The sequence below is a fragment of the Methanofastidiosum sp. genome (genome assembly GCA_013178285.1).
Lineage (GTDB): Archaea > Methanobacteriota_B > Thermococci > Methanofastidiosales > Methanofastidiosaceae > Methanofastidiosum.
The window spans coordinates 1-54866 of record JABLXD010000005.1; the positions used below are offsets into that span (position 1 = coordinate 1).

Genomic DNA, 54866 nt, shown 5'->3' on the forward strand with positions numbered 1-54866 from the left:
ATAACAGAGAGGAAGTAAACAGTGTACATTGATATCAGAGTAGGTATGAAAAGTTTTTTGTTTTCATTGCAAAATCCAAATGATATGGCAAGAGTCTGCCCCACTCCTGTTTTCATCTGTTGCAACACCTTACTTTGACAACGTATCTTTCTGTCCCCGATGGCATATTTACACTAACGCTGAAGGGGAACTTTTCCCCATATCTTAGTTCCCCAACGCCCAAATTATAGGATTCCTGAGCAATTATGTCACCTTTATTATTGAAGAAGAAAATATACAATTTTACACAATCGATTCTTGGATTCTTATAGCTTGCATCCCCGTAATTGTAAACATTTCCCTCGATGTAAATCCTGTTGCCATCGATTCTTTGGCGATAGTCAGTTATCTGCATAGGGCACGCTATTGACCCAGATAGTGTTTCTCCAGTGGACTTTGGGATTTTCTCCTCAATCTTTGGATCTTGAGTTTCAGTAAAGTCCTGGCTTCTCCAGTCCTGCAACACGTCTTTTGCTGTCTGCCCTTTATCTTGAGAGTTACACCCTGCAAAGGCAGATACAAATGAAATTATAATGACTAAGCCAAATAACTTTCTAAACATTTTATCCCAATATTTTAAAGGAACTTTATTATATAAATTTATTGAGAAAGAAAGTGATAGCCGGGAACGGATTCGAACCGTTGTCGCAGGGACCAAAACCCCGCAGGATTGACCGCTACCCTACCCGGCTGGTAATAATAGAAAATCTGATTTCCGATTTAAAACTTTCGGTAACTTTATAAATCGTAAAAATCATTTTCCAAATATGGGAGATGAAAAAACAGACTACGAATCACTTCTAAATCGGGCTGAAGAGCTATTGCCAAAAAACGTCTTTGAAACAAGCAGATTTGAAATTCCTAGAGTAGATTCATTTATAATGGGGAACAGAACAATAGTAAAAAATTTCAGAGAAATCGCCTCAGTTCTTAATAGGGATGTCGATGCATTCTTGAAATATATCTTAAGAGAGCTTGCAACAGCAGGAAATATGAGCGGTCAAGAAGCTATTTTCCAAGGGAAGTTTTCATCTTCAGTTATAAATGAAAAAATTGAGAAGTATGCTAAGGAGTCTGTAATATGTACAGAATGCAACAGGCCAGACACCAGAATTATTAGAGAAGACAGGATTACTTTTCTTCAATGTGAGGCTTGTGGTGCCCGTTACCCTATAAAACACGCATAATTACTTTATTTTATCTAATATTTAGGGAAATTTTTAATTGTTTCCGATAAATATAAATAGGTATTCTATTAATAAATATTAATTTCAATGGTGATAACTATGGCAAAAAGAACTGATTTTATTGTTTTGGGCCTTATTCTTCTAATTGTAGCGGGGGGCTTATTTTATTACACAACTATACCTTTGCAAAGAACGGTAACTACACAAGAATACGTCACAAAGGAAAGGATTGAGATACGAGAGAGGATCGTTCCACAGGAGAAACTTGTTAAGAGAACTAGGGAAGTTATAGTCTATACAAATTCTACAATAATTGATTCTTCAAAAGACTTTGAACCTAATGAGTACATAACGCTTGGTGAACCACTATTAAAACCAAACGATAGGATTAGATACATAATTACTACAGACCAAAACAAGAGAGATATCGAGCGTTGGTTTGAATTTAAAATAGTGGATAGTAGAAATTACGAACTTTGGTTATCACAACAAGCTTACAATGCCTATTATGATGCACCAATTGGAACTATTGAGTTGAATAGTTTTTGGACTGTTCCAGCAAGTGCAGGGATACAGCAATACAGAATAATACTTTCAAATAGACTTTTTGCCTATTCAAAAAGAATAGAGTACACTATAATAAAGCAGGAGTCTTCTACCACAAGACAAGAGTACCTTGAGACTGTTATAGAAAATGTAACTGAAACATACGAAGAGAAGATACCTTACCAGGAACTTGAGACCGTCACAAAGCAAGAAACTTACTGGCACGATGAGTATAGGCCGGTAGCATATATCTTGGGCGGATTTGGCCTTATAGGTATAGTGGTAGGATTCTTAACTCATGCACAAAGAGAAAAAATCAAGAGAATTCCAGGCGTTAAACAAATAACAAGAACTACTAGAGAACAAGGAGTACTTCCTAAATGCCCACGCTGTGGTTCAAAAGTCGTTCCAACACATATAATAGAAGACAGAAAAAAAATCTACAAGTGCACATACTGTAATCATCTTTTTGAACTAGAATAAAAAATATTTATTTTTTATATAGAGCCTGATTCAATCTTCTGGCCAGGCTTTATCATCATATTGTCATTTATCTTTACATTTCTTCCTACTATTGAACCTAGCTGCTTCCTGTTTGAATCCACAAGCGCTCCTTTTATCTCAACTTTTATAGTATCCTTAGATTTGCTTTCAAAATTAACATTTCTTCCTATTTCTGAATTTTCCCCAATTATAGAAAAAGAAACAATAGAGTTGTCTCCTATTTTTACACCTTCCATTATGACTGAAGTTTCAATGACGCAGTTTTTTCCGATTACAACATTTTTTCTAATAACTGAAGAATTTATCTTTGAATTATCGCTGATTTTAACATTACTGGATATTAAACAGGGTGAAATAATTTCTGAAGAACCAATAGTTGAAAAAGAATCGATGTGGACAGGAGAGCCTATCTTTGAGTCAGGCGAAATCTTTGAATCTTGTGATAAATAATCCTTAAGAGTTTCCAGAAAGAACATATTTGCATCTATTAGGTCCCAAGGCCTTCCAATGTCAAGCCATTTTCCACCCAAAGGCATCCATTTGACCTTCTTTCCATCTTGCATCATCATCTTGAGGGAATCGGTGAGCTCATATTCCCCTCGTGAGGATAATTTTGTTTTATTTATGTATGAAAAAGCTTCTTTTTTAAAACAATATATCCCAGTATTTATCAAATTAGAAGGTGGATTATCAGATTTTTCATAGATTCCAGATACTTCGTCTCCATTGACTGTAACACTTCCAAAGAACTCAGGTGTTTCACTCTCTGTTAATGCCATCATTGCGACAGATTCAGATGATTCAAATCTAGATAAAAGCGAAACAATGAAACTCTCTTTAAATAGGAGATCCCCATAGACACATATAAAATCAGAGTTTACATATTCAGATGCGATCATTAAAGCATGCCCAGTCCCAAGGCGCTCCTTCTGTTCAATGAAACTTACCTGAAGACCAATATTATTATTTTTTATGTAATCTTTGATTATCTCGGCTTTGTGCCCAACAATTATTGATACCTTTTCTATACCGGATGATTTGAATATTCTTAATATATTCCCAAGTATAGTTGTATCCCCTAATGGCAACATTGGTTTTGGTATTTCGTCAGTTAGTGGGGAGAGTCTAACTCCTTTTCCTGCGGCAAGTATTACAGCTTCTATTAAATCACCATATGCAAAAACTATTTATATTGACTTAAATAATTATCTTTAATGTATAATTTAGAGGAAGGGAAGAAGCTTGTATTTCTCGCAAGGAAAAATATTGAATCCTACCTTGAAAAAAGAAAAAATATAGAAATACAAGACATCCCTGAATCATTTAAAAAAAATTGTGGGGTGTTTGTTACACTTCACACTTACCCAAAATACAGTTTACGAGGGTGTATAGGATATCCAGAACCGGTGCTTCCCCTAATAGATGCCCTCCTTGATGCATCAGTTTCCTCAGCTACCAGAGATCCACGATTCCAAAAAGTCAGACCTGATGAACTTAAGAACTTAGTTATTGAAGTCACAGTTCTAACACCTCCAGAGCTAGTAAAAGTCGAAGATGTAATGGAGTATCCACCTAAAATTGAAGTTGGAAAAGACGGCCTTATAGTTGAATTAGGATTTAGGAAAGGTTTACTCCTTCCACAGGTGCCAGTGGAAGAAAAGTGGAACAGTGAAGAGTTTCTATCCCATGCATGCATAAAGGCTGGACTACCATTGGATTGCTGGATGGATAATCGCACAAAAATATACAAATTCCAAGGCCAGATATTTTCAGAAATAAGGCCAGAAGGGGATATAATAGAAAAAAATTTCATGGAGTAAATATATGGAAATCGATCCTTTTATTCGGGCAGGAATATCACTATTCCAGGACATAAATGCAGATGCTGTTCTAGTTGAAATTGACTCTATAAAAGATATGGAAAGGCTTCAAGGATTTATTTCTTCTAGAGAAGTAAATCTATTTGGGGTTTCTTCCAATGAAAAAATAAAGAAAAAATTTGAAAACATAATCTTTGTTCCGGGGATATTGAAGAAGATTACGACAAGGCTAGAGTTTGCTATTTCTGCCGCCCTAATGCAAGACCTGCTAAAAAATGAGGATAAGATTGTCTATATAGGAAGGCTCGATAGCGAATCTTATAATTTTATAATAACAAGGAAAACAAATCAGATAAATGCCAAGGGTATCTATGAGTTGTTTTTCTCTCTAAAGAATGTTAAAACTGATGTTATTTATTCCGTTCTTTCAATTGCAGTCCAATTAGGCAGAAAAGGTAAAGAAGGAAAACCAATTGGGACTTCTTTTATTATTGGGGACTGTGGAAATGTCATGCAGAAATCCTCTCAGATAACTTACAATCCATTTGAAAGGAGTTATGTAACAATTAATGACACAGGAGTCCAGAATATGATAAAAGAATTTTCAAGACTTGATGGGGCTTTTATTATATCTGGCGATGGAAAGCTACTGGCAGCTTCAAGATACCTCGAGGCTGGGAAAGATGGTATCTCCCTCCCAAAGGGGCTTGGGGCGAGGCACCTATCCGCTGCATGGATGACAAAGGTCACAGATGCTGTTGCAATAGTCCTTGCAGAATCGGACAATATGATTCGTATATTCAAAAATGGTGAGTTAGTCTGGGAAGTTGACCCTGATGAGGTAAAGGTTGATTAAAATGAATCTTGACTTAATATTCCTTGAAATTAGATTATTTTTTGATTCATTATTCTCTGCATTTTCACAGATTTTGCCCAGAATATTTTTTGCAATCCTAATCCTTGTAGCCGGATTCTTTATTGGAAAAGGTCTTGCTAGATTGACTGAAGCCATAATGAAAAAAATGGGTATTGAAAGAGCTCTTAAAAAAACTGAAGCTGAAAAGATTACAGAAAGGGTAGGATTCAAAATATTAAAGAGTGTTGAGGTCTTTATTAGTTGGATTGTATACATAATTGCAATATTCTTGGCTTTTGAAGTCCTAAATTTGCCAGGTATCAGCAACTCCATAGGTATATTCATTAATTATGTCCCCAATATCTTGATAGCTTTTTTTGTAGTTATAATTGGGCTTGTTGTAGCAGATAAGATTGCCATATTTGTAGAAAAGGTATTTGAGGATACAAATATCCCAAAATATTGGTTCTTTGGCAAAGGTATAAGATATTTTATTTACATACTTGTAGGGACGATGGCCTTAACACAGCTAAAAGTCAGCACGGGGATTCTTGTAATAACAATAACAATAATAATGGCTTTATGGTCGGTAATAACAATAATTGGATTAAAGAATATTATACCAAATCTTTTTTCTGGGATTTTTATTGTTTTTTATAGGCAGATAAATGTTGGGGATACTATTAAAATTGAGGACATGGAAGGCATAGTTGAAGAAGTTTCTTTGATATATACAAAAATCAAGAGAGAAGATGGAAGGTATTTACTTATCCCTAATTCAAAGATTTTGGATAATGTAATAACAAAGGATTAGCAATCTATCTAGACTTATTTATGTCTGTGGATATTTTAGAGTTCGATGTATTTAAGATTTGTCTTAAGTTGAAATTAAAAAAAGTTTGTAATAAAAAAATAAATTAATCTGTGTTACCCAGTCCAAGTATCTTCATGAACTTAAGCATTGGAAGTGCTCTTGGAAATATTTTGACTGTAGTTTCTTCGTTACAACATTGGGTATTTTTGAAAACTAATGTGCCAGGACTAACTGCCTTCAAAGTTACTATATACTTATTTTGTCCGAGATCTTGTACACCTATCACCTCAATAGGAGACCCCACTGGAAATGGAAACTGAGGAGGGCCAGTAATCAGAGTAGACCATGTAGTTTGAACATCACAAGGACTCTCAAAACCTACTCCTTCTAAACAGAAAAAACATCCATAAGTTACTGAAACAGTAAATGTTTCTCCAACTCTAACTGACGTTCTACTTATATTAAAATTTTCTGAATCACAACAATCAGGAGAAGAAGGAGGAGTGGGTAAGGCCATAGTTTGAGCAACACCAAATACACTTGCTACAAATATTAAGGATATCAAAATAACAAATATTTTCTTCATAGTTAACACCATTATAATTACCTAAAAATAAATCATCATAAATATATAAACATTTGCCTAAGTTGAAATAGAAAAAAGTGTTGAAATAAAAATAATAATTATTTATTCTTTGTTTTTGTTCTTCTCAAGTATCTTCATGAACTTTAGCATTGGATATTCTTTTGGAGTTATTGTGACTGTTTTATGGCAATCACAAGTTATATCACATACTTGGCAAGTAAATCCACTGCAATCCAACCCGAAAAAAACTGTGCCTGGTCTAATGGCCCTAAGTGTAATCTCCTCCAAATACATACCGTTTACCTGAATAGAGAATGGTTGTCCATCATTCTCAATACTGTAACGTAGAGCTCCAGTTTCATCATAAATATTTATGTGTGTTAATTCAAAAAGACTATCGTCAGGGATATACAACATACCACAAAACATCCGAAAGGAAACAGTGAATGTTTCTCCAACATGAACTGAAGTTCTGCTGACTTCAAAGTTCTCTGGAGTACAACAATCAAGTTGAGCCATCGTTTGAGTAACACCAAATAGACTTACTACAAATAGCAAAGACACAATTATGGCAAATATTTTCTTCATTGAAACCACCATTATAGTAATATAAAAAAGATTCTAATCTTATTAAGTGTTACGGATTTTGGCCTTAAAAGTACAAGAGGTACTGAGATAAAGAAAAGCTCCATTCATCTAAAGCGCCGAGGTAGGGATTTGAACCCTAGATCTCACAAGGAGAACGGGATTAGCAATCCCGCGCCGTACCAAGCTGGGCCACCTCGGCTTAAAATAAATGATTTAATTTTGTTTTTAAATTTATGGATAGTGACCCGCCTGGAAATGGGCAGAATAGACTACAAGGGAGGGATTCCCCCGTACTCGACCCTGCTACCCTACAAGCATTAAACGTCCTCCCTACCGTTGCTCCCTTCCGGGCCTGGCGGGGTTCGAAAGGTGAAGGGTTTGTCCATCTCTTCCAAAATGGACTGATCCGCCGCCAATCCTGTAGGACATGGCTTCAACGTCGTAGGGTTTCCACCATGTAGATATCCAACTGCTTTCCAGGCTTCGGCCCCTCTTAAGACGGCTTGAGGTAACAGGAGGCGCCTAACCTCCCGGCCTAGTCTAATCCACATTTAATCAAATATATAAAAAGCTTACGAAAGAACAAAGGATATATAAAACGTTTGAAGGATTTTTGTTATCGGAGATATCTATGAAAACTGAAGGCATCGCTGTTTTATCTATTTCCTCTGCTTTGTATGGATTTTCAATTATCCTTGTGAAGATGGCCTTAAATCAAGGATACACGTCATATAGCCTTGTATCTTCTAGATCTCTTTTGTCAATACCAATGATGATTCTGGCAATATTTTTATTAAAAGATAAAGTCAACTATGAAACTCCATTACCGAAAAGGGATCTAACTATCCTTGGAGTAATTGGAAGTGGCACTGCTATGATGACTCTTTACATTGGGCAAGCATACACACTTGCAATAAATGCAGGATTCATATTTAGATTTGTCTTTATATTTACTGCCTTGTTTTCACATTTCTTGCTGAAGGATAAAATTCAAAAGAGCCAATATTCATCAATGGCCATAATGTTTATTGGAATGTATCTTATATCGACAGATGGGAAAGCCTTGAATCCCCACTGGGGGGATATCCTAGTTCTTCTAGCGTCCATGCAGGTGGGCTTCACTAACGTCTTGGCAAAAATTACTATGAAAAAAGTAAACTCGTATATGATTTCAGCTATAAGAATTTTCATTGGCTCTCTTTTTACCGTTTTAATAGTTTCAGCATTATTTGGAATCGATACTCTTTCTCCTATACTATCAATTCCTTACACAGTTCTTGCCTTAGCCTTGCTAGAAATCATATTTATTTTTCTTTACTATAGGGGCATCGAAATTGAAGGCCCATTGACTGCAACATTATTCTTCTTAATGGGTGCCCTAGTATCGGCATTGCTTTCATACATCATATTAGGGGAAAAACTTTCATTAGTAGGTTGGACTGGTGGCTTATTGATAATGGTAGGGGCATATATATTAATAAAAAAATCAAAATGATTTTAATGCCTTTTCCATTCTGATTAATGCTTCTTCAATCTTTGCATAGTCTGTTGCAAAAGAGCATCTAATAAATCCTTCTCCCCTATCACCAAAAGCATCTCCTGGAACAACTACAACTTTAGCATTGTCAAGCATGAAGTCAGAAAATTCCCTTGAAGTCATACCTGTCTCAGTTATATTAGCAAAACAGTAGAATGTTCCCTTTGGATTTATACAAGAAACTCCTGGAAGTTTGTTTAGCCCTTCTACGATAAGATTTCTTCTCCTCTCATACTCTTTGACCATATCAGAAACACATTGTTGAGAAGATGTAAGTGCAGTGTATGTTCCTTCAAGAGCAGGAGTATTCAAGCATGAAACTGCATATTGATGTATCCTAAGCATTGGGGTAAGCATCTCTTTTTCAGCAGCTACAAATCCAACTCTCCATCCAGTCATTGCATAGTTCTTTGAAAATGAGTTTGTTATAATGGTTTTATCATAATAGTTCAAAAAGCAGTCAGGTTTGTAACCATCAAATACTATTTCTTCATAAGTATCGTCAGATAACAGATAGAGATTATGATCTTCACAGATGTCAGTTATCATCTTATAATCGCTCTTTTCAAGGACCCCTCCAGTTGGATTTGATGGGTAATTCAAAACTAGCATCTTTGTCTTTTGATTGACTCTATCAAGTATGTCGTCTTGAGAAGGTCTAAAGCTATTCTCTTCGTATAATGGGAACCTTACAGGTATTGATTCTGACATGTATGCATCGTTTTCATAGCATAAAAATATAGGGTCTGGAATCAAGACTTCATCACCTTTGTTTAGTAGTGCCATGAATGCAAGATATACCGCTTCGTATGCTCCCGCAGTCATAAGAATATTTTGTGGATGAACTTCTGCAGAAAATAATCTCATATATCTATCAGAAATTGCTTTTCTAACCTTAAACATTCCCTGATTTTCAGTATAGTGAGTAAATCCCTGATCTAAGGCTTTTTTTGCAGCTTCCTTTATATGGATGGGAGTATCAAAATCCGGTTCACCTATACCAAGGCTTATAACATTTTCAATCTTTTTCGCTCTTTCTGAGAGCTCTCTAATTTTTGAGGGGATAACAAGTTTTACTCTCTCTGCTACCATTATAATCACTATCTTAGAAAAACTCTATTTTATTTTAAAGATTTCTATTAGAGTAAGTACTAATGGAGAAGGGCAATACTTAAATAAAATTATAATAAATGAATCTCATGGAAGATGTGGTTGAAAAAACTTTTGATATGGCGTTTTTAATAGAAGATTTGAGGGAAATCTGGAGAAAAACAGCCCCTTTTCATAAATTAAGTGAAGAAGAAAAAGAACAAGACTTGAATATTATTGAGGGTATTAAAAAGAACTGCGATTTAATTTCAGATAGGGTGTCCAAATGAACATTGGAAAACTTGAATTAAGGGACAGAGAAGAATCGTTTATTAATCTAAATCCTCTACAAACTGGGGGAAGGACAACTGCTGATGCAAGAAAAATAATTATCTCATATATTGACGGATACTCAATCTGTGATTGGTGTAAAGGCGCCCTGCATATTACTACTGAGCCAGATATCGCTGGATTTTTAGGGGAAGTTTCGGACTTTTTGGGCATGGATTACGTTCTACCTACAAATGGCTGTAGAGAGGCAAAGTATGGGGTGATGCATTCTATTTCAACTGGTGGCAGTATACTCTGTGATGGGAACATGCACTATAGTTCCGAAGTTGCTGCAGAAAGAGCAGGATTAAAAATATATAAAGTACCCAATAGTGGAGAACCTGAATTTAAGATAAATCCAGAAGGTTACTCAGAAGGCTTTGAGTTAATCAAAAAAGAAACTGGCAAATATCCTGAGCTCGCATTATTGACTCATGTAGATGGGGAATATGGAAATTTAGTCGACGCGAAAGAAGTTGGAAAGATTTGTAATGATTATTCTGTTCCTTTTTTACTTAATACCGCATATTCCTCTGGGAGAATGGAAATTGATGGAAAGAAAATCGGTGCAGATTTTATCGCATGCTCTGGCCACAAATCTTGGGCCGCCGGTGGTGGAAACATAGGCATACTTGCAGTAAAAGAAGGGTGGCAGGACAAAGTGTTTAAGCCTGGGACAAACTGGAAGTCAAAACCACTAGAAATCCTTGGGTGTTCTACAAGGGGAGCTTCACTTATGGCTTTGATGGCATCTTTTCCGCATGTTAAGGAGAGAGTAAAGAATTGGGATGAAGAAGTAAAGAAAGCAAGATACCTTGTAAACGAGCTAGAAAAAATTGATATAAAACAACTTGGTGAAAAACCTAAAAATCATGATTTAATAAAATTAGACACTCCAGTTTATGATAACATTGCAAAGACTCACAAGAAAAAAGGGTACTTCCTTTACTATGAATTAAAGGATAGGGGAATAATAGGGATGAAACCTGGTAGAACAAGAAAGTTTAAGATATCAACATATGGCCTTTCCTGGGAACAAGTGGGTTATGTTGCCGAAAGCTTCCTCGAGATAGGAGGGGGCTAAGTGGAGGGCTGTGTCCTTGTTAGGTATGGAGAGATAGCCTTAAAGTCTGATCAAACAAGGAAATGGTGGAATAAGACTCTCTTGGAAAACATGAAGGATTGCCTAGAAAAAAATCATATAGCCTACTCTTCAATAAATATTGTACTAGGAAGATTTATTGTATATACTGAGGATACCTATAATGCGTCTATTGCTTTAAAAAATGTATTTGGCATTACTTCTCTTTCTCCTGCTATCAAGATTGAGGCAGATTTTGAAATGATTAAAGAGAGGGCCTTAGAGTTATCAAGAAACAAAGGAAAAAAATTTAGAGTTAGTGCCAGAAGGATAACTAAAGAATTCTCAATGACTTCAAATGAGGTAAATGAAGTTTTAGGTGCTTTCCTAAAAGAAAATCTAAATCTTGAGGTTAGTCTTTCAAACTATGATTTTGAAATTGGAATAGAATTTCATGAAAATTATGCTTATCTTTTTACTGAAAGAATTGAAGCTTTTGGAGGCCTTCCAATTGGGGTTCAGGGTGAGGCGATATGTCTTGTGTCAAGCGGTATTGATTCCCCTGTTGCAGCATGGTTAATGATGAAAAGAGGGTGCAAGGTAGACCTCATGCATTTTAAGATTACAGAGGAAGGATATCAAAAATATCTGAAAATAAAAGAGAATCTTCAGAAATTTTCATATGGCCACGAAATTAAAGACTATATAGTTGATGGGATACCCTATCTTTCAAACACAAAGCAAAAACTTTGTGAAAAGGGAAAAGAGAAGTGGGTATGTATTTTCTGTAAGAAGAGGTTCCTCCAAGAAGCAGAGAAGTTATGTAATGAAAAAGGATATCTTGCAATAATTACTGGAGAGAATCTGGGCCAAGTTGCGTCCCAAACTTTAAAAAATCTAGCACTCCTCGATTCAACTGTTAAAGTGCCCGTATTAAGGCCACTCTTAACCTACGATAAAAATGAGATAGTTGAGATGGCAAGGGCAATTAATACTTATATAATATCAAAGGAAAAAGAGCCTAAGTGCCCTTTCACGCCTAACTATCCTATGACTTCAGGGAACATAGAAGAACTTGAGAGTATTGAGAGGATGCTATGGGATTGAAAGAATTTGTTGAAATAACAAGGCCTTCAAATGCACTATTTTCTGGTGTTGCTGTTTTAATAGGTGCACTTGTTGCAGGGGGAGGGATACAAGACATATCTAAGATTATTTTAGTATTCTTCGTTGCAATATTTGCATGTAGTGGTGGAAATACTATAAATGATTATTTTGACTATGAGATAGATAAAATAAATGCTCCAAAGAGAGTCCTGCCAAGAGGGGCCATGAGCTTAAAGACAGCGTATAGTTTTTCAATTTTTTCTTTTATTGTCTCGTGTATTCTAGCATTTATGGTAAGTCTTTTGGCATTCTCGATATGTGTTGCAGCTTGCATCTTGATGTATCTATACGCAATGACTTTTAAGAAAAAGCCTTTTTCGGGGAATCTGCTTGTTTCATTTCTTACATCAATAACTTTTATTTATGGCGGAACAGCAGTTGGAAGTTACAAAGGAGTATTAATACTTGCTCTTGTTTCATTTTTTGCTATGGTTTCAAGAGAAGTTGTAAAGGATATAGAGGATCTCGAAGGGGACGTAAAAAAAGGTGCAAAAACTCTTCCGGCAATAATAGGAGAATCTAAATCATTCAATCTGGCTTTTGTTTTTCTCTTAATTGCGGCTTTTCTATTATATATCCCATTTATTAGCGGTCTTTATGGATATATTTATCTCGGAATTGTAACGCCTGTGGTAGTTTATGTTTTATACATACTTTTTGATATTCTAAAGAGCAAGGAAAGTCCTGGCAAGATACAAAGAAATATTAAGAAGGCCATGTACCTAGTCCTACTTATATTCCTTCTAAGTGCCATTATTTATCGCGTAATGTAATGTGGGGCAAACTATGATTTACGTTACAGATCTTACCGAATACTTATTTTGTCCATATAAGCTATATTTAAAAAAAATCAAAGGACTTCCCCTAACTCAAACTTCCGAGATGCTCACTGGAACTATAATTCACAAAATCTACGAAGAAGTGTTGTCTAGAGAGAAAATAATAATTGAACAGAGAATAGATGAAAATATGGGTATCGATGAAATCTTCAAGATACTCTATGCAGATTCAAAGAGAGTCATCAAAAACATCATGATAAAAAATAAATCAAAACTAAAAGAAACTGGCGTTGACTACCTAGAACTTATTAAAGAGCTCCAAGAAGAATTAAAGGAGGATGAACTCCTTAAGTCCATTAGAATCAAAAAATATATGGGGCTTTATGGAAAAGACTCAAACCTCTACAAAAATCTATTCATGCTGAAGGACATGGAGTATTCTGTATCCTCAAATGAATTGGGATTATGTGGAAAAATTGACAAACTTGAAGAAGATTCTGAAGGAAATCTGTTTCCTGTGGAACTTAAAACAGGCCTGTTTTCAAATGGTATGAGAAAACATGAGAAATTGCAGGTATCAGCTTATGCTCTCCTCTTAGAGAAAGAAAGAGGCATTAAGATTCCATTAGGTTTTTTAGAGTACTACCAAGTCAAACAGCGGATTCCTTTTCTTATAAAAGAAGAAGATAAAAAAGAGGTATTAGATATACTATCAAAAGTAAAAGAAATTCTTGAAGAAGAGATAGAGCCCAAGAAAGAAAAAAAGAATTTTTGCAAAAGATGCGGGTACAATGAATTTTGTTGGAATAGCTAACTGTAACTCTTTTTTATATTTGAAAATTCATGGTCATTGAAACTATTGAGTATTGTAACTTTTTGAGCTTTTATTGCCTTGATATATTTATTAAATAAATCTTCTTCACCATTCCCCTCAATGAAAAGCTTTGAAGGGATATCTACAAGTATCTTATTGTCTACAATAGATATTGCATGAAGTATTTCCATGCCATCTTTATCTATATCTACAATATATACGTAAGAGGAGTGCCCTTTACAAATTGCCATTGAAGTATAAAGAATTGCAAAGTCTTCACAATCCCCCCCTCCAAAATCTATTGTTTCGTCAGGATAGAAAATAATATCTGGAAAGTTCTGCAGAGTTACTGAATCTCTAAGTTTAACTTCAAGCCACTTGTCATTTTTTAAATCATAGGCTTTGATGTTTGTCCATTCTTGGGTTCCTTCTGAAGTTCTAGTAAAAGGATCATAATAATAATAGAAATTATCAATTATATAGTTATATGAATTTAGAAGATAGTTTCCTTGAGGGATCTCTTGATTTATTTTAGATATTCCTTCGGAATCGGGAGTGATAAATTTTCCCATATTTCTCTGATCCTCCACTATATTTCGCTCTATTCTATCGGAGTATCTCTATAAAATCAGTGAAGATCTTTTTTGAGAATTAATGAAAAGTTTTTGGTATACGAGTAATTGCTCATTTTCTTCTTGGGTTGTGGAGAGGAGTTTTTCTAAGTCCTGAATTTTTTCAGTGTATTGATCAACCTGGACATCAGTTGCATTCTGAGTCAATACAGGAGGGATCGGAGGTCCCGTGGAGTAATAATCGGTGAAAAAAACATTATCAATAACTATAAATAAGGCAATAAAAATAACTGGAATTATAAACCATTTTTTTGGAGTTTTCTTTTTTTGTGTTTTTTCAATAGCCATTGATAGTAAATTGTAAGTAATATATTTAAGAGTTGTTATTGCACTTATTTTTTGGCATATTTGTTAATTAAGTCATTTAATTCGGATATTTTAAACGGTTTTCTTATTACATCCTTAGCTCCAACTTCTAGAGCTTTAGGTCCAAGGTAACCATATGCCGTAATGGCAACAATTCTTGCGTCTGGATCGATTTTCAATATTTCTTTTGTAACGTCAAGACCGTCTTTTTTTGGTAATTTTAGATCCATAAGGACTATATCCGGTTTATGCTTTATGTACATCTCAAGTGCTTCATCTCCATCCTTAGCAAGGAGAAGTTCATAGCCTAGGGATATTTTGTAAAAATCCAAAAGCTCCAAATAATCTTCAGCTATTAATACCTTCACCATTTTGATACCTCATGTGATTTCATTATACATTCTTTCCATATTATCAAGGGTTTTTTTCAAGAAAATTAATTGTTCCCTCTCTTTTGGTGGCAGATTTTCAGCCTTTAACGAGTCAGCCACACCCATTACTATTGTCAAAGGGTTTCTAAAGTAATCAATTACATTTCTTATACGATATGACATATATTCAAGAATCACTGCTGCAACTAAAAAGGCTATAATTGATCCCCTGACCATGTAAAAAGATCTGTCCCCGAGAAAGAAATAGGAAATACCTACTAGCAATATTGCTAATATTGAAATCAGGTACCCTCCTATTTTGATACTGAAAATCTTTTTCATGGTCTAAGTATAATATGCTGCAATATATAAAAGCATTGCTATTGAAACAATTAAATTCTAACTTGTTAATAATATTTTCTTATTAATTCAAATTAAGGCCATTACTACCCTAAGCATGATATCCCCAAAAAAGACGGCTATAAAATAACCAAAAGTAATCGGTACAACAAATGGAAGTCCGGGAGTTGCCCAAAGATTTCCTATTCCTTTTTCATTAAGTTCCTCTTTATATTTTGCAACGTCAAAATCAAGGTCTCCTATAAAAAGTTTTATCAATCTTTTTCCTTCTTTAAATTCTTCTAGGGGGTAAAACTTCTCAGAAAGATTCTCCGTTTTAATCCTATAGCCGACTAACATTGCAATTATTTTTTTAATCTTTCCTGAATCGTATTCTTTTGGAGAATCTCCCCTAAAGATATTATAAAATAATATCACAATAGGAAGAAGAATACTTAGTATAAGTGCATTATCAAATACTGACATAGGAAATAGGCCAAATGCATATTCTTTCCCAGGAAGAGCGGGTAGAAGAGCTCCAATGCCCATTAATATCTTCCCATCACCCCCTCCAAATAAACCCAAATAGAATAATATTAGGGCAAGTCCAAACATTAGTAAAAATACCCCGCCAGTGATTAACAAAGGTCTAAATGATTGGAATGTAAAAGATAAATAAATTGCATGGACTAATCCAACAATTGCAAGTATAATCCAATGCCACTCTTCAATTTCTCGCTTTTTAATATCAAGGTAAGAAGCATGAAAAAGGATAATTCCCCCAAAAATTATCTTTAGAATAGTTAAGTAATCCATAAAAAAAGTATTCTATTTGAATTTAAAAGGTTTTGATTAGTTGGCATAGCTAGAAGTGGCTAATATTCAATCCCTTCTCTTGCAGCAATCCCTTTTTGGTATGGATGTTTTACTTCAATTATTTCTGAAACTAAATCTGCAATTTCTATCAACTCTTTTGGTGCGTACCTTCCCGTTAGTATGACCTCCACACCCTCGGGTTTATTTTTAAGTATATCAATTACCTTCTCCAAATCTATTAATTTAAAATGCAAGGCAATATTTATTTCATCGAGAATTACGAGATCATATTTTAAGCTATAAATGGTCTCTCTAGAAAATTCCAATGCTTCTTTAGCTAGATTAATATCCTCTTTACTTGGATTTTTAAAATTAACAAATTTTGGGGTTCCAAATGATGCTATATCTATGTTCTCTATTTTTTCTATTGCAAAATGCTCCCCATATGAGTTTCCTTGTTTCATGAACTGTACTACAATAGATTTAAGGCCGCGCCCGGATGCCCTTAAAGCAAGCCCAAAAGCAGCCGTGCTTTTTCCCTTGCCATTTCCTGTGTATACTTCAATTAAACCCTTCATGAATATCTATTGAGTTTATATTTAATAGTTTAAAAATTAAACTATAACTAAATTTATTGAGAATTCCTTAATTAAAAGCAAAGACGTTTAAATAGAAAAAGTATCCTAATCTTTCTTAATGATAGAGTTTCTTGATGTTTCAAAATTCTTTGGTGATCATAAAGCCCTAGACAATGCTACAATCAGAATAGAGGATGGAACGACAATAGGAATAGTTGGCCCAAATGGTGCAGGAAAGACAACTTTGATTAGACTTCTCTGCGGTATTTTAAAGCCGTCCAAAGGCCAGATATTAATTGACGGAAAAGATCTTCAAAAACATTCGGCCGAAATCAAAAAAATAATAGGATATCTACCAGAAGAGCCAAATCTATACGAAAGGCCAAAAGCAGGCGAACTTTTAGAATATTTTGGATTATTGTATGGAGTTCCTAGAGCTAAAGTCAGCCAAAGAGTTGATGAATTATTGAACTTAGTTGGGTTGTCCGATAGGAAGGATTGGCGAGTATCTTCTTTTTCCAAAGGTATGCGCCAAAGGCTTGCAATTTCAAGAGCCTTGATACACGACCCAAGAATAATTGTTTTTGATGAGCCTACAATGGGGTTAGACCCTCTTACCTCCAGAAAAATAAGGGATTTTATAATGGCCCTAAAAAAAGAGAAGACAATTATTTTATGTACGCACTATATGTACGAAGCAGAACAGCTATGCGATAAGATTGCAATTATCGACAAAGGAAAAATAAAAGCTTATGACACTGTTGAAAATTTAAAGAATATTTACATAAAAGAAAAGACCTTTAAGATTGGCCTTAAAAATATAAAAAAGAATATTCTTGATAAAATATCTCAAGATGAAAATCTTAAGATAGAGAAATCTGGGGATAACTACCTTATTGTAAAAGCCCAAAGCTATGAAAATCTAAAATATATTCTAAAAGAAGAAGTAACTTATTTCGAAGATTTAACCCCTTCTCTTGAAGAAGTTTTTATTAAACTAGTTGGTAGCAAAAATGATTGAAAAAATGATAAGATGGGAGCTTTCAAGGCTATTTAGAAATAGAAAATTCAAAATAGCTTTTACCCTACAACTACTTGTAATACTTCTTATAATCCCACTTTTTGGTAGCTACGTGAAGGCTCTAGAGGAGGGAGGATTTTTCAATTTGTCTATTGGTGGTAAAGGTTATTTACCGATAGGCATCTCTTCTGAAAAAAATTCTCTGACGGAAATTATTTCGGAAAACAAACGATTCGATATCTTGTGGCTAGATAAAGAAGAGGGATTAGAACTGTTAGGAAATGGTAGAATATCTGCATTTTTGTTTATAGAAGAAGATTTTGAAGAAAAAATAAGAAGCTATAGATCTTCAGCAGTTGAATTATACCTAAATAATGAAAATCCGAAGAGTGTTTCGGCATATTCTGAATTAAACAGCATACTTCTTGGTTTTAGAGATGGTGCAATAGAAGCTAGAGTGAGAGATCTCTCAATTACAGAACCAACGGTTCAACTTGTTTCCCTATCACCTTCAAACAATTCTCAGACACAGACAAGTCAAAATGTAGAAAACACTACCCAGAAACAAACACCTATTATTCCAACTAACATTCCAGATAGGCCCTCAAATTTCCAAGAACAAATAGAAAGAACAAGGCAATCTTTTGAAAATGAGCGGGGAGGGTATATTGTACTACTAGTTTTACTTTTACCATTATTTTTAAGTGGAGGGATGCTAATTGACTTGCTTATTTCTGAAAAAGAAACTAGGACTGGAGAAATGCTTTTGGCACTTCCAATAAATCGAGAAAAAATATTCTATTCAAAATTTATTTCCATTATGTCAATTATTTTATTTCAACTGGTATTTTGGATTACAGCTCTTTACTTTTTTGGGAGAATTACAAACCCACTCGTTATACTGCCTCTAACTATAACGGCCGTATTACTTCTAAGCATAACGGGGCTCATTGGAGTCTATTCAAAGAACTACAAAGATTCAGCACTAATCGTTACAGTTACATTCATACTCTTATTCTTTCTATTGTTTGGAACGTCTACATTATATGTTGCTGGTTTAAAGGAAGTTGCGGCTATATCTCCTCTTTCACTTGTAATAGCAATTGAAAATGGCACATATTCATTAAAGGAAGCTGCCATTTCAATATTGCCTTCATTTGGATTTTCCATTGGATTAATTTATCTATCTACATTTCTTTACAAAAAGGATGAATTTTATTTTGGCCCTAGACCATCTATATCTGAACTTATCTTTGAATTTGCTGGAAAAATACATATAAAAGGCAGAACATACAGTGCCTATCTAATAGCCTTGATTTTTGGATTTATTGCAATTTTTATTTCAATAATATTTGAAATATTTTTCGGAATTATTACTATCTACTTTTCAGAATCAATATTCGCTATATTAATGCTATGGGCAATTATAGAAGAGTTATCAAAAAGTATAGGCGTATTTTCAGCCACCAAATATTACCCATTGAAATGGCATGAAGGGATGCTTGCAGGTATGACTTCTGGCTTTGGATTTGCTATGCTTGAAAACATTATCTTTACAATCTTTACATTAAATTTATTCCCAGATTATGCAGTAAGAGTATTTATTATGAGAACCTTTCTTTCTGGCGGGATACACATTTTATCGACAGGCATTATAGGGATAGGTATTGCAGAAAGGAAATATATACTTCCTGCTTTTCTAACAGGGATATTAATACACTTAGCATATAACATTACTGTACTAGAGGGAGTATTATGAGAAAAGAAATTATTTACCTTTCAATCAAGGAATTTAAAGATATATTAAGAGAAAAGGTATACATACTTGCATTTATACTCCAGCTTTTCATAGTAATAGGGATAGTATTGATAGGAACATCATATGCTTACATACAGACTTATGTCGATGACCCAACTAGCCAAGGCACATTTTTAGTTTATTCTGAAGTAGAAGGATTCCCCAATTATTTAACTGATGAATCGATCAAAAGTGTTGCTTTAAGAAATAAGAATTTTAGTGGGGCGCTTCCTAGGAATATTGACGGCATAATATGGGCCCAAAATGATAACTCCATTCAGATCCTGTTAAAAAATCAGGCTAACTTTGAAGATTTATCCGATCCCATAAAAAGAGCGTATATAAAAGCAAAATCAAAAGGAGACGTCCAAGATGAAGTTCTAAATCCATTATCTATAAGCATATACCCAAGAGACTACACGTATAATCTTGCAGATCTATTCTTTGTAGAAATAATGCAGACTCTTTTAATCCCGCTTATATTGTTGTTGCCCATATTTCTTTCAATGAACATCTTATCTGATTCTATTGTTGGTGAAAAGGAAAGAAAGACTTTTGAAATATTACTTGCTTCACCCTTAAAAAGAATAGAAATAATTCTTGGTAAGATACTACCTACCTTTTTAATTTCGATTGTTCAGATAATAATTTGGTCACTAGTGTTAAGTGCCAGAGGCATATTTATTTTCAATTTACCTGTACTTTTAGTATTTCTTTCAATAATAATGCTACTCCTATTTTCTATATCCATAGTGTTCTCAAATATATCCTCAAATATTACGGAGTCAAATCTTTTTCTTACTCTTTTCATGATGGTTGTGACACTAATAATGTTTGTACCTATACCTTTGGAAAATCCTGTATTAAAAGAAATACTAAGCTATTCTCCAATTATCCCTCTAATTAAGATTTCTTCTAATCCCTCTTTGGATTTACTTGAAATAGGAAAATACATGAGCGTTTACGCGGGGCTTGCTTTGATTTCTTTATTTATTGCTTTAAAAGGAATTTCTAAAGATGAAAATATTAGATTATAAGAATTAATTTCAAAATATATCAATTACCTAATAAAAAATATAGAATAATTTTATAAAGATTGAAAACACTATTTATTTGGTGATTATTTGAAAGAAGTTAGTGTTGCTGATATTCAGAAGGAAATAGAAAAAGATATTGAAATGGGAAAGAAGATGGTCGATGAGGGAAAGAGACTTTTAGAAGAAGGAAAATACAAGTTAAATGAAAGTAAGTCAAGAATAAGAGAATTAGGAGACGAAGCAGGAATAAAACTTAAAGATTTTGAATCTAAGCATCAAGACGAAATTGATTATGTAGTAAAAGAATCTGAAAAGGCCCTCCAAGAAACAGAAATATTCATTAGAAAATACCCAATGATGAGTGTTTTTGCAGCTTTCGGATTTGGATACCTAATGGGTAAGTTATTGAGAAAGTAAGTGGGACAATGATAGAAACAGTGCCTCTAAATAAGCTCATTGAGTTACTCATTAAATACATTGGAGTCTACATTAAACAGGGCGCTTCTGACGCAATAGAAGAGGCGATAAAGGAACCTATGGCCAAACTTTCAAAGATTCTTTTCCTTACAGTTGGTTCTGCGATATTGGCCTTTTCAGGCTTAGTGGCTCTTTTTATTTCACTAGTATTCTTTTTGAAAAATGTTCTTGGTAGCTATATGATGGCGTTTTTAGTTGTCGGGATAATACTAGTTATTATAGGGGCAATAGTAGGATATGGAGGATATACATATGGAAGAAAGGATAGAAAAGCAAGACATTGAAAAACTATTAAAGGAAATAAAGATGAGAATGGGATCAGAAAATGATATTCTAGAGATTATTGAGAAGCATCCTATACCTGTCCTTCTTGCTGCTTTTGGAGCAGGCGTAATTCTATCTCAAATTGATGATTTAATTATTGAAAAGGTAGAAACAGGTAAAAGTTGTCCTGCTATTGATGGCATTATGAAACTTGGGCTTCCTTTAATAATGAAAAAATTTATTTGATAATTAACGGTCAAAGTAAATATTCTTACTTGAGACTGAAAGAGGTATCCCCATTGCTACATCGCCATCAATAAGGCCCATTTCAACTGCTGTGGCTCCAATTGAATACATTATCCTGTTATCAAGATTTAATATTTGTGCGGTCTTTGATGCGCTTCCAAGTGCTATTCCAAGATCTACTAATGCAAAAGCACATATCGGTGCAAAATAATCATTTATTTTTTTCTTTTCAGGTATAGTGGTACATTCATAACCACACATTCCACAATTTAGACCGAGAGGCGGTTTTGCTTTTGCACTGATAAGCATTACTGCATCAGATTCCAATGTGTTCTTTGAATCTCTTAGGAAAAATTTTAAGCCTTTTTTTTCTCCGTATTCTTTCATTTTTTCAACTAATTCTTTGTGTTCTTTACTGCCTTTGTATATTGTTTTAGTTATTATGTCGTCTACACCTTTTCCTTTTGGCGCAGTTATTGCTGCAATTTCGATAAGACCGGCAGCTGCTTTTATACTTTCATTTATCTCAACTGTCATGTTTACACCTTAAATATTCTCAAGTATGCTTACTCCTTTTGATTTCAAAACTTCTATTGACTTCTTTAGATCGCTTACCTTTAAGATTAATATTGCTTTCATTTCTATTTTAGTTATAAATGCATAGGCATATTCGATATTGATTGAAGCGTCACTTAATAGAGAAGCTATTAAGCCCATAGATCCAGGTTTATCTTCCATTAGAACCCCTAATACTTCTCCTTTCCTAAAAGACATCCCAGCTTCTTTCAAAAGCGTAGTTGCTTTTTCATTATTATCTGTTATCATTCTTACTAATCCAAATTCTCCTGCCTCAACTAGCTGTAATGCCCTTATATCGATACCATTCTTCCCAATGATATTACATAGTTCGGCAAGTCTTCCAGGCCTATTGTCAATAAATACACTTATTTGTTCTACCATTTCAACACCTACATATCTTTTCTTAAATCAATTACTCTTTTTGCTTTTCCTTCAGGTCTTGGTATCTGGCCAGGTTCAACTAGTTCAACATCTACGCTTAAACTTAACATTTCAAAGAGACGTTTTTTAATTTCTTTTTCAAGTGTTATAAGTTCTGAAATACTATCGGAGAAGATTTCATTTGTAACTTCAACTTTAATCATGAGCTTATCTAAAATATCTCTGTCAACTATTATCTGGTAATGGTCACCAACACCTTTTAGTTCCATTAATACTTCTTCTATTTGACTTGGGAACACGTTGACGCCTCTAACAATTAGCATATCATCGCTTCTTCCAGTAATTCTGCCGATCCTTGGATGCATTAGTCCACAAGCGCATTCTTCCCATGTTGTCCAGGACAGATCTTTTGTTCTGTACCTTAATACTGGCATTGCTTCTCTTTGTAAAGTTGTGAATACTAACTCTCCTTTTCCCTCTCCATCCACATCTGTCTTATTGCCTTCTTTATCGATTGTTTCTACGATAAAGTGGTCAGACCATGTATGAAGTCCATTATGTTCAGAACATTCGATTCCAACTCCCGGCCCACATAATTCAGTGAGCCCATATATATCAAATGCTTCAAGACCTAGCCCTTTTTCTATTCTCTTTCTCATGTTTTCCGACCAAGGTTCTGCGCCGAATACCCCTCTCTTTAAAGAGAGTTCATCAATCTTCATGTCATTACTTTTAATGACCTCAGAAAGCATCAAAGCATATGAGGGAGTACATGCAAGCGTAGTTGTTTTCATATCCTTTAATATCTTAATCTGCCTCATTGTATTTCCACTGCTAGTAGGTATTACTGCCGCGCCCAATCTCTCCGCACCATAATGGAGACCTAATCCGCCAGTAAATAATCCATATCCATAGCTAACTTGCACTAGATCTTTATGTGTTGCACCTACTGTTTCAAGGCACCTCTTATTTAATTCAGCCCATAGCTCAATATCTCTTTTCGTGTAGGGTACAACTGTTGGGATTCCAGTCGTGCCTGAAGAAGAGTGGAACCTAACTACATTATCAAGTGACGTAGCTATTAATCCATATGGGTAATGGTGTCGCAAATCTGTTTTTGAAAGAAAAGGAAGTTTATGTATATCATCTAATCCCTTGATATCCTCAGGTTTTACCCCTGCCTCTTTCATTTTTTGTTTATAGTAAGGGAGATTATCCCATGAATATTTAACATTTTTAACAAGGAGTTTTCCTTGGGATTTCCTTATTTCTTCGATCTTTTTTTGCATTTAATCACTCCAAGAAAATTATAACTGAACAAAACCTATTAATTTGAGTATATATTTTTATCGTTAATATTTTGACTTATTCTACTCTATAAAAGGTTTTATAAAAGATAAGTAAGATGAATTTAAGAGAATATGTCAGATTCAAATATGCTCCCTTTTAAAGCTAAAAAGACATTTAGACTTTTTAATAAAACATTTGAAGAAGGAAGGGAGTACGAACTCCACTTTTTGGAAGTTGAAACACTAATAAATGAAGAATTAGCAGATATAATGCCCCTTAACTCAGTAGAATATAGAAAAATGTTTAAGGAAGAAAAAGAGTCTGAAAAAATGTTAGAGTTAAAAGAGAACTTTTTCCATTTTGCTAGACTTTCCCAAAAATACCTTAAAGTAAAGAGCAATCTATCTGATGCAGATAAAAAAATCTATAACGACAGTGCTAGTGCACTAAGAAACTTCCTACGATTAAGGGCAGAAAAAATTTTAAAATCGCTATTAATTGAAAATGAAAAAATTGAAGTTCATGAAGATGAGTTAATTTTTATTTCATTAATCGGTGAGGAGATATCAAAGTGGATTCAATTTAGAGAGAGCATAATAAAGGGAGACAGATATGAAGCTTAACAAAGATGAAGTTGTAGATAGATTCAAAGAGTTTTACGAAGCTTATCCCGATGTAAGTGAACCCAAGTATAAAAAACTAATAGACAAAATGAAGATTGAAGGAAAGAGTTCCCTTTATATTGATTTTGATGATATTATTGATTTTGATTTTGATCTTTCTGAACAACTTTTGAATGAACCAGAACAGATTTTAGCTAGTCCCAGCGAAGCTTTAAAGGAGGTCTACGGTGCGGAGACTGATAAAAGACTCACAGCACGATTTGTTAATTTACCACCGACAGAGAAAGTTGACATAAGGGATATTAGGGCAGTACATATAAATAAATTAATCCAAGTAGAGGGCGTTGTAAGAAGAACTTCAGAAGTAAAACCTGAAGTTATTGAAGCTGTTTTTAGTTGTGAGAGGTGTGGGGAATATCTCACAGTGATGCAGGATTCACCCACTTTCAAGACTCCAGTAACTTGTTCAAATCCCGCTTGCGGCAGAAATGGCCCTTTCAAATTGGTGAAAGCATTTTCGAAGTTTGTTGATTGGCAAAACATAAAGATACAAGAGAAACCTGAGAAATTAAAAGGGGGTCGCTTGCCTTGGATTATGGATTGTATAATCAAAGATGATATAGTAGATACAGCCCAAGCAGGAAATGTGGTAAACGTAGTTGGAATTTTAAAAACAGTTCAGGAAAGTTCAGCAAAAGGTGGAGGCAAGAGAACTACCTTCAGCAAGTCTATAGAAGTAAACAGTATCGAAATCAAAGAAAAAGATATTCAAGATTTGGAATTGTCAGAAGAAGATGAAGAGAAGATACTAGAGCTAGCTTCTGATCCTAAAATATGTGAAAATATAACAAATTCGATTGCCCCATCAATTTTTGGGAATCAGCATGTTAAATATGCTGTTGCATTACAACTTTTCTCAAGTGAAGCAAGATTATTACATGATGGAACACGTATAAGAGGAGATTCGCATATACTCCTTGTTGGTGACCCTGGAGTCGCTAAGTCGCAAATTCTAAAATATATCAATCTTGTTGCACCAAGGTCAATCTATACAAGTGGTAAGGGAACTTCAGCTGCGGGTCTAACAGCTGCTGTGATAAGAGATGAAACCTCAGGGACATTTGCCCTTGAAGCTGGGGCTCTTGTTATTGCAGATAATGGTATTGCATGCATAGATGAGATCGATAAGATGTCAAATGAAGACCGTTCCTCAATCCACGAAGCGATGGAACAGCAGACCATTTCAATTGCTAAAGCAGGTATTATCGCAACTTTAAATGCTAGGGCATCAATACTTGCAGCAGCAAATCCAAAGAGGGGTAGATTCGATAGTTACAAGCCACTTGGAGAGCAAATAGATCTTTTGCCCACCCTTCTTTCAAGATTTGACTTGATTTTCATATTAACAGATAAACCAAAAGAAAGTGAGGATAAGAAAATTGCAGAACATATATTAAAACTCCATTCAAATGAAAAAGAATCCATAATTCCCATATTAGAAACTGAAGATATAAGAAAATATGCCATCTATTCTAAAAAAACAATTAAGGAAATTACTTTAACTGAAGAAGCAAAAAACAAGCTTTTGGAATTTTATGTTAGTATAAGAAAGAAAGGTGAAGAAAAAAATACACCTATCCCTATTACAGCAAGACAGCTTGAATCATTGATAAGATTATCAGAGGCAAGAGCAAGAATGAGGCTATCTGATAAAGTTATGGTCGAAGATGTAGAGGATATTATTCAACTATATATGAAATCTATTGAGGAGATAGGTAAAGACCCAGAAACTGGCGAAATAGATATAGATATGATAATGACTGGGAGACCAAAATCTCAGAGAGATAAAATTACTGTCATAATGGATATTATTTCTAATTTAGACAAGAAAAATAATAATGAGGGCGCACTTATAAGTGAAGTATATGAAGAAGCACGAACAGAAAATATCAGTGATTCATTTACCCGTAAAATAATTGACGAGTTAAAACAGAAAGGAGACGTTTATGAGCCAAGGCCCGATAGGTTAAAATTGACCCTTCTATAGGTGATAAACTAATGTACAATAGAGGTAGGAATTCAGAAGTAACATTGGTAAAAAAATTATGGGATAATGGATATGCTGCACTTAGAATGCCGGGCTCTGGTAGAGGGCAACTGTATCCTCATCCAGATATTATTGCCGGTAACGGTAAAAAATATCTTGGAATTGAAGTAAAAATAAGGGCCGAGGAAAAATGTTATTTCAAAGATGAAGACATTGAAAAACTAAAAGAGTTCTGCAATAGATTTGGAGCAATTCCTTATTTTGCAGTAAGGTTTGTTAGACGATGGAGATTTTTTGAAGTAGAAGATTTAGAAAAAACACCTAGCGGATATAGGGCCTCTTTTGAGAAAGGTAAAGAATTCTCTGACGTAATAGGGGAAGTAAATGATCGTTAGGAATGTAATGGCAGATGACATATATAGAGTTATAGAGTTAGAATACCAAAATTTTGAGTATCCCTATCCGCCTGAGATAGTCAACTTTCTTTTTGAATCTTATAGAGATACATTTTTGGTAGTAGAAAAAGACAAAGAAGTTATTGGATTTGTGATAGGCATAGTTCAAAAAAAAGAGGGCCATATATTAGTTATTGCAATAAGAGATGATTTCAAAAGAAAAGGCATTGGAACTTTTCTTATGAAGAAACTAATTGATATCTACAAAAAAAAAGGCATTACTCGATTAAAACTTGAAGTTAGGGTCAGTAATATTGCTGCAATATCTATGTACAAAAATCTTGGATTTAAGATTACTAACAGACTAAAACATTACTATGAAAACGGAGAAGACGGATTACTTCTAAGAAGAGAAATGCCTTAAGTTTCTTTTTCTTTGCCAACATACTTAATCTTTTTAAGTGGCCCTTCATAGTAAATTTCGATTTCTTTTTCAAGATACTCGTAAAGATATCTCTCTACAGTACTCCTTGGTATCCTAGTTTCATTTACAAGTTCTTGAATAAAATAATCTTTACCAGATTTAGTTCTTTCTTTAAGAAGATTTCTAATATAATCAATTCTCTCATTTCTTAACTCAAATTGTTTTCTCCAACCCACATTTATCACCATCGATTACATATATTGAACGATTAATCTTTAGTTATTAGTATTTAGTTACTCTTACTATATAAAGTTTTCGGTAATTAAAATTAATAATTGAGCTTTAATATAGTATTTTGTTGGATAAACAAATTAAACTTAATGAATAACATTAGAATTATAATTAAAATAATATTGATAAACAATAGAAAAAATCAAATACTATTTTTTAAATTTCTACAGAGAGGCCTTAACAAAATAACCAGATTCCAAAAGATTTATTTAGTGTTTGTATATCTGTTTTTCGAGGGTAATATGTTTAAGAATATCGTTATTATTGGGACCGGATATGTTGGAATCCCTGTTGCTGCTATGTTTGCAGATAAAGGTTTCAATGTTGTGGGAATTAACAGAACAAAAGATAAAGTTGATCTAATTAACAAGGGATTATGCCCTATAGAAGGAGATGAACCAAATCTACCTGAACTCATAGAAAAAGTAGTTAAGAGTAAGAATCTTGTGGCAACAACTGATTATTCTGCATGTAAGAGTGCTGATGCAATTTTAATCTGTGTTGAAACGCCATTTGATTCTGATAAGTGGGAACCGCGATATGACTCATTAAAATCTGCTTTAACGAGTGTCGCTGAAAACTTATCTAAAGGCTGTTTAGTTATTGTGGAGTCTACAATAGCCCCTACAACTATGGAAACTTTGGTAAAGCCAATCTTAGAAAACGTTTCTAAGATGAAGGCAGGTAAGGACTTTTTACTTGGTAATTGTCCAGAGCGCGTAATGCCTGGGAAGCTTCTTTATAATATTGAAAATCTTGATAGAGTCTGCGGAGGTATAAATGAGGAAACTAGTAAAAAAATGCTTGAACTTTATTCTCATATTGTCAAAGGAGAGTTATATCCGACAGATTGTATAACTGCAGAAGTTGTTAAAACGGCTGAAAATGCTTATAGAGATGTTGAGATAGCTTTTGCTAATGAAGTTGCATTGATATGTGAAAAACTTGGAATTAATGTTTATGAAGTCAGAGAACTAGTAAACAAAGCACCATACAGAAACATGCATTTGCCAGGAGCGGGAGTTGGTGGGCACTGTCTCCCAAAAGACTCTTTATTACTTTCTTATGGAGTAAAAGGCATACTTACTCCTGAACTAATGATACTTGCAAGAAATCTAAATAAGAAAATGCCTGTTCACACTGCAGGTCTTTTACTTGAAACTTTTAAAGAAAAAGGGATGGACGTAAAAGGTAAAAAAATTACTGTATGTGGTTTTGCCTACCTAGAAAATTCTGATGATACGAGAAACACACCTTCATTAGATGTAATAAATACGCTAAAGAATAAAGGTGCCGTTGTTGAAGTTCACGATCCTTTTGTCAAAAGTTTTGAAAATCTTGAAATAAAAAAAGACATTTATGGCAGCATAAAAGATTCAGATGCCCTTGTATTCGTGACTGCCCATTCAGAATATAAAAATCTAGATCTTAATAAAATTAAGCAATTGATGAAAACTCCAATAATTATAGATGGAAGAAATATCTTCGATAAAGAAGAAATGACAAGAAAAGGATTCCTTTACAGAGGAGTCGGAAAAGGATAAAATTATATTTTTATTATTTTATTATCCATATAAGACTCAATTGCAGATATAGCTACTTCAAGTGCGTGGAGACCTTCCTCTCCTGAAACTGGAGGTTCTGTATTCTTTTTAAGATAATTAATAAAACAATCTAGTTCTAATGCCAAGGGCTCTTTTCTTTCAATTTTGGCATCTTTTTCCCATTCTTTGTCGTATAGGGTAAGTTTTTGTTCAATATAATCAACTTCGGCAATGCCTTTATCCGCCACGACAGTTAGACTTCTTACTTTGTGAGGAGTATGCCAGTTAGTATCAATTAAGCCTGTGCAAGTATTTCCAAAAGTCATGAGTATTGTTGCAAAGTCTTCAAAAGGATGTATTCTTTTGCCACCAGTTGCGTATACTGTTTTTACTTTTTCTTCTAATAAAAAAGACATTATATCAATATCATGGACACCTAGATCAACGATTATTCCCACATCTCTTATCCTGGGATTATATGGGCCAACCCTCTTTGATGACATTGTGACAACTTTGCCCAAAGTGTCATTTTTTATTAGTTCTTTTAATTTTTGGATAGCAGGATTAAATCTTTCGATGTGCCCAACTGAAAGTTTGACACCTTCTTTCTTAGCCCTGTCAATTATTTCTCTGCCATTTTCTATAGTATCTGCAATGGGTTTTTCAACTAAAATATCAACTCCATTTTCTATAAGAGCGTCACATACAGTCTTATGGAGTTTTGTTGGAACGGCTACAACTGCCGCATCTATACCTTCTTTAATAAGCTCTTTATAATCTAAGAATCCTTTTGTTTTATATGTAGAGGATAATTCAGAAACTCTTTTTTTATCTATATCAGATATACCAACTAGTTCAACGTCCATTGAGGCAAGATTTCTAATATGATGCCCTCCCATCACCCCTGCTCCAATGACGCCAATCTTAATCATTTGAATCCCTCAAAGAATGAAACAATATATTCAAGCTCTTCTTTTTTTAATAACGGATGAACTGGAATAGAAACAACTTCTTCTGAAGCTTTCTCTGTTTCTTTTAATTTGTCTTTATACCCAAGTTCAATATACAAGGGCTGTTTATGCAAGGGCATTGGATAATAAATACCATAGCCTATTCCTGCTTTTTCAAGACCTTGAATTACTTCTTCTCTTCTGTGATCTTTTATCCTTAATGTGTACTGGTGGAAGACGTGTTCTTTGTTGGGGGCAGTTTTTGGACATTCTAGATACCCTAATTTGGATAATTTTTTAGAGAAAAATTCAGCATTTTTTCTTCTTGTTTTATTAAACTCATCAAGTTTATTAAGTTGACAAATACCAATTGCTGCACAAATATCGGTCATTCTAAAGTTATATCCCAATGTATCATAATAGTACCTTTTCTCTTGCCCATGATTTCTAATTTTTTTAGCTTTTTCATATAGCGATTTACTATTTGTTGTAATCATTCCACCTTCTGAAGTTGTCATGTTTTTTGTTGGATAAAAAGAAAAACATCCAGTTCCAAATGAGCCAACTTTTTTCCCATCAAACTTTGCACCATGGGCTTGTGCTGCATCTTCTATTAATAATAGGTCATTATCCTCGCATATTTCATTTATTGCTTTTATATCTGCTGATTGCCCATATAAATGAACAGGCATTATTGCTTTAGTTTTTTTAGTTATTTTTTCTTCAATTAAATTTGGATCAAGATTAAATGAACTTGAATTGATATCAACGAAAACTGGTTTTGCTCCAGTGAAAAGAACAGAGTTTGCTGTAGCAACAAATGTGAATGATGGGGTGATTACCTCATGACCTTTTCCTATGTCATTTGAAAGGAGTGCTACATGTAGCGCTGTTGTGCCATTAGAAGTAGAAATTGCATATTCTGTTCCAATATAATCTGCAAATTGTTTTTCAAAATCTTCAACTTTTTTTGATTGGGCGATATTTCCCGTCATTAATACAGATCTGACAGCATCAATTTCTTCTTCAGTAATAGATGGTTTTGCAATTGGTATCATTTTTATTCCTCTAATAGCTCATAGTCTTCTTTATTAATATTAAATGTATTCTTGCATACAGTGCATTCCATTAAAACTTTATCCTTTTCTTGCCCAATTTTAACTGCTTTCCTACCACATTTGCAAACGAATCCTTTAAGTTTTGCAGGATTTCCAAAGACAAGCCCATAAGCGGGAACATTCTTTGTAACTACGGCTCCTGAACCGACCATAGCGTATTCTCCGATAATAATTCCACAGATAATTGTTGCATTAGCCCCAATTGAGGCCCCTCGTTTAACAAGAGTATTTACAAGCTCCCAATCACTATTAAAGGCTCTTGGGTACAAGTCATTAGTAAAAGTCATATGGGGGCCTAAAAATACATCGTCTTCGACTTCAACACCGTGGTAAACAGAAACGCCATTTTGGACCTTGACATTGTTCCCAATTTTTACATCAAAATCAATATAGACGCATTTGCTGATGATACAATTCTCGCCTATCTTTGCACCTTCCCTAATCTGTGACTGGTGCCAAACTTTAGTATTTTTACCGATGAGCGCACCTTTAGAGATTTCTGCAGTTTCATGGACAAAGTAATCTGACATAGAAAAATATGTACAAAAAAGGAATTTAAAATTATCTGAAGATTACTTTGGCAAGATATAGATTATTCCAGCTATACCTGAAATAATAGAGAAAAGGTAACATAAAAGTATGGCTTTTTTTTCTGTCATAGGGAAATAGTAAGGTAGGAACCATTTAACGGTAAGATTATTAGGTACATGAAGTATTCCATTTTCATCTACTTTCCCAAATTTAATGTGGGGGTATCCTCTAATTTTCCAGTAGACAAACATTAAGAAGTTTATAATATGGGGAATTAAGATTATTACTCCAAATATTTCCATGTTTTGAAATATAATAAATCCGCCAAGCGCTGCACCTATCATAAGAGTTCCAACATTTCCTAAAAATATTCTTGAGGGGTATTTATTGAAATACATAAATGCTATCATGGAACCAAGTATCGGGGCCACATAAATAAGTCCAGTGTAATCATATTTGATAAATGACGCTAATGCAGAAAATGCCAAAAGTATTGTCGTTAATCCGCCAGAAACTCCATTAAATCCTGAATGCATATTAACTAAGTTAGAAACTACCATGACATAAAGGGGGGCAATTATATAAGAAAAGAGAATTCCAAGTTCTATTTCAATAAATATGAGGGATAAACTAGTATCAAGATTTAAGAGTGCTATCGGAAATGCTAGAAAGAATGGTGCCACGAGCTTAATTTTTCTACCAACATTTACAAGGTCGTCAACCAACCCAAAAATGGCACATATAAAGATGACAAAGTAAAATATCAAAAGTTTTTCAACCATAGGGAAAATGAGCTGAATTATAATCAAGGAGGATAGAACTCCCATTAGTATTGGCAATCCTCCCATTGTAGGGATAAAAGTTTCCTTAATTTTATAATAATCTTTTACTACATGACCTTCTTCAATGAATTTTTCAATGAATCTAGGTATTAAAAAGAAAGTTATTAAAAAACTAATAGTTATTGAGATAAAAAAAGTTAGATATGTTTGCATGTTGTCCGCCATCATCTAAGTATTTTGTAAATTTTTACATATCCATTGTCATACACAAGATTATAGTTTTGAAGGCCACTTTCGTATACGATGAGTCTTGAAAATAAAGTATCTTTTATTGTATCTGGCATCATGATAGCGTTTTGTGGAGTTATGTAAATTATCTGGGATATTGACTGGAAGTTATACTTAACATTCTCATATACAAAATTTTCACCATTTGGATTCTCAACTACAAAGTTTGGAACTCCGTAACGCTGATTATTCTGTTCTATGTAACAGTAAGTATTTGTATCGTCTGTCACAAGGAAAAGCCTAGTTGCTCCGCTTTCATATACATAAGTAGTTGCATTGTTCAATTTTGATGTTCCTTTGAAGTAGAAATAGGCCGTTCTAAATGTATCTCTGCCAATTACACTATTGAGTACGCTAGTTTTAACTAAAAGACTTTGATCTACAAGAACGTAGTTCATCCTAAAGTTATTGCCTGTTGTTCTATATGCTTCATTTTCCATGGCAACTATTTTCTGGATACCTGTGGAATCGGTAGCTCCAAGGAACTCACCAAAACCAGTAATCCAAGGCCCCATACCACTTCTCATACCATCTGATATTGTTCTCCTTACAGCAACTGTTTGTATCCAATATCCATAATCCCACCAGTTGCACACTACTTCTTCCTGGGGAGTATTTTCCTTTAACCAAAGTAGTGCTGAAAGCCATCTGTCTTCAAGATGGGGGGATTGTGAGGTTCTATAGGGTATTGAACCCCCATATCTATCATCCAGAGGATTGTAAAGAGATATGGAACTGAAGACTATAAGGAGTATAATTGTAATTGAAAGTGCACTGTTTTTAGAAAATTTATTTGTTAAAAATTCATAAACTGCTAAAAAGCCGTATGCTGCGATTATAGCAAAAGTAATACCGCCAAAAAATGCGTTTCTTAGCATCTGATAAGACATAAAAGTGTTAAATACAAAAGCAGACAAAAGAAATAGAGTCGGCTTGGCATTTTCATTATTGATTATCTGATATATTCCATATATTGATCCGATTATTGCCATTATTGGGAATAAATAGAATTTATCTAGGAAGTCAGAGAAAGTACTTGCTTGGCCCTGACCGGATATTCCACTGATATCAATGCTTCTAAACAAATATCCTAGTACATTGTAATTTAGTACAAACTGGGCTATAGCAATAAGTACGGCAGATAGAACTGCCATGAATACAAGGTAGTATTTTCTATCTTTAGCAAAGTAACTTGATAAATTAATTATTGACGCAAATCCTAATCCCAATAAAGCAAGATAAATTCTAAGAGACTCTAATTTGTAAGGAGGTATCAAAAAATTGGCGTATAGCAAGGAAATAAGACATGCCCCCACTAATACCCACATTCCAATATCCTTTAGTATTTTATCCATTAATTCAATATTTTTCTCTTTTTTAGATCCCTTAATAAAAGGTTTAAAGAGCACATAAGTTGCAACGATTAAAGGAACAAAGAAGAAGTTACCAAATGTGTTTGCATATAGTATCAAGACCACAAGTGATAGAACTCCGTAGATTAGGATTTTATTTCTTTCCTTTTCTTTTATAATGAAAATTGCTATCAGCATGAAAAGTATAAAGAAAAATGAACCTAGAGTGTCCTTCCAAAGCCCGCCCCCGGCTGTTCTGTAGATAAATGCGGGCATTATTGCAAGGAAAAATGAAGATATCAATGCCACATACTTGTTGTTCCATGCTTTGAACACAACAAAATATGTTAAAATTGAACCTATGATTCCAATAAATATAGGAAGGTACATATGTACTTGTAAGAGGTCAGCACCAGTAACTTTTGAAATAATTGACGTTAAAATAGGCAGGCCTTGTAAATCTTCAGCTATAAGTGACCTAGTAACTGTTGGTGACATAGGGTCTATTTTTGGTAGTCCGTCCGAAAGATAATACGCTGCCTCTCTTAAGAAGAAATATGGGTCATATCCCAAAAGCCTTTCAAATCTTAAAGGCCATGATCTCATGAAATATCCAATGACAGCAGATAGTAAAAGACCAATAATTACAATATAATTATCAAAACTATTAATTCCCTTAAAAGAAACTTTTTCTTTATTAATCGTTTTTTTAGCCTTTTTACCTTTAACTTTAGCCATAGCAATCTCCTTATTCATCAGCAGAAAAATAATTTAAATAATTAACTGAAAAAAAAGAATATAAAAATAAAAAATATTAATTCTTTCGTTTTCTGTAATAATAGTACACTAATGCTGCTGCACCTAAGACTCCAGGAACTTCAAATCCAGGAACTCCTTTTATTGGAGATGTTGCCTCTTGTTCGACAGTGACATATATTACGTCCCTATCAGTTTCACCATTGTTGTCTGTTACTATTAAAGTTACTTTGTAAACGCCCGGTGTTGCGTATGAGTGAAGTGGCTCTTTTTCATCTGAATCTCTGTCATCACCAAAGTCCCAAGAGTATTTTGTGATTGTTCCATCGGGATCTGATGACCCAGATGCGTCAAAGTGAACTGCTTCGCCAACTTTTACTTTTACGTCATTGCCAGCAACTGCTTTTGGAGGTTTGTTTGTTGTGGCTGGTGGTGTTGGAGTAGTTGAATCTTCTGTGATTATTGCAGTGGCTGTATCTGTATCTGTTGCACCACTGTTATCGGTGACTGTGAGAGAAACTGTATATGTGCCTGGAGAAGAGTAAACGTGACTTACTACTGAGCCTAGAGAACTTTCGCCATCGCCAAAGTCCCAAGAGTATTTTGTGATATTTCCATCAGAATCAGAGGATCCAGAACCATTGAAACTTAAAGGTTGGCCTACTTTAGAAGTCTTATTTGAGCCTGCATTTGCTTGAGGAGGATTATTCGAAGGTGTCGGTGTCGGGGATGCGGCAACAGTTAGGGTTTCAGTCCGCTCATTATTTGATTCATTTTCTTCATCTATTGATCCTCCAGGATCTAGCTTAGCTTTTACCGTTGTTGACCCTTCCGGCAGTGTTGGTGATGTCAAAGTAAATGTGCCTGTAGCTCCGGCCGGCATACTTGTAGAAACTGTACCGTTATATTTGGTAACTCCATTAAACCAAACCTGAACTCCGAGAGTACCGCTGAAATTGGCAGAACCGATATTTGCAATCTTAAGGATTACTCTATCAGAACTGTTCTGTGTAATATCGGTTATAGTCAAATCAGGCTTTGCTATTGGGGAGGGTCCGGTAACTTGGTAAGTAACAACTAATACTGGCCTTTTGCCCGCAGGCGCTGATTCAACAGAATAAAATTGTGCTTTATCACTAGAACTTGTTGCTTTAAGCATAAAGCCATAGTTTCCGCTGAAAGTTCCACTTACATATCTCTCAACAAAATATTTTACATTCAATACGTGTTTGTCTCCATCGTGACTGTCCCAAGAAACTGATGTAGTGCTCATTGGCCCAACAGCCGAACTGTATTCTCCACCAGGATTGCTCCAATTTGAAGTAGCACTTCTTTTTATCCATGTTGTCGTTGAGCAATCAGGAGCACCATTAACAATCCAATAGGCCCCAACAGTTGCAGCTCCCGTTCCAGCTTCCATTCTATGGAAATAAAGTGTTAGATCCGCTTTAGTAATTGTTGCACCTGAAGGTATACTACTTAGATCAAAACGTATGATACCTCTAGCTTCTTTTGAATCGGAAGTAGACTTCCCTACCCAGATATCACTGTAAGTACAATAGTTCGTAGTTGGATTTCTTTCACTTATTGTTGTATCAAATATCGGATTCAATGTAACTGTTTCAATAACTGCAAACCCAAAGACTGAAGGCAGAGCTATTCCAATTAATAGTATTCCAATAAATATTGTCGAAAATAACTTTGTTTTATTTTTCATAATTTCACCTATATTGCCCCAATACTATTAGAAAAAATAAATATTTAAACCTTATTATAAATCTAAGATTTTAACTTCTTTGCTGCAGTTTTTAAAGCAACTAAAATACTTTTTTGGGGCATTATTGTGACTACAGGTATTGTAACTACCTTTTCAACGATTGAACTTACTATTGGGGCACATACCAAGGCGCTAGCCCCATCCCTTTCTGCCCTTATGGATTGGATAAAAACTTCTTCAATATTTGTGGCGGAATATTCTTTTATCAAATATTTATTGTCGCTGTCTGCAACATAACTTTCATCCAACATATTTAAAACTGGTCTTGATGCAATTAATGCTATAAATTTATTATTTTTCTCTTCTCCTCCCTTTAACACTTCATAGATCTTCCTTATTGTTTTAAGATTGGGTTCCCTATCCCCAGAAAAGATTTTATATATAGTTGGGAGAGGAATATCTGAAATTTCTGAAAATTTTTTAATACTGCCAAAACTTTTAACTAAAAGGGACTCCAACTCAACTTTAAATCTGTCATTAGGAAAAAATATAATTTCTTTCAATCTCTCTGCTTCTTTATACCCCACCTTACCACCTTAATGTATATTTATGTAACTTATATTTATACTTTTGGGTAAAATTTTTATACTATAATAGAAAAACTTATAAATTACTATAATCAAAAAAAATTGGGTGAATTAAATGAAAAAAATATTTGCGATAATAGCTTCTATTCTAGTTGCTTCAACACTCCTTCTCGGGTGTGTTGGGCAGGGTACCGACAATACTAAAAAAATGACTGAGCTTAGAATCGGATATCAGCCAAGTACTCACCAGATTGCTGAAATGGTTGCCATGGAAAAAGGATGGTGGCAAAATGACCTCAAGAAGTACGGAATTGAAAAAGTAACGGATTATGAATTCCCATCTGGCCCACCTGAGATGCAAGCCATGCTAGGCGGACAGATTGATATAGCATATGTTGGTGCTACACCTCCAATACCTGCAATTGATCAAGGCTTAGATGCCAAAATAGTTGCTGCTGCCCAGACTCAAGGTTCAGATATCGTTGTATGGCCAGAAAGTAACTATACAGGACCATCATTTTTAATTGGAAAAAAGATAGGCACATTTCCTCCCGGCTCAATACAAGATATGGTACTAAAGAAATGGCTACAAGACAATGGGATAGATATATCCAAAGTTGACATAAAAGCCATGGGGCCCGGGGATGCATCTATTGCATTAACTGCAAAACAAGTTGATGCAGTATTCTTACCTCATCCTTCCCCCGCAGTACTAGAGATTGAAGGTAACGGGAAAAGCGTAGTGAAATCTGGAGAAATGTGGCCGGGTCATGCATGCTGTGTACTTTTAGTGAGCGGGAAACTAATCAGAGAAAATCCAGAGCTTGTAAAAGAGATAATAAACATTCATGTCAAAGCTACAGAATATATAGAAGAGAATCCAGAAGAGGCCGCTGAAATTGCTTCAAGAAAACTTGGACTAAGCAAAGAAACAATCCTATACTCTATGGAAAACTCTGACACAACATATATCCATAATCCAAATGATATTATAGTCTATATGGAAGCATATGCAAAAGAGCACTATGACTTGGGATACACAAAAAAACTTCTTACTGCAAAAGATCTTATTGATACAAAGCTATACGACGAAACCGTTAAAAAATAAAGGATAAATATTTAAATTAATTTTTTATTTTTTGTTCAAATGAAAGGGTACAACTATATTCTAGAAAAGTACAAACTTTATACAGTAATTTCTTTAGGCATAGCATTTGCATTGTGGGAGTTTATAGCTGTTTTTATAGTTAATAATCCTTTTTTATTGCCGAGTTTCAGTGAAACTGTTACTTCTTTGTATAATTTAGTAATCAGCATGGAGATCTTTACTGACTTAGTAATAAGCCTTTATCACTTTGCTATAGGTATGTTTTTTGGTATTGTATTGGGCATTCCACTTGGAATGTTGATGGGCTGGTTCAAAAAAGTTGACAATTTTATGGATCCTCTAATCGAATTAGTAAGGCCAATACCCCCTCTAGCTTGGATACCTTTTGCAATAGTCTGGTTTGGACTTACGCATCAGTCTGCAGGATTTATTGTTTTTATTGGTACTTTTTTCCCAATACTAACAAATACATATTCTGGATTTAGCAGCGTACCAAAAACTCTTGTTGAAGCTGCCATGGTTTTGGGGTGCACGAAGAACAAGGATTTATTAAAATCCGTTGGTCTGCCTTCATCGTTTCCAGATATCGCAGTAGGCCTTAGAGTTGCTATGGGCATAGGGTGGATGTGTCTTGTTGCAGCAGAACTTTTTGGAGTCAGCAAAGAAGGTCTTGGGTATAAAATCTGGTGGTACTACTACCTCCACAGAATGGATAATGTGCTTTCATATATGATAGCTTTAGGATTAATCGGGCTTGGAATAAACTGGGGATTTAGATATATAGTAGAGAAGAAGCTTCTCAAGTGGATGGAAGGGACTGTATATTAATTTCTTCCATTAATTCATCCAAAATCTCTTTTCTTAACATAACAAATTCTATATTAGTTCTCTTTCTCCTTCTAGAAAGCGGGATCTTAAATTCTTTTTTAATCTTTGCAGGCCTTTTAGTTAAAACTAATACCCTGTCACCAAGATAAACAGCTTCATCCACATTATGGGTAACGAAGATAATTGTCTTTTTTGTTTCGGTCCATATTCTCAATAATTCATCTTGGAGGATATTTCTTGTTTGCGCATCTAATGCACCAAAAGGTTCGTCCATTAACAAAACATCAGGATCGTTTACCAACGCTCTTGCTATAGCAACTCTTTGCTTCATTCCCCCGGATAGCTGGTGGGGGTAGCTATCCTCATACCCACTTAATCCAACCATTGAAATGAATTTTTTTGATAATTTTTCTCTCTCTTCGGGGGGCAGACCTTTATACTCAAGTCCAAATTCAACGTTTTTCTGAACAGTTCTCCAAGGAAAAAGTGCAAATTCCTGAAAAACCATCCCTTTCTTTGAGGATGTAGATTCAACTTTTTTCCCATCTAGTAATACTTCGCCTTTATCTGCATACTGCAGACCGGCTATAATCCTTAAAATAGTAGTTTTCCCACACCCTGAAGACCCAACTATGCAAAGAAACTCTCCGTCGTTTACTTTAAAGCTAACATTGTCAACTACAGGTAGAGGTTTTCCATCTTCAGACTTAGAAAAGCTCTTTGAAATATTATTTACCTCAACCTTAATCTTTTCCATAATCATTTTCATATAATACCACTTTTAAATTTTCCCATGATTTAATTTATAAATAAAAATACATCCAGATATCTATGAAAATAGTTGGGGTTTATGGTTTTAAGAAGTCTGGAAAAACAACAGTTGTAACTTCAATCATCAATGCCCTAGTAAAAAAAGGTTACTCTGTTTCCTCAGCGAAAAGCATCCATATAGAGGATTTCTCTCTAGAAAGGGAAGGAACGGACACATTCAAACATCACGCTTCCGGTGCGGAGAGGGTCGGCTTAGTTTATCCAAAAGGTAAGGCAATATTATATTATGATCAAAGTGATGAAGAACTTCTAAATAATTTTGAATCAGACTACCTTATTCTTGAAGGATTTAGAGAGTATAAATGCCCAAAAATCCTCTGTGCCAGAGATGAAGAAGACCTTATTAATGATTTAAGGGATGAAGTTTTTTGTATATCTGGAATAATCTCAAATGAGATATCCGAATACAAGGGGATGCCAGTAATTAACTATCAACAAGTTGGTAAAATAATAGAAATAATTGAGAAGCTATAACTTCTCAATGCATTTTTCAAGAGTCTCTTTTGTTTTAAGGTATTCCAATAGAATCTTTTCTCCAAAAGGGGTCAATTCTGAATGGCCGCCACCTTTTCCCCCTCTTGTTTTAGAGATGATTTCCTGGCCAGAACTTTTTTCAATCGATCTTATTTTTCTCCAAGCATGGGCATACGAAATATTGTAAAAGTTTGCTGCTTCAGAGATGGATTTTAACTCTTTTATTTTAAGCAAAAGATCTGCAGTGCCTTTTCCCAAGATATATCTCTTTTCTTTGTCTTCAAGCCACATCTTAAATTTTGGTACATGTTCCATAGTATCAATCACATGAAGATTACATAAGCTATAGCCATAAATGCAATTATAATTATTGCAAGAATTATACTATCTCTATTACTAAGCTTTGGTTTTGGTACGCCATCAATATCTTTATCAATCTCTTCTTCCATAATATTACCATTCTTATTTGAAACTAAAAGTATATAAATTAAATGGTTAGTCGTGGTTTAATATTTATTGTAAATGAATTTTACAAAATATAAAAAGGGCGTGTCAAAAATGGCGATTATCCATTTTACAATATACTGACCTACAACTAATGACAGGAGAATTTCCAAGGAAGTTGTTCCATAAAACGCTATTGTTATGAAAATAATGGTATCAACAAGCTGGCTTACCATTGTTCCTGTATTGTTCCGAAGCCACAAGTGTTTTGGATACTTATTTTTGAAAAACATGAAGATTTTAACATCAAGATTCTGTGATACAATATAAGCAATCATAGAGCCTAAAACAATTCTTGGAACTATTCCAAAAATTGATTCAAAAGCGGATTGCCCTCCCCAAAATGGGGCCCCTTGCCATTGAACTGCAACCCAGATTGAAATTACCAATACAACGTTAGATATAAATCCGATAAATACTGCTTTAATCGCTTCTTTTTCAGAGTATAATTCAGAAAGGAAATCAGTAAGTAAAAAAGTAGTAGAATACACTAAGACTGCAGCAGGAACTGTGAATGGCCCAAATACAACTATTTTAGACGCTATTATGTTAGCTATAACAGTAAAGCTTGCAAACATGCCGATTATATATTCCACCCCATACCTCTTTGCAATCACTGCGGAAAGAGATCCAATTCCTAGTGTCAAAATCATCCATACAATAACTTCAATCATTGTGAGGCCTTCTATTGTTTTTCATTTGGAATCATAATTTTTATTTAGGAATCCGTAGGGGAGTAAGAACGGTACATTTTTAGTATAATCGATATATCTTTGTCCAAATAAGGCAATCATTGCTTTTTCTTCTTCTTTTGACATATATATAACAAAAGCAGTGATCAAGACTGCAAATTCAAGATACAAAAGGTAGGGGCTTGAAATTATAAATCCCCATACAGCCAAAAGCCATGAAAAATATAGCGGATGCCTACAAATTGAATATGCGCCACTGTAGAAAAACACTTTAGGAGTATCTAATATACCAAAATACTGTGGCAATCTGTCTGCTTTAGATATTTGAAGCGTAACGTAGGAAGAAAACCACATTGCAATAAGTGGTGGAACAATTCCTATTAAGCCCTTGATTGGGGTGAAGAGCTCAGGAGTTGTTTTTCTGTATAAAAATACGAGGTACAAGGTGAGACCAAGAAATAATAGAGACACGGGTATCCTTACCAGGGTATAAGAGGAAAGACTCAACTTAAATTTTGAGGTAAATATTTTCTTAAAAGAATCTTTTGAAGTGGCAGAATGCCATACACTAAAAATTAGGAAAACAGATAATACTAACAGGTATTCAATCATAAAATCACATCAGAATTTATTACAACTTAATTAAAAGGTTTTCTTAGAAAATTAAAAGAAAATTAAAAATTAAAATATATTTATTTTGGTATTGCGCCAAAGAACTTGGTGTACCATGCTTCATATAGAAGGTAGTAAAGTATCAAGGATACGAATAGCCCTATGAACCATGTCCACATTCCGGCCGCTGGAACTACTAAAGGTAATCCCATTGAGATTACTATTCCAACGAACATTGAAACAGCACCGACCATGTTAACACCGTGAATCTTAGCGTACCCAAGATATACTGCACCTAACACACCAATTATCAAAACTCCTGTTGTAATCCATGAGGGCCATCCTGTCCCAAGTACTAGTCCCCTAGTTGAGAAGAACAAAATCAAAGCTGCACAGATCAACAAGATTACAGTCATAGCAGGATTTGCAGTCTTCTTGAAATCGTAGTATCCATCTTTCTTATATATGTCATCTAGCTTAATGGTCTGCTTTCTAACAAGCCAGAAGTCAGCGACTACCACACCTGCAACTGGTCCAAGGAATGCTCCGTATCCCAATAACCATGTCCAAATGTATGCATTTGGATCTGCCAAGAATCTCCAAGGCTGCATTAGTATACCTATTAAACTTATGATAATTGTTGTTACTTCCCAGTTTAACTTCTTTGGGTATACGTGCATTACATCATTTATTGGAGCGACCATGTTAGCAGCAATATTTGTTGTAAGTGTTGCTAAGATGACGAATATCAATCCAACGTAGATGAAGAATACACTTCCAGTTTTGATCATTAGAGCAACTGGATCCCAGATTGCAGCACCGTATATAACAACAGTAGCTGATGTAACTGCTACCCCTATGAAGGAGTATAAGGTCATTGTTGTTGGCATTCCAAGTGTCTGGCCTATATATTGAACCTTCTGATTCTTAGCGAACCTAGTCAAATCCGATATATTAATAGCCAAAGTTGCCCAGTATGCCACCATTGCTGTCAAGAAAGCTGGCCAAATTGCAAACGAAGCTGTTGTTGGCTGACTTAAAATTGGTCCCCATCCGCCTGCCTTTGAGTATCCCCACCAGAGTAATCCTAGTCCAATAAGGAGTAATACTGGCGCCGCTAAATCGTTTAGCCATTTTACACCAGGTGCAGATTTTCCAGGTGAAGAGTAGTAACAAATTGCAACTGTCATTATCCAAGATATAAAGAAGGATATGACTGTGTGCGCATTCAAGTTAAAAAAGGGAATAGTTCCTGCCATCCCACCGTATCCAGCTGGACTTAATTCAACTAGGATACCGTCAATTGCAAAGGCCATGATCATTGTCTGGATTCCAAACCATCCAATGGCCACAATAGCCCTCAGCAAAGCAGGGATATTGGCCCCGTAAATACCAAATGCACTTCTCAAAAAAACAGGAAACGGTATACCGTACTTTGCTCCGGCGAAGGAGTTTAGAACCATTGGAATCAATACAATAATTTGACCTAGAGCTATAGTACCGACAACGATTGCCCAGTTGAATCCAGCATCAACCATACTTGCACCCAACATCCATGTTGGAACACATACGGACATTCCTACCCATATAGCAATGTACTCGTAGTATCCCCATGTCCTTTTTGCAAAAGGCACAGGTGCCAAGTCTTTGTTGTAAAACTGAGAATCAGGCATTGCTTCAGTAAGTTCGAACCTACCGTCCATTTCTTTAACAATAGACTTTGCCATCTTTTTACCTCCATTTTTTGCCGAACTTATTGTCGACGTATTAATATGTATTCCGATATTTAAAAACGTTTTGGTAGATTAATAGCCTAAATAAGATTTTATTGGATAAGTGGGTAATATTTTAGTCAATAATCGAAAAAATTTCCAAATTGTGATTAAAATACACTTTTAAAAAAATATGCCGAATTGAAATTACTAATAATAGGTATTATAACCCAGTAATATTTATAAGATTCAAAACAACAAAATAATTGTGGCATCGACAATTCTAATCAATTTGATTTTTACTGCGATAATATCAATAATGGGGTATCTAAAATACCTTAGGGCAAAGAAAGACATTTACAAATATTTTGCAATTGGATTTGCACTTTTTTCAATTCCATATTTAATGAGCACATTGAGAATTCTTTTTTATGGAAAAAGTGAAATAGATCTCATAATAAACATAATAGGATACCTTGCAATTATTTACGGATTGATGAATAGGTAAAAAATAAATTGGTAGCGGGGAGTGGATTTGAACCACTGGCCTGCGGGTTATGAGCCCGCCGGGCACTCCTAGCTGCCCTACCCCGCTAGAATAAACATAAGCGGACCCGGAGGGATTCGAACCCTCGATCTACGGCTTAGAAGGCCGTCGCCTTATCCGCTGGGCTACGGGTCCTGGTGCCTTAGATTATATTGTAATCTTTGCTGGCTACTTATAAATGTTTCTCTCAAAAAAAAAGTTTAAAATTAATGAAGATTAAAGATAATCCGTATTTTTTTATCATTTATAGAAATTTTACTGGGAATATCTTGAATATAATAAAAATAAATTAAGAAGAAAGGCATATAAATTTCAAGACTAAAATAATAAATATGTATCGTCCATCTTATGTCGCCGGAAGTTTTTATCCCGGAGACAAATCATCACTTCAAAAAATGATTGAAAAATATATCGAAGAAGCAAAGAAAGATATTGATTTTATTGATGAAGGGAAGAATGTTGGCATGTTATGCCCTCATGCAGGATATGTCTATTCTGGAAAAACTCAAGCACACTCTTATTATTATATGTCAAGTTCACCTCCAGAAACTTTTGTGATACTTGGGCCAAACCACACTGGATTAGGATTGCCCGTAGCTTTGATGGATAAAGGTTCCTGGGAAACTCCTTTTGGCGAAATAAAGATCAACGAAGAACTTGCTTCAAAAATAGTTGAAAACTCTGGATTTGTAGGAGTTGATTCAGCCGCCCATAAATACGAGCATTCAATAGAGGTGCAGTTGCCATTTTTGCAGTACACAAAAAAGGATGCAACTTTTGTACCAATATGTATGGGTATTCAAGATAAAGAAACGGCTGTTGAGATAGGTAAGGCAATAGCAAAGTCAAGTAAAGAACCTTTGGGAGTAATTGCATCAAGTGACCTTGTCCATTATGGAAACCGATTTGGATATAATCCCTTGAGAGGGAATAAAGAAGAAACTCTTTCTTGGATAAAAAAGAATGATATGGAAATATTGAAGATGGCTGAAAACTTCGACATAGATAGATTGTACAATTTTATAGATAGTAAGGACTATACTACTTGCGGATATGGCCCACTTTCAGCTATGCTTTCATGCATGCGAGAGCTTGGTGCAAAAAAAGCAAGAATTTTAGACTATTCAAATTCATATGAAACTTCCGGAGATTGGAGTGCAGTTGTAGGTTATGGGTCGGTGGGGATTAGATGCTAGTATCGGCGCCAGGGAAAATAATTCTATTTGGAGAGCATTCTGTCGTTTATGGAAAAGGGGCAATTGCGTCAGCGATTGATCTAAGAACATATACTGATGGAAAGCTATTGAATGATAAAGTAATCAAGATTCATGCTAATGATCTTAAAATACCCGGACTCAGCATATCATTTTCTGAAGAAGAAATCTTTTTAGGAACTGACTATGGCAAAGCCGGATTTGTAGTGTCCTATGTAAAATCAGCTATTGACAGGGTATTCAGTGAATATGGTTCACGAAAAGGGTTTGAAGTTTCTATAAGATCGGATATCCCTGTTGGGGCCGGCCTTGGATCATCTGCAGCTGTTGTTATCCCAACATTAAAGCTTCTTTCAGAGCTTCTCGAAATGAAATTCTCAAATGAAGAGATAGCAAAGATGGGCAAAGAAGTTGAATTTGAAGTCCAAGGAAGCTCAAGCGGTATCGATCCGGCAGTTTCAGCACTTGGTGGCGGAGTTTATTTTAAGAAAGGAAAGATTGAAAGGTTTTCTGCTCCAAACTTACCTTTGATAGTTGGATACACGGGAGAAAAGGGAAGCACTAAAGTTCTTCTTGAAAAAGTAAAGGCTCTAAAAGAAGAGTATCCAGGGATTGTAGACAATATAATGGATGCCATGGAAGAGATAGCAGATAAAGGCAGAAGAATACTAAGCGATAACGGTGACCTAAAAGAACTAGGTTCTTTGATGAATATAAATAACGGACTTCTTGAAGCAATAGGCGTTTCAACGAAAGAGCTTTCTGAACTTGTTTTTGCCTCAAGGATTTCTGGGGCTCTTGGTGCAAAGATTACAGGTGCAGGCGGTGGAGGGTGTATGTATGCCCTTGCACCTAACAAGATGAAAGAAGTCGAAACTGCAATAAGAATTGCAGGAGGAATACCAATAAAGACAAAAACAACTGATGAAGGGGTAAGGGTTGAACGTGAGTAGTTATTTAGACTATATAAAAAATAATAGAGCTAGAGATTACTCAGTTAAGAAAGCTTCAACTGATTTTGTTTCTCAGGATGTTGCAAAAAAAGTAAGAAGTATATATTCCGGCATGCATGAGTACGATAGAACGCCCCTTGTTTCTTTAGAAAAGCTTTCAGGAAAAATTGGTGTTGGGAAAATTTTAGTTAAAGATGAATCCTATAGATTTGGCCTTAATTCCTTTAAGTCTCTTGGAGGCGTCTATGCTATTTACAAGACTCTAGAAGAGATTGCCGGCAAGAATATTTCTATATCGGAGATATTCTCCCCTCAATTTAAGGAAACTATTGGCGAATTGACTTTTTCTGCTGCAACTGATGGCAATCATGGGTTAGGTGTTGCATGGGCTTCTATGAATCTCGGCCAGAAGGCAGTTATTTATCTGCCAAAAGGAACGGTTCCCCAGAGGATTGAGGCGATAAAAAAGACAGGAGCTAAAGCAGTTGTAATAGACGGTAACTACGATGATGCTGTAGAGAAGATGGCAAGAGATGGAGAAAACGAAGGTTGGCAGGTAATATCTGATACAGCATGGGAAGGATACCAAGATATACCAACTTGGATAATGCAAGGCTACACAGTTCTTTTTGATGAAGCGATGGAAGAAATAAAAGAAAATGGTGGAGATATGCCCACCCATATAATTCTTCAGGCAGGTGTTGGTTCTTTTTCTGCTTCAGGAGTTGGATACTTTAACTCAATCTATGGAAAGAAGAGACCAATTTCAATTATTGTCGAGCCGGATAACGCAGCTTGCTTTTATGAGTCAATGCAGATAAACGATGGAAAGCCACACAGAGCAAAAGGCGACCTCTCAACCATAATGGCGGGATTATCATGCGGCGTGCCAAACCCAATAGCATGGGATATACACCTTGACTACTCAGATGTCTTTGTTTCATGTAGAGATGAGCTCTCTGCCCTTTCAATGAGGAGTTTAGGAAATCCTTTGAAGGGGGATAAAAAAGTCATATCTGGTGAAAGTGGCGCAATTGGCCTTGGAGTATTAATGTATATAAAAAATGATCTAGAAATAGGAAAAGATTCAGAAGTTCTTTTGATTAGCACTGAAGGTGACACTGACCCCAAAGGATACCTAGATGTTGTCTGGGGAGGAAAGCTCCCATCAGAACTCCCTATATAGTCAAGATGATTATTACCCCAACTGCCATCAGAGCAATCCACCACATTTTCTCATGCTTGAATATTTTGCTTCCGTCAAGAGGCCCAAAAGGCAAGAGATTAAATACTCCGATAAATGCGCTGACATATGCTACCTGTGCCAGTAAAGGAATAAATGTGAATCTAAATAGAGCTAGAGTAGATACTGCAACAATCATATTTGCAAGAGGTCCTGACAGGGATATTTTTGCATCCTTCTTTTCATCGGTCAATCCATAAATATAGACTGCTCCGGGGGCTGCAAATACAATCCCAAGGGCAAATGACATCCCTAAGGCGAGTAAGAGTCCCGTCTGCCAAAGATGAAACTGGGCAGGATATCCATATTTAATCGCAGTAAATTTATGTGAAAGCTCATGAAGCAAAAATGCTGCTCCAACTATAACAAAATACTTCGGAAGTGACGAGATAAAAAGTATCATTCTATTCACATTACTTAATGCGAACACCCCACCGCTAAATGCAAATCCAAAAGCAATGGACAATGCTGCCCATGCAACTAAAAGTTCAGTGATTTCTTTGTTAGTAAAATTATTCATGTGATTCACCAAGGTATCTTTTTATCCCAGAAACATGTCCTGCTCCCACGATAGCTAAAACCTTTTCCTTCTGTATTCTTTTTAAGTTTTCTGCCATGAATCTATCTCGCTCATCGACAAGCACTTCATATATGAATGGATACCTCTCTTTAATTTCACTAATTAACTCTAAAGGATTTTCATAAACATAATCTATTGAGTATTCTTTGTCTGGGAGAATTGCATCTTTTAGAATCATGACTTTTTCCTTGAATCCAACTTTTTCCAAGAGCCTTTGAATTGTTAGCTTAAGATCCCTATCAATCAGCACAATAGGTATCCCTAAAGATCTAGCCTCCATTGCTGCTTCAATCATTTCTCTGCCAGCTACGATTCCACTGTCTGTTGATATCTTCTTTTGAAGGTATGACATAAATAAAAGTAAAAGAGCATTCTTAAAACCAAAGTCTTTCATCTCCTTCAAAGTTGGTTTTCTATCGTCGCTATGTAAAAGTGCATCAAGCCTTGCAGGATCAAGCTCAAGGGCAACTATATCGGGTTTCTCTTCCCTTATAGCTTCTCTAACTTCAATAACACTCTTCTCATAGATGTGGGCAGTGCCAACTATAATATAATTAGTATCCCCGACCTTTAGAACTTCCTTCATTTACATCCTCTTTAGCATCAGTATTTCAGAAAATTTAAGGATATCAGTTTTAGAGATGAATCCGATTAATCTACCGTTTTCTATAACTGGCGCCCTTCCAAGATTTTTTTCAGCAAGCTTTGTGTGTAATTCAAATACTTCCATATTGGGAGTTGCAGTAATGATATCTTTTGTCATGACATCTTGGATTTTTGTTTCAAACCATTTAATCCTTGGAACTGAGAGAAGTTCATTAGTTGTTATTATGCCAAGAACATTGCCATCGAGGACAACTGGATAGCCTTTGTGCCTCTTTTCAATCAAGATTTTTTCAAAGTCCTCTAGCGTATCATTTGGTGAAACTGTAACTACATCCTTCACCATTAGGTCCTTTACCTTTATCCCTTTGAGTGCTGATGACATCTGGGTTGACTGGTATTCGCCCATGCCACCCATGTATATGAAAAAGGCGATTATGATAAGCCAAGGATTATAGAAAACGCCCACAAATGCAAAGACTATTGCAAGGCCCTGACCTATCCTAACTGAAATTTCAGTTGCCCTTAGATAATCCATCCTTGATGATAAAAAGGCCCTTAAGACCCTGCCGCCGTCCATTGGGAACGCAGGGATGATGTTGAACGCTCCAAGTAAAAAGTTCAAGGACATCACAATTCTAACTATATCTGTCAATGAGCCCAACTGAATCCAGTTAAGATCAAAGTACATTTTTAGTCCAAAAAGGGAACCAAATAAGAATAATATGACTCCTAAAGTTATGCTTGTAATCGGACCTATTACGGCTATTGCAAACTCATGGCCCTTTGGTATAGCCTCCATCTGGGATACGCCACCTATCGGCAGAAGGGTAATCTTTTTAATCTTAGCGCCGTAATGCCTTCCAACAAGAGAGTGCGCCAACTCATGCACTAAAACTGAAGCGAACAAAAGCACTATGACTAAAAGCGGAATGAACCCAAATATCGAAAATATCAAAAGAAGCAGCAAAAATGTAATATGAAGCTCTATCGGGATCCCGAGTATACTTCCAAACTTTAAACTCCAAGGCATAAACTGTCTTTAGAAATTGTCACTTATAAGTTTTAGTTATTGGGGGAGCCAAAAAATTTGTACCCTTTGAGAAATTATACTGCATTGGCTCCCAAACTAAAGAAATGAGGTACATTTATATAATTTTGGTTGAGCCAAATTGAATACTAATTCTAATAAAAGAATTTAAGTTACCATTAACAAAAAATTGGAGAAAATAGGGCTTATGCTATACTTATAGATAATCTTTTATACCCAGGTATACCAAAGTATACAGGTGAGATTGTGGTTACTACTATCAAAATCCATGAAGATACTAAACAGGCAATAGATTTATTCCGAGAATATAAAAACGAAAGCTATGATGAAGTTATAAAAAAAATCCTATATATTGCAAAGAACTGTAGAGATAATAAAGAATTAAGCTTAGAAACTATTGAAGCAATTGAGAAAGCTAGAGAAAGAATAAAAAAAGGTGAATTTTTAACGGAAGAAGAAGCGAAATTAAGACTTGGTTTATGATTTTGAAGTTTAGAAAACTTTTTTAACATAAAATTATTTTTATACGTAAATGTATCAAATCAAGTTTGATAACGAAGCTATTAATTTTTTAAATGGTCTGTCAAAAAATCTTAAAGAGAGGATTTATTATAAAATAATTTCTACGAAAGATAATCCCCATCATTATTTTGAAAAATTGACTGGAAGAGAGGATTATAAACTTCGAGTCGGAAATTATAGAGTTATAGCAGATATAGATGATCAAGCTAAATTCATTTATATTACGCATATAGGCCATAGAAAGAATATTTACAAAAATATATAAGAAAAATCAACGGACCAGGGGGGATTCGAACCCCCGACCTATAGCTTAGGAGGCTATCGCCATATCCACTAGGCCACTGGTCCCAAATCGGATTTTATAGCATTATATATAAGTTTTTACCATTCATGATGCCGTCTTCAATCTGCTCAGCCATTGGATTTTTGTTTGATATCTTGATCTTCCCAGACTTTGGAACGCTAATTTCGTCTAAGTAGTTTTCCTCAATGAATATCTTGACATTTTTTCTTGCAAACCTTTTTTCAACATTGATAAGGATATACTTTTCCCTAAAGTCTACATCAACTGGAATTTTTCCTTTTTTTTCTTTTACTGGCTTTTCCATTGGCCTTACATCAATTGAAAATCCTATCGCGTTTTCCAAAGCCCTTATGTTCTTTCCTTCCTTTCCAATAATCGAAGGGATATCGTCATTATTGAGGTATAGTGCAATTCTAGAATCTGATACAGCTTCTAGTTCAAAAGGCATCCCAAGCTCAGCATTTAATCTTTCCTTTAGCTTTGATAGCGCCAATCTCTTCATTGGGGAAGTCTCTTTCCTCCTTGCCTTAAGGGGCATCACGACGACCTGCTCCCCGTATGTGTAAATCTCATAGAGAGGAGTTTTAGAGTAGAAATCCTTTACCTCAACTATCGGCCTTGCAAGATCCGCTTCATTCATGCCATGAGGAACTTTTACTACAAACTCTAAATCTAATACCTGGTTAACTTCACCATTTTTTATGAATATGATTGTGTCAATAAGCTGGGGGATAATCCCTAGTTCAATCCTTCCAATGAAACGCTGTATGGCATCTACAGGCTTTGTTGCATGGACAACACCCACCATCCCCACACCTGCAAGCCTCATGTCGGCATATATCTTGAAATCATCTGTCACCCTCATCTCATCAAAAACTGTGAAGTCTGGCCTTACCAGAAGTAATATATCGCCGGTCTTTGCCATATCGCCTTCAAGTGCGGTATACTGGGTTATCTCAGGCTGCACATTTAGGTCCCTTGGCTTTTCCATGGTCTTTACTATCTTCTCTAAAGAAGCATAGTATTCTGCTATTGCCTGAGCAAATGTGGATTTGCCCATACCAGGTGCACCGGCAATTAGTATCCCTTCTGCAGTTTCAAGCCTCCTCATGAGCTGCTCAGGTATATTGTAATCTTCTAATGTTAGTTTTTTAACAGGCCTTACCGCAGTAATCTCAAACCTATCGGAAAATGGAGGAGAGGTAATAACTATCCTATACTCCTGTAACTGGACAACATCGGCCCCTTTTTCATCAAGCTCAATGAAGCTATCCCTTGTAGTCTTTGCACGCTCTAGGATATCAAGAGATATCTCGTTTAACTCTTCCTCGGTGTAAATCCTATCATATTTTTCAAGGACGATTGAACCTGGCTTTCCTTTCTTTCTAGCCGGCATTATACCGTCCTTTAAATGAACGGAAAGAGTTTCTGAGTCAAAGAAATCTTCAATCTTTAGCTTTACCTTTTTGTAAGGGGCTAGAAAAATAGACGGGATCCCTTTTGCCTCTGCGATATCCTTCTGTATTAGGTCGCCTGTAACAAGTGTAGCACCTAGATCCATCGCAGCCTCTCTAATAATGGCGTCAATATCCCCCTTTTTGGCACCTGCAATTTCATACTTTGTTGGCCTCTTCCCGTAGTATTCCAGTGGTACAAAAAGTTCATGCGACATCTTAAATATGGTCTTTAGCTCTGCAATCCCAGATATCCCAGAAGATTTCCCTTCATTTGCAAGATGTTCAACTTCAGCGACTGTGGCCTCGGCTATGACAATCTTTTCTAAATCCTTGACAAAATCAGCGTCGCGCAAAAGAGCCTTGAACCTGCCGTCAACTACAACGGATGTATCCGGTACAGCTATCATATGCATCACAAGGCTAGTATATTTCTCCCTGTGGGTATACTACTATGCCCTGTTCAGTTATCGAAAAGGGGTACTGCTTAATCTTGTGGTTTGTCTCCCTCATCTTTCTGATGAATATGCTCCTCTTATACTCTGCCATCCTTGGCATCGCCTTTTCGCCTTCCACAAGGTGCATTGTTATGACTCCTCTAGTTATGAACTCTTCATACCCAAACCTAGAGTATCCCTGGCCATGAATAATCTCAGTTATCAAAATCGAAGTAGCCTTTGTCTCTGTTAGGACCCTTCCCATCATGTAGATATCATCACGCATTTTTTCTGGCTCATCAGAAAAGAAAAATGCGGGGAGTGAATCTATAACGATCCTTTTTGCATTGATTTCCATGGCTATCTCATATAATCGTGAAAGTAGGGCCTTTATGTCAACATCACTTTTCACATAGAAGCTTTCATCAGTTGGAACGCCAACTCTTAATGATGCTGCATCCAGGATGACAATCTTTTTCAAATCCTCATACTTTTTTATATCCCATCCAAACTGTGAAGCTTCCCTCCTAAGCTCATCAGGTTTCTCTTCAAACGTTACATAGATGCCTGCTTCCCCAAAATCCTTGGCACCTGTGTAGATATACTGTAAGGAAAATATGGTCTTTCCTGTTCCTGCCTCTCCAGATAGTAATATTGATGAGCTTTTTGGGAGGCCACCTCCTATAAGTTCATCAAGGCCTTTTATTCCTGTTTTTACCCTTTCTTCCATAATTCTCACCTATATTCTTAATGTAACTAGGAAAAATGAAAGTATCATTATTACAATTCCTAATATAAATACACTAAATGACGTGTTAATAAATGCTTCCTTCCTTATATTGTCCTCCTTTAGTTTTGAGGATTTGAATGCAGTTATAAATGATCCCATGAATAGTATGCTTGAAATTAGTAAGAAAACTGATAATGATTCCTTGAAGATATAGTTTGATATCAAGGCATATTGCGCCAAAAATAGAGAAACTGCAACCATTATGATAGATATGTGGATCATGCTCTGGGATGTTTCATTCAATTACCTCACCCCCGCCATAAGGCCGTAAAGGTAGAAGATGTAACCTAGAACGCCGATTATAAGGTAGACCATGTACTGGGTCTTATAGTCCTTTTCTTCAAGATTATACTTAAACTGCATTATTATGTGGATTGTATATAGTATAATTGAAAATAGAATACTCGATGATCTCGCAATCTCTGGGTATGATGCCGGGGAGAACTTCAATAGAGAGTTCAAGATATCTGAGGAGCTCAAAATAAAAATGAACAATAAAAGGTATCCCATTATGCCAAATGTTTCCCCCATGATAAAGTACATCGTCTTTGACTTGTAGTCGTTTGTTGTGTTATACAATATGAATGTGATGAGCTCTACGGTAAAGAATAAGAGGATGGCTGTTCCAATCCCTAAAAAAAGTACATCTACCATGGAATCCCTTATATCGTAAATCTATCAAATATTACGTTATTGTTATCTATACGATACTTTATTCTTTTATAGTTTCCGCTGTAGAGCTTCCCAAAATCAACGTAAAATATCTCTTCACCCATCTCAACTGCCCTTTCTAAGAATAGGGTAGCCTCTGCAAGATGCCTTATCGATACTTCAACTTCATCCTTGTGCATGCCCTTGTGCAATAGTATTATTATTCTAGTATTTTTTTCTCTGCCTATTGCAAATAATCGCTGTAGGAACCTATACACTGGAACAAGGCCTAATGTGACTATTAAAGGAGAAAGAGAGTCTATTATTACCGTTGTGTCTTTTCCAGTTTCTTCCCTTGCCGTGAAGATGTTCCTTATTATTTCATCTAGATCATATGCATACGAGATGTGGTATTTTTCAGCACTTTTTATGCCCAATCTTTCCGTATAACAGTCTATTATGAACTTGGGTTTGAAAAG

66 protein-coding genes, 5 tRNA genes and 1 other RNA gene (1 of these 72 running past the window's edge) are annotated in these 54866 nt (G+C 35.2%); 31 read left to right on the plus strand and 41 right to left on the minus strand.

The genetic code is table 11. The features are described from left to right. Window positions 1–112: 112 nt before the first annotated feature. Window positions 113–601: a hypothetical protein gene (locus HPY60_02955; protein NPV50144.1), complete on the minus strand. Its 489-nt coding sequence runs from the start codon at window positions 599–601 to the stop codon at window positions 113–115. Window positions 602–658: 57 nt separating this feature from the next. Next, window positions 659–731, minus strand: a tRNA-Gln gene (locus HPY60_02960). A 75-nt stretch (window positions 732–806) separates the two neighbouring features. Between HPY60_02960 and HPY60_02965 the strand changes: the two genes are divergently transcribed. Both HPY60_02965 and HPY60_02970 read left to right on the plus strand, forming a co-directional pair. Next, entirely contained in the window at window positions 807–1226 is a 420-nt protein-coding gene (locus HPY60_02965; protein NPV50145.1) for a translation initiation factor IF-2 subunit beta, read from the plus strand. A gap of 99 nt (window positions 1227–1325) precedes the next feature. Then, entirely contained in the window at window positions 1326–2255 is a 930-nt protein-coding gene (locus HPY60_02970; GenBank protein NPV50146.1) for a hypothetical protein, read from the plus strand. A gap of 14 nt (window positions 2256–2269) precedes the next feature. On the opposite strand, the gene HPY60_02975 is transcribed toward HPY60_02970, so the two are convergent. Beyond that, entirely contained in the window at window positions 2270–3463 is a 1194-nt protein-coding gene (locus HPY60_02975) for an NTP transferase domain-containing protein (protein NPV50147.1), read from the minus strand. A 27-nt stretch (window positions 3464–3490) separates the two neighbouring features. Between HPY60_02975 and HPY60_02980 the strand changes: the two genes are divergently transcribed. Genes HPY60_02980 through HPY60_02990 form a run of 3 tightly spaced genes read left to right on the plus strand, consistent with a single transcriptional unit; the run spans window position 3491 to window position 5766 of the window. Next, entirely contained in the window at window positions 3491–4096 is a 606-nt protein-coding gene (locus HPY60_02980) for a TIGR00296 family protein (GenBank protein NPV50148.1), read from the plus strand. Window positions 4097–4100: 4 nt separating this feature from the next. Then, on the plus strand, window positions 4101–4952 hold the full coding sequence (locus tag HPY60_02985; protein NPV50149.1) for a diadenylate cyclase: 852 nt from the start codon (window positions 4101–4103) through the stop codon (window positions 4950–4952). Window position 4953: 1 nt separating this feature from the next. Beyond that, window positions 4954–5766, plus strand: a complete 813-nt coding sequence (locus tag HPY60_02990) for a mechanosensitive ion channel (protein NPV50150.1) — start codon at window positions 4954–4956, stop codon at window positions 5764–5766. Window positions 5767–5869: 103 nt separating this feature from the next. On the opposite strand, the gene HPY60_02995 is transcribed toward HPY60_02990, so the two are convergent. The 4 genes from HPY60_02995 to ffs form a co-directional block, all read right to left on the minus strand. Next, on the minus strand, window positions 5870–6352 hold the full coding sequence (locus tag HPY60_02995) for a hypothetical protein (GenBank protein NPV50151.1): 483 nt from the start codon (window positions 6350–6352) through the stop codon (window positions 5870–5872). Window positions 6353–6454: 102 nt separating this feature from the next. Next, window positions 6455–6940 carry a hypothetical protein gene (locus HPY60_03000; GenBank protein NPV50152.1) on the minus strand — a complete coding sequence of 162 codons (486 nt, stop codon included), beginning with the start codon at window positions 6938–6940 and terminating at the stop codon, window positions 6455–6457. A 114-nt stretch (window positions 6941–7054) separates the two neighbouring features. After that, window positions 7055–7139: transfer RNA gene (locus tag HPY60_03005), tRNA-Ser, on the minus strand. Window positions 7140–7175: 36 nt separating this feature from the next. Continuing rightward, an RNA gene (ffs, locus tag HPY60_03010) (signal recognition particle sRNA) lies at window positions 7176–7487 on the minus strand. An 84-nt stretch (window positions 7488–7571) separates the two neighbouring features. On the opposite strand from ffs, the gene HPY60_03015 reads away from it, so the two are divergent. After that, a complete protein-coding gene (locus tag HPY60_03015; GenBank protein NPV50153.1) occupies window positions 7572–8435 on the plus strand; it encodes an EamA family transporter in 864 nt (287 codons plus the stop codon). Here HPY60_03015 and HPY60_03020 read toward each other — a convergent pair. Beyond that, window positions 8427–9569, minus strand: a complete 1143-nt coding sequence (locus HPY60_03020) for a pyridoxal phosphate-dependent aminotransferase (protein NPV50154.1) — start codon at window positions 9567–9569, stop codon at window positions 8427–8429. The genes HPY60_03015 and HPY60_03020 overlap by 9 nt on opposite strands. Window positions 9570–9676: 107 nt before the next feature. On the opposite strand from HPY60_03020, the gene HPY60_03025 reads away from it, so the two are divergent. From HPY60_03025 to cas4, 5 genes are read left to right on the plus strand one after another with little or no spacing between them, the layout of a single operon-like run. Then, a complete protein-coding gene (locus HPY60_03025; GenBank protein ID NPV50155.1) occupies window positions 9677–9856 on the plus strand; it encodes a hypothetical protein in 180 nt (59 codons plus the stop codon). Next, a complete protein-coding gene (pscS, locus tag HPY60_03030) occupies window positions 9853–10980 on the plus strand; it encodes an O-phospho-L-seryl-tRNA:Cys-tRNA synthase (GenBank protein NPV50156.1) in 1128 nt (375 codons plus the stop codon). Before HPY60_03025 ends, pscS begins: the two co-directional genes overlap by 4 nt. Continuing rightward, a complete protein-coding gene (thiI, locus tag HPY60_03035; protein NPV50157.1) occupies window positions 10981–12084 on the plus strand; it encodes a tRNA 4-thiouridine(8) synthase ThiI in 1104 nt (367 codons plus the stop codon). Beyond that, on the plus strand, window positions 12075–12917 hold the full coding sequence (locus HPY60_03040; protein NPV50158.1) for a UbiA family prenyltransferase: 843 nt from the start codon (window positions 12075–12077) through the stop codon (window positions 12915–12917). Before thiI ends, HPY60_03040 begins: the two co-directional genes overlap by 10 nt. 13 nt (window positions 12918–12930) lie before the next feature. Further along, window positions 12931–13737: a CRISPR-associated protein Cas4 gene (cas4, locus tag HPY60_03045; GenBank protein NPV50159.1), complete on the plus strand. Its 807-nt coding sequence runs from the start codon at window positions 12931–12933 to the stop codon at window positions 13735–13737. On the opposite strand, the gene HPY60_03050 is transcribed toward cas4, so the two are convergent. The 6 genes from HPY60_03050 to cobO form a co-directional block, all read right to left on the minus strand. Next, entirely contained in the window at window positions 13734–14309 is a 576-nt protein-coding gene (locus HPY60_03050; protein NPV50160.1) for a hypothetical protein, read from the minus strand. The two genes, cas4 and HPY60_03050, sit on opposite strands and share 4 nt — an antisense overlap. Window positions 14310–14357: 48 nt before the next feature. Further along, a complete protein-coding gene (locus tag HPY60_03055) occupies window positions 14358–14657 on the minus strand; it encodes a hypothetical protein (GenBank protein ID NPV50161.1) in 300 nt (99 codons plus the stop codon). A gap of 44 nt (window positions 14658–14701) precedes the next feature. After that, window positions 14702–15046: a response regulator gene (locus HPY60_03060; GenBank protein ID NPV50162.1), complete on the minus strand. Its 345-nt coding sequence runs from the start codon at window positions 15044–15046 to the stop codon at window positions 14702–14704. Between the two features lie 9 nt (window positions 15047–15055). After that, window positions 15056–15388: a hypothetical protein gene (locus HPY60_03065; protein ID NPV50163.1), complete on the minus strand. Its 333-nt coding sequence runs from the start codon at window positions 15386–15388 to the stop codon at window positions 15056–15058. 87 nt (window positions 15389–15475) lie between these two features. Then, the gene (locus HPY60_03070) at window positions 15476–16201 is read right to left on the minus strand and encodes a hypothetical protein (GenBank protein NPV50164.1); all 726 of its coding nucleotides are present in this window, start codon (window positions 16199–16201) and stop codon (window positions 15476–15478) included. Window positions 16202–16260: 59 nt separating this feature from the next. After that, a complete protein-coding gene (gene cobO, locus HPY60_03075) occupies window positions 16261–16779 on the minus strand; it encodes a cob(I)yrinic acid a,c-diamide adenosyltransferase (protein ID NPV50165.1) in 519 nt (172 codons plus the stop codon). 118 nt (window positions 16780–16897) lie between these two features. Between cobO and HPY60_03080 the strand changes: the two genes are divergently transcribed. The 6 genes from HPY60_03080 (at window position 16898) to HPY60_03105 (ending at window position 21622) form a co-directional block, all read left to right on the plus strand. Further along, entirely contained in the window at window positions 16898–17800 is a 903-nt protein-coding gene (locus HPY60_03080) for an ABC transporter ATP-binding protein (GenBank protein NPV50166.1), read from the plus strand. After that, entirely contained in the window at window positions 17793–19559 is a 1767-nt protein-coding gene (locus HPY60_03085; GenBank protein ID NPV50167.1) for an ABC transporter permease, read from the plus strand. Before HPY60_03080 ends, HPY60_03085 begins: the two co-directional genes overlap by 8 nt. Continuing rightward, window positions 19556–20635 carry an ABC transporter permease gene (locus HPY60_03090; GenBank protein NPV50168.1) on the plus strand — a complete coding sequence of 360 codons (1080 nt, stop codon included), beginning with the start codon at window positions 19556–19558 and terminating at the stop codon, window positions 20633–20635. Before HPY60_03085 ends, HPY60_03090 begins: the two co-directional genes overlap by 4 nt. Before the next feature lie 87 nt (window positions 20636–20722). Continuing rightward, a complete protein-coding gene (locus HPY60_03095; protein ID NPV50169.1) occupies window positions 20723–21052 on the plus strand; it encodes a hypothetical protein in 330 nt (109 codons plus the stop codon). 8 nt (window positions 21053–21060) lie between these two features. Continuing rightward, window positions 21061–21396 carry a phage holin family protein gene (locus tag HPY60_03100; GenBank protein NPV50170.1) on the plus strand — a complete coding sequence of 112 codons (336 nt, stop codon included), beginning with the start codon at window positions 21061–21063 and terminating at the stop codon, window positions 21394–21396. Further along, entirely contained in the window at window positions 21365–21622 is a 258-nt protein-coding gene (locus tag HPY60_03105) for a hypothetical protein (protein ID NPV50171.1), read from the plus strand. Before HPY60_03100 ends, HPY60_03105 begins: the two co-directional genes overlap by 32 nt. A gap of 3 nt (window positions 21623–21625) precedes the next feature. Here HPY60_03105 and HPY60_03110 read toward each other — a convergent pair whose 3' ends face one another. The 3 genes from HPY60_03110 to HPY60_03120 are packed head-to-tail and all read right to left on the minus strand — an operon-like array spanning window position 21626 to window position 23871. Then, window positions 21626–22159 (minus strand): hypothetical protein, encoded by a 534-nt coding sequence (locus tag HPY60_03110; GenBank protein ID NPV50172.1) that lies wholly within the window; start codon window positions 22157–22159, stop codon window positions 21626–21628. A gap of 9 nt (window positions 22160–22168) precedes the next feature. Beyond that, entirely contained in the window at window positions 22169–22582 is a 414-nt protein-coding gene (locus tag HPY60_03115) for an acetolactate synthase (protein NPV50173.1), read from the minus strand. Between the two features lie 8 nt (window positions 22583–22590). Further along, complete coding sequence (locus tag HPY60_03120) at window positions 22591–23871, minus strand: phenylacetate--CoA ligase (protein NPV50174.1); 1281 nt, start codon at window positions 23869–23871, stop codon at window positions 22591–22593. A 132-nt stretch (window positions 23872–24003) separates the two neighbouring features. Between HPY60_03120 and HPY60_03125 the strand changes: the two genes are divergently transcribed. From HPY60_03125 to rimI, 4 genes are read left to right on the plus strand one after another with little or no spacing between them, the layout of a single operon-like run. After that, a complete protein-coding gene (locus HPY60_03125) occupies window positions 24004–24495 on the plus strand; it encodes a hypothetical protein (protein ID NPV50175.1) in 492 nt (163 codons plus the stop codon). After that, window positions 24485–26542, plus strand: coding sequence for a minichromosome maintenance protein MCM (locus tag HPY60_03130; GenBank protein ID NPV50176.1), 2058 nt, complete (start codon window positions 24485–24487; stop codon window positions 26540–26542). Before HPY60_03125 ends, HPY60_03130 begins: the two co-directional genes overlap by 11 nt. An 11-nt stretch (window positions 26543–26553) precedes the next feature. Further along, complete coding sequence (locus HPY60_03135) at window positions 26554–26937, plus strand: Holliday junction resolvase (GenBank protein NPV50177.1); 384 nt, start codon at window positions 26554–26556, stop codon at window positions 26935–26937. Further along, window positions 26927–27361 (plus strand): ribosomal protein S18-alanine N-acetyltransferase, encoded by a 435-nt coding sequence (gene rimI / locus HPY60_03140; GenBank protein NPV50178.1) that lies wholly within the window; start codon window positions 26927–26929, stop codon window positions 27359–27361. The genes HPY60_03135 and rimI overlap by 11 nt, the downstream gene beginning before the upstream one ends. Here rimI and HPY60_03145 read toward each other — a convergent pair. Continuing rightward, window positions 27358–27597, minus strand: a complete 240-nt coding sequence (locus HPY60_03145) for a hypothetical protein (GenBank protein NPV50179.1) — start codon at window positions 27595–27597, stop codon at window positions 27358–27360. The two genes, rimI and HPY60_03145, sit on opposite strands and share 4 nt — an antisense overlap. 297 nt (window positions 27598–27894) lie before the next feature. Between HPY60_03145 and HPY60_03150 the strand changes: the two genes are divergently transcribed. Next, window positions 27895–29196, plus strand: coding sequence for a nucleotide sugar dehydrogenase (locus tag HPY60_03150; protein ID NPV50180.1), 1302 nt, complete (start codon window positions 27895–27897; stop codon window positions 29194–29196). A gap of 2 nt (window positions 29197–29198) precedes the next feature. On the opposite strand, the gene HPY60_03155 is transcribed toward HPY60_03150, so the two are convergent. The 7 genes from HPY60_03155 to HPY60_03185 all read right to left on the minus strand — a co-directional run bounded on the left by HPY60_03155 (window position 29199) and on the right by HPY60_03185 (window position 37277). Continuing rightward, complete coding sequence (locus tag HPY60_03155; protein NPV50181.1) at window positions 29199–30128, minus strand: Gfo/Idh/MocA family oxidoreductase; 930 nt, start codon at window positions 30126–30128, stop codon at window positions 29199–29201. Next, window positions 30125–31204 carry a DegT/DnrJ/EryC1/StrS family aminotransferase gene (locus HPY60_03160; GenBank protein ID NPV50182.1) on the minus strand — a complete coding sequence of 360 codons (1080 nt, stop codon included), beginning with the start codon at window positions 31202–31204 and terminating at the stop codon, window positions 30125–30127. The genes HPY60_03155 and HPY60_03160 overlap by 4 nt, the downstream gene beginning before the upstream one ends. A 2-nt stretch (window positions 31205–31206) precedes the next feature. Further along, complete coding sequence (locus HPY60_03165) at window positions 31207–31794, minus strand: N-acetyltransferase (protein NPV50183.1); 588 nt, start codon at window positions 31792–31794, stop codon at window positions 31207–31209. Between the two features lie 42 nt (window positions 31795–31836). Continuing rightward, on the minus strand, window positions 31837–32790 hold the full coding sequence (locus tag HPY60_03170; GenBank protein NPV50184.1) for a UDP-N-acetylglucosamine-1-phosphate transferase: 954 nt from the start codon (window positions 32788–32790) through the stop codon (window positions 31837–31839). Window positions 32791–32801: 11 nt separating this feature from the next. Further along, window positions 32802–34955, minus strand: coding sequence for a hypothetical protein (locus HPY60_03175; protein NPV50185.1), 2154 nt, complete (start codon window positions 34953–34955; stop codon window positions 32802–32804). A gap of 76 nt (window positions 34956–35031) precedes the next feature. Beyond that, the gene (locus HPY60_03180; GenBank protein ID NPV50186.1) at window positions 35032–36690 is read right to left on the minus strand and encodes a PKD domain-containing protein; all 1659 of its coding nucleotides are present in this window, start codon (window positions 36688–36690) and stop codon (window positions 35032–35034) included. A 62-nt stretch (window positions 36691–36752) separates the two neighbouring features. Then, complete coding sequence (locus HPY60_03185; GenBank protein ID NPV50187.1) at window positions 36753–37277, minus strand: transcriptional regulator; 525 nt, start codon at window positions 37275–37277, stop codon at window positions 36753–36755. Window positions 37278–37392: 115 nt separating this feature from the next. Between HPY60_03185 and HPY60_03190 the strand changes: the two genes are divergently transcribed. After that, window positions 37393–38385: an ABC transporter substrate-binding protein gene (locus tag HPY60_03190; protein NPV50188.1), complete on the plus strand. Its 993-nt coding sequence runs from the start codon at window positions 37393–37395 to the stop codon at window positions 38383–38385. A gap of 39 nt (window positions 38386–38424) precedes the next feature. Further along, window positions 38425–39213, plus strand: coding sequence for an ABC transporter permease (locus HPY60_03195; GenBank protein NPV50189.1), 789 nt, complete (start codon window positions 38425–38427; stop codon window positions 39211–39213). Here the strand turns inward: HPY60_03195 and HPY60_03200 are convergent. Next, window positions 39185–39970 carry an ABC transporter ATP-binding protein gene (locus tag HPY60_03200; protein ID NPV50190.1) on the minus strand — a complete coding sequence of 262 codons (786 nt, stop codon included), beginning with the start codon at window positions 39968–39970 and terminating at the stop codon, window positions 39185–39187. The genes HPY60_03195 and HPY60_03200 overlap by 29 nt on opposite strands. Before the next feature lie 74 nt (window positions 39971–40044). Between HPY60_03200 and mobB the strand changes: the two genes are divergently transcribed. Then, the gene (gene mobB, locus HPY60_03205; protein ID NPV50191.1) at window positions 40045–40518 is read left to right on the plus strand and encodes a molybdopterin-guanine dinucleotide biosynthesis protein B; all 474 of its coding nucleotides are present in this window, start codon (window positions 40045–40047) and stop codon (window positions 40516–40518) included. Here the strand turns inward: mobB and HPY60_03210 are convergent. From HPY60_03210 to HPY60_03225, 4 genes are all read right to left on the minus strand, one after another. Further along, window positions 40513–40833, minus strand: a complete 321-nt coding sequence (locus HPY60_03210) for a LysR family transcriptional regulator (protein ID NPV50192.1) — start codon at window positions 40831–40833, stop codon at window positions 40513–40515. The genes mobB and HPY60_03210 overlap by 6 nt on opposite strands. A gap of 191 nt (window positions 40834–41024) precedes the next feature. Further along, window positions 41025–41696, minus strand: a complete 672-nt coding sequence (locus HPY60_03215; protein NPV50193.1) for a queuosine precursor transporter — start codon at window positions 41694–41696, stop codon at window positions 41025–41027. 21 nt (window positions 41697–41717) lie between these two features. After that, a complete protein-coding gene (locus HPY60_03220; protein NPV50194.1) occupies window positions 41718–42326 on the minus strand; it encodes a hypothetical protein in 609 nt (202 codons plus the stop codon). Between the two features lie 80 nt (window positions 42327–42406). Beyond that, window positions 42407–44053 (minus strand): nitrate reductase, encoded by a 1647-nt coding sequence (locus tag HPY60_03225; protein NPV50195.1) that lies wholly within the window; start codon window positions 44051–44053, stop codon window positions 42407–42409. Between the two features lie 253 nt (window positions 44054–44306). On the opposite strand from HPY60_03225, the gene HPY60_03230 reads away from it, so the two are divergent. After that, complete coding sequence (locus tag HPY60_03230) at window positions 44307–44546, plus strand: hypothetical protein (GenBank protein NPV50196.1); 240 nt, start codon at window positions 44307–44309, stop codon at window positions 44544–44546. 9 nt (window positions 44547–44555) lie between these two features. Here HPY60_03230 and HPY60_03235 read toward each other — a convergent pair. Both HPY60_03235 and HPY60_03240 read right to left on the minus strand, forming a co-directional pair. Beyond that, window positions 44556–44633 (minus strand) — tRNA-Met (locus tag HPY60_03235). A gap of 14 nt (window positions 44634–44647) precedes the next feature. Beyond that, window positions 44648–44720 (minus strand) — tRNA-Arg (locus HPY60_03240). Between the two features lie 197 nt (window positions 44721–44917). On the opposite strand from HPY60_03240, the gene HPY60_03245 reads away from it, so the two are divergent. The 3 genes from HPY60_03245 to HPY60_03255 are packed head-to-tail and all read left to right on the plus strand — an operon-like array spanning window position 44918 to window position 47938. After that, window positions 44918–45781, plus strand: coding sequence for an MEMO1 family protein (locus tag HPY60_03245; protein ID NPV50197.1), 864 nt, complete (start codon window positions 44918–44920; stop codon window positions 45779–45781). Further along, window positions 45775–46752 carry a mevalonate kinase gene (gene mvk, locus HPY60_03250; protein NPV50198.1) on the plus strand — a complete coding sequence of 326 codons (978 nt, stop codon included), beginning with the start codon at window positions 45775–45777 and terminating at the stop codon, window positions 46750–46752. Before HPY60_03245 ends, mvk begins: the two co-directional genes overlap by 7 nt. Continuing rightward, the gene (locus HPY60_03255) at window positions 46739–47938 is read left to right on the plus strand and encodes a diaminopropionate ammonia-lyase (GenBank protein NPV50199.1); all 1200 of its coding nucleotides are present in this window, start codon (window positions 46739–46741) and stop codon (window positions 47936–47938) included. Before mvk ends, HPY60_03255 begins: the two co-directional genes overlap by 14 nt. On the opposite strand, the gene HPY60_03260 is transcribed toward HPY60_03255, so the two are convergent. The 3 genes from HPY60_03260 to HPY60_03270 are packed head-to-tail and all read right to left on the minus strand — an operon-like array spanning window position 47931 to window position 50211. Then, window positions 47931–48515 (minus strand): site-2 protease family protein, encoded by a 585-nt coding sequence (locus HPY60_03260; GenBank protein ID NPV50200.1) that lies wholly within the window; start codon window positions 48513–48515, stop codon window positions 47931–47933. The genes HPY60_03255 and HPY60_03260 overlap by 8 nt on opposite strands. Continuing rightward, on the minus strand, window positions 48508–49161 hold the full coding sequence (locus HPY60_03265) for a hypothetical protein (GenBank protein ID NPV50201.1): 654 nt from the start codon (window positions 49159–49161) through the stop codon (window positions 48508–48510). Before HPY60_03265 ends, HPY60_03260 begins: the two co-directional genes overlap by 8 nt. Then, complete coding sequence (locus HPY60_03270; protein ID NPV50202.1) at window positions 49162–50211, minus strand: site-2 protease family protein; 1050 nt, start codon at window positions 50209–50211, stop codon at window positions 49162–49164. It abuts the gene before it with no gap. A gap of 264 nt (window positions 50212–50475) precedes the next feature. Here HPY60_03270 and HPY60_03275 point away from each other — a divergent pair, with 264 nt between their 5' ends. Further along, entirely contained in the window at window positions 50476–50712 is a 237-nt protein-coding gene (locus HPY60_03275; GenBank protein ID NPV50203.1) for a hypothetical protein, read from the plus strand. Between the two features lie 49 nt (window positions 50713–50761). Then, on the plus strand, window positions 50762–51016 hold the full coding sequence (locus HPY60_03280) for a type II toxin-antitoxin system RelE/ParE family toxin (protein ID NPV50204.1): 255 nt from the start codon (window positions 50762–50764) through the stop codon (window positions 51014–51016). Window positions 51017–51026: 10 nt separating this feature from the next. Here the strand turns inward: HPY60_03280 and HPY60_03285 are convergent. The 6 genes from HPY60_03285 to HPY60_03310 form a co-directional block, all read right to left on the minus strand. Then, window positions 51027–51099 (minus strand) — tRNA-Arg (locus HPY60_03285). A gap of 11 nt (window positions 51100–51110) precedes the next feature. Next, window positions 51111–52919: a Flp pilus assembly complex ATPase component TadA gene (tadA, locus tag HPY60_03290; protein NPV50205.1), complete on the minus strand. Its 1809-nt coding sequence runs from the start codon at window positions 52917–52919 to the stop codon at window positions 51111–51113. A gap of 13 nt (window positions 52920–52932) precedes the next feature. Further along, window positions 52933–53676: an AAA family ATPase gene (locus HPY60_03295; protein NPV50206.1), complete on the minus strand. Its 744-nt coding sequence runs from the start codon at window positions 53674–53676 to the stop codon at window positions 52933–52935. Between the two features lie 9 nt (window positions 53677–53685). Continuing rightward, window positions 53686–53979: a hypothetical protein gene (locus HPY60_03300; protein ID NPV50207.1), complete on the minus strand. Its 294-nt coding sequence runs from the start codon at window positions 53977–53979 to the stop codon at window positions 53686–53688. Next, entirely contained in the window at window positions 53980–54390 is a 411-nt protein-coding gene (locus HPY60_03305) for a hypothetical protein (protein ID NPV50208.1), read from the minus strand. 8 nt (window positions 54391–54398) lie between these two features. Further along, window positions 54399–54866, minus strand: partial view of a hypothetical protein gene (locus HPY60_03310; protein ID NPV50209.1) — the 3' portion only. It continues 138 nt past the right edge of the window; only the last 468 of its 606 coding nucleotides appear in the window; its start codon lies beyond the right edge, outside the window; its stop codon occupies window positions 54399–54401.

What these genes read in the sequence shown, in the direction of transcription:
- HPY60_03220 (NPV50194.1), bottom strand. Translation starts at nt 42,326, where the DNA reads ATGATTGAATACCTGTTAGTATTATCTGTTTTCCTAATTTTTAGTGTA.
- HPY60_03190 (NPV50188.1), top strand. Translation starts at nt 37,393, where the DNA reads ATGAAAAAAATATTTGCGATAATAGCTTCTATTCTAGTTGCTTCAACA.
- cas4 (NPV50159.1), top strand. Translation starts at nt 12,931, where the DNA reads ATGATTTACGTTACAGATCTTACCGAATACTTATTTTGTCCATATAAG.
- HPY60_03135 (NPV50177.1), top strand. Translation starts at nt 26,554, where the DNA reads ATGTACAATAGAGGTAGGAATTCAGAAGTAACATTGGTAAAAAAATTA.
- HPY60_02985 (NPV50149.1), top strand. Translation starts at nt 4,101, where the DNA reads ATGGAAATCGATCCTTTTATTCGGGCAGGAATATCACTATTCCAGGAC.
- HPY60_02980 (NPV50148.1), top strand. Translation starts at nt 3,491, where the DNA reads ATGTATAATTTAGAGGAAGGGAAGAAGCTTGTATTTCTCGCAAGGAAA.
- HPY60_03210 (NPV50192.1), bottom strand. Translation starts at nt 40,833, where the DNA reads ATGGAACATGTACCAAAATTTAAGATGTGGCTTGAAGACAAAGAAAAG.
- rimI (NPV50178.1), top strand. Translation starts at nt 26,927, where the DNA reads ATGATCGTTAGGAATGTAATGGCAGATGACATATATAGAGTTATAGAG.
- HPY60_03125 (NPV50175.1), top strand. Translation starts at nt 24,004, where the DNA reads ATGTCAGATTCAAATATGCTCCCTTTTAAAGCTAAAAAGACATTTAGA.
- HPY60_03055 (NPV50161.1), bottom strand. Translation starts at nt 14,657, where the DNA reads ATGGCTATTGAAAAAACACAAAAAAAGAAAACTCCAAAAAAATGGTTT.
- HPY60_03270 (NPV50202.1), bottom strand. Translation starts at nt 50,211, where the DNA reads ATGCCTTGGAGTTTAAAGTTTGGAAGTATACTCGGGATCCCGATAGAG.
- HPY60_03110 (NPV50172.1), bottom strand. Translation starts at nt 22,159, where the DNA reads ATGACAGTTGAGATAAATGAAAGTATAAAAGCAGCTGCCGGTCTTATC.
- HPY60_03225 (NPV50195.1), bottom strand. Translation starts at nt 44,053, where the DNA reads ATGGCAAAGTCTATTGTTAAAGAAATGGACGGTAGGTTCGAACTTACT.
- HPY60_03080 (NPV50166.1), top strand. Translation starts at nt 16,898, where the DNA reads ATGATAGAGTTTCTTGATGTTTCAAAATTCTTTGGTGATCATAAAGCC.
- HPY60_03070 (NPV50164.1), bottom strand. Translation starts at nt 16,201, where the DNA reads ATGGATTACTTAACTATTCTAAAGATAATTTTTGGGGGAATTATCCTT.
- HPY60_03000 (NPV50152.1), bottom strand. Translation starts at nt 6,940, where the DNA reads ATGAAGAAAATATTTGCCATAATTGTGTCTTTGCTATTTGTAGTAAGT.
- HPY60_03195 (NPV50189.1), top strand. Translation starts at nt 38,425, where the DNA reads ATGAAAGGGTACAACTATATTCTAGAAAAGTACAAACTTTATACAGTA.
- HPY60_02965 (NPV50145.1), top strand. Translation starts at nt 807, where the DNA reads ATGGGAGATGAAAAAACAGACTACGAATCACTTCTAAATCGGGCTGAA.
- HPY60_03175 (NPV50185.1), bottom strand. Translation starts at nt 34,955, where the DNA reads ATGGCTAAAGTTAAAGGTAAAAAGGCTAAAAAAACGATTAATAAAGAA.
- HPY60_03015 (NPV50153.1), top strand. Translation starts at nt 7,572, where the DNA reads ATGAAAACTGAAGGCATCGCTGTTTTATCTATTTCCTCTGCTTTGTAT.
- HPY60_03100 (NPV50170.1), top strand. Translation starts at nt 21,061, where the DNA reads ATGATAGAAACAGTGCCTCTAAATAAGCTCATTGAGTTACTCATTAAA.
- HPY60_03170 (NPV50184.1), bottom strand. Translation starts at nt 32,790, where the DNA reads ATGCAAACATATCTAACTTTTTTTATCTCAATAACTATTAGTTTTTTA.
- cobO (NPV50165.1), bottom strand. Translation starts at nt 16,779, where the DNA reads ATGAAGGGTTTAATTGAAGTATACACAGGAAATGGCAAGGGAAAAAGC.
- pscS (NPV50156.1), top strand. Translation starts at nt 9,853, where the DNA reads ATGAACATTGGAAAACTTGAATTAAGGGACAGAGAAGAATCGTTTATT.
- HPY60_03065 (NPV50163.1), bottom strand. Translation starts at nt 15,388, where the DNA reads ATGAAAAAGATTTTCAGTATCAAAATAGGAGGGTACCTGATTTCAATA.
- HPY60_02995 (NPV50151.1), bottom strand. Translation starts at nt 6,352, where the DNA reads ATGAAGAAAATATTTGTTATTTTGATATCCTTAATATTTGTAGCAAGT.
- HPY60_03130 (NPV50176.1), top strand. Translation starts at nt 24,485, where the DNA reads ATGAAGCTTAACAAAGATGAAGTTGTAGATAGATTCAAAGAGTTTTAC.
- HPY60_03060 (NPV50162.1), bottom strand. Translation starts at nt 15,046, where the DNA reads ATGGTGAAGGTATTAATAGCTGAAGATTATTTGGAGCTTTTGGATTTT.
- HPY60_03260 (NPV50200.1), bottom strand. Translation starts at nt 48,515, where the DNA reads ATGAATAATTTTACTAACAAAGAAATCACTGAACTTTTAGTTGCATGG.
- HPY60_03155 (NPV50181.1), bottom strand. Translation starts at nt 30,128, where the DNA reads ATGATTAAGATTGGCGTCATTGGAGCAGGGGTGATGGGAGGGCATCAT.
- HPY60_03115 (NPV50173.1), bottom strand. Translation starts at nt 22,582, where the DNA reads ATGGTAGAACAAATAAGTGTATTTATTGACAATAGGCCTGGAAGACTT.
- HPY60_02990 (NPV50150.1), top strand. Translation starts at nt 4,954, where the DNA reads ATGAATCTTGACTTAATATTCCTTGAAATTAGATTATTTTTTGATTCA.
- HPY60_03040 (NPV50158.1), top strand. Translation starts at nt 12,075, where the DNA reads ATGGGATTGAAAGAATTTGTTGAAATAACAAGGCCTTCAAATGCACTA.
- HPY60_03025 (NPV50155.1), top strand. Translation starts at nt 9,677, where the DNA reads ATGGAAGATGTGGTTGAAAAAACTTTTGATATGGCGTTTTTAATAGAA.
- HPY60_03050 (NPV50160.1), bottom strand. Translation starts at nt 14,309, where the DNA reads ATGGGAAAATTTATCACTCCCGATTCCGAAGGAATATCTAAAATAAAT.
- HPY60_03245 (NPV50197.1), top strand. Translation starts at nt 44,918, where the DNA reads ATGTATCGTCCATCTTATGTCGCCGGAAGTTTTTATCCCGGAGACAAA.
- HPY60_03280 (NPV50204.1), top strand. Translation starts at nt 50,762, where the DNA reads ATGTATCAAATCAAGTTTGATAACGAAGCTATTAATTTTTTAAATGGT.
- HPY60_03120 (NPV50174.1), bottom strand. Translation starts at nt 23,871, where the DNA reads ATGCAAAAAAAGATCGAAGAAATAAGGAAATCCCAAGGAAAACTCCTT.
- HPY60_03090 (NPV50168.1), top strand. Translation starts at nt 19,556, where the DNA reads ATGAGAAAAGAAATTATTTACCTTTCAATCAAGGAATTTAAAGATATA.
- HPY60_03215 (NPV50193.1), bottom strand. Translation starts at nt 41,696, where the DNA reads ATGATTGAAGTTATTGTATGGATGATTTTGACACTAGGAATTGGATCT.
- mobB (NPV50191.1), top strand. Translation starts at nt 40,045, where the DNA reads ATGAAAATAGTTGGGGTTTATGGTTTTAAGAAGTCTGGAAAAACAACA.
- HPY60_02970 (NPV50146.1), top strand. Translation starts at nt 1,326, where the DNA reads ATGGCAAAAAGAACTGATTTTATTGTTTTGGGCCTTATTCTTCTAATT.
- HPY60_03200 (NPV50190.1), bottom strand. Translation starts at nt 39,970, where the DNA reads ATGGAAAAGATTAAGGTTGAGGTAAATAATATTTCAAAGAGCTTTTCT.
- HPY60_03165 (NPV50183.1), bottom strand. Translation starts at nt 31,794, where the DNA reads ATGTCAGATTACTTTGTCCATGAAACTGCAGAAATCTCTAAAGGTGCG.
- mvk (NPV50198.1), top strand. Translation starts at nt 45,775, where the DNA reads ATGCTAGTATCGGCGCCAGGGAAAATAATTCTATTTGGAGAGCATTCT.
- HPY60_03160 (NPV50182.1), bottom strand. Translation starts at nt 31,204, where the DNA reads ATGATACCAATTGCAAAACCATCTATTACTGAAGAAGAAATTGATGCT.
- HPY60_02955 (NPV50144.1), bottom strand. Translation starts at nt 601, where the DNA reads ATGTTTAGAAAGTTATTTGGCTTAGTCATTATAATTTCATTTGTATCT.
- HPY60_03265 (NPV50201.1), bottom strand. Translation starts at nt 49,161, where the DNA reads ATGAAGGAAGTTCTAAAGGTCGGGGATACTAATTATATTATAGTTGGC.
- HPY60_03305 (NPV50208.1), bottom strand. Translation starts at nt 54,390, where the DNA reads ATGGTAGATGTACTTTTTTTAGGGATTGGAACAGCCATCCTCTTATTC.
- HPY60_03180 (NPV50186.1), bottom strand. Translation starts at nt 36,690, where the DNA reads ATGAAAAATAAAACAAAGTTATTTTCGACAATATTTATTGGAATACTA.
- HPY60_03150 (NPV50180.1), top strand. Translation starts at nt 27,895, where the DNA reads ATGTTTAAGAATATCGTTATTATTGGGACCGGATATGTTGGAATCCCT.
- HPY60_03295 (NPV50206.1), bottom strand. Translation starts at nt 53,676, where the DNA reads ATGGAAGAAAGGGTAAAAACAGGAATAAAAGGCCTTGATGAACTTATA.
- tadA (NPV50205.1), bottom strand. Translation starts at nt 52,919, where the DNA reads ATGATAGCTGTACCGGATACATCCGTTGTAGTTGACGGCAGGTTCAAG.
- HPY60_03085 (NPV50167.1), top strand. Translation starts at nt 17,793, where the DNA reads ATGATTGAAAAAATGATAAGATGGGAGCTTTCAAGGCTATTTAGAAAT.
- HPY60_03105 (NPV50171.1), top strand. Translation starts at nt 21,365, where the DNA reads ATGGAAGAAAGGATAGAAAAGCAAGACATTGAAAAACTATTAAAGGAA.
- HPY60_03020 (NPV50154.1), bottom strand. Translation starts at nt 9,569, where the DNA reads ATGGTAGCAGAGAGAGTAAAACTTGTTATCCCCTCAAAAATTAGAGAG.